General features: G+C 69.5%; 19 protein-coding genes and 1 pseudogene (1 of these 20 running past the window's edge). 8 read left to right on the forward strand and 12 right to left on the reverse strand.

The features are described from left to right. Window positions 1-95: 95 nt before the first annotated feature. The 5 genes from AC07CM_RS41205 to AC07CM_RS41225 all read left to right on the forward strand — a co-directional run bounded on the left by AC07CM_RS41205 (window position 96) and on the right by AC07CM_RS41225 (window position 5,525). On the forward strand, window positions 96-482 hold the full coding sequence (locus AC07CM_RS41205; protein ID WP_478881668.1) for a hypothetical protein: 387 nt from the start codon (window positions 96-98) through the stop codon (window positions 480-482). Between the two features lie 7 nt (window positions 483-489). Then, window positions 490-1,542, forward strand: a complete 1,053-nt coding sequence (locus AC07CM_RS41210) for a hypothetical protein (protein ID WP_478881669.1) — start codon at window positions 490-492, stop codon at window positions 1,540-1,542. A 122-nt stretch (window positions 1,543-1,664) separates the two neighbouring features. After that, on the forward strand, window positions 1,665-2,441 hold the full coding sequence (locus AC07CM_RS41215; RefSeq protein WP_478881670.1) for a hypothetical protein: 777 nt from the start codon (window positions 1,665-1,667) through the stop codon (window positions 2,439-2,441). Continuing rightward, on the forward strand, window positions 2,428-4,161 hold the full coding sequence (locus AC07CM_RS41220; protein WP_478881671.1) for a dynamin family protein: 1,734 nt from the start codon (window positions 2,428-2,430) through the stop codon (window positions 4,159-4,161). The genes AC07CM_RS41215 and AC07CM_RS41220 overlap by 14 nt, the downstream gene beginning before the upstream one ends. Beyond that, window positions 4,158-5,525: a dynamin family protein gene (locus AC07CM_RS41225; protein WP_478881672.1), complete on the forward strand. Its 1,368-nt coding sequence runs from the start codon at window positions 4,158-4,160 to the stop codon at window positions 5,523-5,525. Before AC07CM_RS41220 ends, AC07CM_RS41225 begins: the two co-directional genes overlap by 4 nt. 531 nt (window positions 5,526-6,056) lie before the next feature. Here AC07CM_RS41225 and AC07CM_RS41230 read toward each other — a convergent pair. The 10 genes and pseudogenes from AC07CM_RS41230 to AC07CM_RS41275 all read right to left on the reverse strand — a co-directional run bounded on the left by AC07CM_RS41230 (window position 6,057) and on the right by AC07CM_RS41275 (window position 54,283). Further along, the gene (locus AC07CM_RS41230) at window positions 6,057-6,263 is read right to left on the reverse strand and encodes a hypothetical protein (protein WP_478881673.1); all 207 of its coding nucleotides are present in this window, start codon (window positions 6,261-6,263) and stop codon (window positions 6,057-6,059) included. 40 nt (window positions 6,264-6,303) lie between these two features. After that, window positions 6,304-8,403, reverse strand: coding sequence for a hypothetical protein (locus AC07CM_RS41235; protein ID WP_478881674.1), 2,100 nt, complete (start codon window positions 8,401-8,403; stop codon window positions 6,304-6,306). Window positions 8,404-8,416: 13 nt separating this feature from the next. Then, a complete protein-coding gene (locus AC07CM_RS41240; RefSeq protein ID WP_478881675.1) occupies window positions 8,417-20,368 on the reverse strand; it encodes a toprim domain-containing protein in 11,952 nt (3,983 codons plus the stop codon). 1,762 nt (window positions 20,369-22,130) lie between these two features. Further along, entirely contained in the window at window positions 22,131-47,891 is a 25,761-nt protein-coding gene (locus tag AC07CM_RS41245) for a UvrD-helicase domain-containing protein (protein ID WP_478881676.1), read from the reverse strand. Next, complete coding sequence (locus tag AC07CM_RS41250) at window positions 47,891-48,379, reverse strand: hypothetical protein (RefSeq protein WP_478881677.1); 489 nt, start codon at window positions 48,377-48,379, stop codon at window positions 47,891-47,893. The genes AC07CM_RS41245 and AC07CM_RS41250 overlap by 1 nt, the downstream gene beginning before the upstream one ends. Window positions 48,380-49,114: 735 nt before the next feature. Further along, on the reverse strand, window positions 49,115-49,618 hold the full coding sequence (locus AC07CM_RS41255; RefSeq protein WP_478881678.1) for an NUDIX domain-containing protein: 504 nt from the start codon (window positions 49,616-49,618) through the stop codon (window positions 49,115-49,117). A gap of 35 nt (window positions 49,619-49,653) precedes the next feature. After that, window positions 49,654-50,373 (reverse strand): annotated as a pseudogene (locus AC07CM_RS41260) (tetratricopeptide repeat protein); the annotation flags it as partial. A gap of 247 nt (window positions 50,374-50,620) precedes the next feature. Continuing rightward, window positions 50,621-52,591, reverse strand: a complete 1,971-nt coding sequence (locus AC07CM_RS41265; protein ID WP_478881679.1) for a DUF3732 domain-containing protein — start codon at window positions 52,589-52,591, stop codon at window positions 50,621-50,623. After that, complete coding sequence (locus AC07CM_RS41270) at window positions 52,588-53,070, reverse strand: three component ABC system middle component (protein ID WP_478881680.1); 483 nt, start codon at window positions 53,068-53,070, stop codon at window positions 52,588-52,590. The genes AC07CM_RS41265 and AC07CM_RS41270 overlap by 4 nt, the downstream gene beginning before the upstream one ends. Next, complete coding sequence (locus tag AC07CM_RS41275) at window positions 53,057-54,283, reverse strand: ABC-three component system protein (protein ID WP_478881681.1); 1,227 nt, start codon at window positions 54,281-54,283, stop codon at window positions 53,057-53,059. Before AC07CM_RS41275 ends, AC07CM_RS41270 begins: the two co-directional genes overlap by 14 nt. 168 nt (window positions 54,284-54,451) lie before the next feature. Between AC07CM_RS41275 and AC07CM_RS41280 the strand changes: the two genes are divergently transcribed. Continuing rightward, on the forward strand, window positions 54,452-54,610 hold the full coding sequence (locus tag AC07CM_RS41280) for a hypothetical protein (RefSeq protein WP_478881682.1): 159 nt from the start codon (window positions 54,452-54,454) through the stop codon (window positions 54,608-54,610). Between the two features lie 24 nt (window positions 54,611-54,634). Here AC07CM_RS41280 and AC07CM_RS41285 read toward each other — a convergent pair whose 3' ends face one another. Next, window positions 54,635-55,198 carry a peptide deformylase gene (locus tag AC07CM_RS41285; protein ID WP_478881683.1) on the reverse strand — a complete coding sequence of 188 codons (564 nt, stop codon included), beginning with the start codon at window positions 55,196-55,198 and terminating at the stop codon, window positions 54,635-54,637. Next, a complete protein-coding gene (locus AC07CM_RS41290; protein ID WP_478881684.1) occupies window positions 55,195-56,169 on the reverse strand; it encodes a helix-turn-helix domain-containing protein in 975 nt (324 codons plus the stop codon). Before AC07CM_RS41290 ends, AC07CM_RS41285 begins: the two co-directional genes overlap by 4 nt. Before the next feature lie 149 nt (window positions 56,170-56,318). Here AC07CM_RS41290 and AC07CM_RS41295 point away from each other — a divergent pair, with 149 nt between their 5' ends. Beyond that, on the forward strand, window positions 56,319-57,476 hold the full coding sequence (locus AC07CM_RS41295) for a glycosyltransferase (protein ID WP_478881685.1): 1,158 nt from the start codon (window positions 56,319-56,321) through the stop codon (window positions 57,474-57,476). Then, on the forward strand, window positions 57,473-57,671 hold the 5' end (the start) of the coding sequence (locus AC07CM_RS41300; protein ID WP_478881686.1) for a hypothetical protein. Its footprint extends 509 nt past the window's final position; only the first 199 of its 708 coding nucleotides appear in the window; its start codon is at window positions 57,473-57,475; its stop codon lies beyond the right edge, outside the window. Before AC07CM_RS41295 ends, AC07CM_RS41300 begins: the two co-directional genes overlap by 4 nt.

Consider the following 57,671-nt stretch of genomic DNA (forward strand, 5'->3'; position numbering starts at 1 on the left):
TCCGCAAGACCGGACCCGCCACCTACGCCCTCGCCTGCTGACCGCGACGGACCTCGACACCGACCACAAGATCCTTAACTTCCCGGTCTTGGGTCTTGGAGAGGGTAAAGGCGCCGTTTGCCGGGCTGCTCGGAGCGCTGGCCGGCTCGTCAATGGTCCCTGGCGCAGTGATCCCCGTGTCCTGCGGTCGTCGTGACGTCAATGTGCTGGCTCCGCTGATCTGGATCCTCGCGCGCGGACTGGACACTGTCGCCGGCAGGCTCGCGACCGACGAATTCGCAGCGTTGGGCAAGGCACGGGACGCAGCTTCCCGCGAGTGGTTCCTCAGCCGTTTCTACCGGGAGTTCATGGGGATTCCCACCTGGACCCAGATCTCTGCGGAACACCACGCGCAGGCCGCCCGGCTGCGGCAGAGCCTTCTCACCGCGAAGCGGCACGCCGTGGAACTCCGCCTGCTTCTGCCGAAATTCGAGACCTTCTAGGAAGATCATGAGCCTGCCCAAAATCGTCATCACACAGATGGGTCGCGCGGGATCGGGCAAGACCCTCTCAATCTACGCGATGTACATGCGGATGCGGATGGGTGTTGACGGCTTCACTCTGAAGCACCTGGACGAGGTGATGGGGCACCGCATCTTCGATGCGTGGAAAGCCCTGGAAGAGACCGGAACCGCCCCTGGCCCCACTGAGAGCGCCCCGATCAGGCATCCCCAGCTCCTGCGCCGCTACTTCGACCCGTGGGTGGAGCTGGACCTGACCGACTACCGGGGCGACGTCATTGAGGGCACCAGCACCTCTGGTTCCGACGTCCAGGCCTTGCACGAGCAGCTCAACGACACCGATCTGGTCTCTCTGGTCCTTGACGGCCGCGAGTTCGCGAGCTGGACGATGGACCGTCACCCCATCAGCCCGGCCAACGACCCGATGGGCCTCATGCATCTCACGAGCCTGCTCCAGGATGCCTGCGAAGCACGGAGCGTTGAGAACCGGCGAGTTCCTTCGATCGCGGTCATCATCACCAAGTGCGACGTCATCGCGAAGATTACCGGCGTGGACGATGAACAGGCGGTCATCGCCGCGAACGCCGAGCACCTCATCAAAGAGTTCCCGGTCCTCGGGTACCCCGGCCTGACGACCATGTTCTGCCCTGTCTCGGTCGGCGATTTCGACGAGAGCGAGTTCGGCGGCGTGCACGTGGACTTCACCAGCTTGCGTCGAGTCCACCACCTCGCGCTCTTCGCGCTCCACCACCGGATTACCGAGAACCGGGGCGAGCTCCGCGGGGCCATGCGTGCCCGGGAGGCACGGATCTCGGCCACCGATCTGGAACTAGCACGGCAGCGCTCGGGCTTCTCCTTCCTACGCGGCGGGCGGATCCGAGCCAACGAACGGCTGCAGCAAGGGCTCGCCTCGGACAACCTGAAGGACTCCGAGAGGCTCGCCGAGGAGCTCACCCTCGCACAGAAAATCGAGGAGATCCTCGCTGAGAACACGTTCCTCCACGGCGGGAAGAAGATCAGCCTTGCGAAGGCGGCAGAGTGACCGAGACGACTCCCTGGTGGCCCCTGGTGTACGCACGTACGCACAAGGTTGACTTCTGGCGGCACGCCGAGCCCCCGGAGACCGGATTTGCGACTCCGTGGGTCGAACGATCCGTCCACAGCGTGGTCGACACCGGTTGGGCGCTGCAGCAGGAGACTCGCTATCTGTTCGCCAGGAACGACGGCCGCGTCCTGATCGGCGGGGCATGCTCCGCCGCAGCCCTCAACGACCGCTACTGCGAGGACAACACAAGGCCGCACCCGCGCCGTCTCTACGTGTTCGTCGGCTGGCTCGCCCGCGACCCGCGGGCGGACGAGCTTCCGTCACTGGAGACCTTTCGTGACGGCTTCACATCGTGGGCCGCCGTACCGTACGAGCAGTGGATCGGCCCAGACTGGCTGCGCGAGGATCGCAGGCCGACTCCGCGGACCACCGAACCAGTAGAGGCTCCTTGGCCTGGTGCCTTGCCAACTCCGGGCCCGTTTCCGAACGGCGAAGGGGTTCACCTGCTTCCTTCCGGCAGCACGGCGGGCGAAGTATGGGCGGCACTCGCGGCGGGAACCGAGCCCTGCGCACTCGCGGGCGACTGGGATGAACCCTATGTGCGGCGCACCAGCCTCGAGTGGCTGGAGGGAGTCACCCACGTCGGTGTCCGAGGAATCTCGGCGCCACAGGCCGTCATCCCACCCCGACCGACCGAGATGGAAACGAAGGAGGATGCGGCTCTTGTCTCGGCCTCCGGATACCGCCGGGTGCGCGTGGTGCGCGAACCCGGCCTGCTGAGCCGAGTGGTCGAAGGCCTGCACGACATTGGTGAAGACCTGCTCGACCTGATCAGACCCGGCTCACGAGAACCCCGTGTCGACTCACGGAAGGAGAACCTCCATGACAACCGGTGAGATGGAAATCGAATTCGCCCACCGCGCGGCCGCTGCGGCCGACGGAGTCCTACATACCGAGATCAGCAGGCACTACCGGGCCGCCATCGAGGCGTCCGTGGGGCGGATCGCCGAGCCGGGCCTCACCGTGACAGTCGTCGGCGAGCGCAACAAAGGCAAGACCAGCACCGTCAACGAGCTGACCGGTGCCGATCTTCCAGTCGACGATCTTGAGTCGACCTCGGCCTACAGCGTCCTGCGGCCGGCCCTCGACGGGGAGGTAGACGCTATCGTCCATCTCGTCGACGGCAATGTCCTGAAGATGCCCGTCGCGGAAGCCTACCGATACGCGGCGAGGAGGGAGGCCACGGGTCCGGACGCCAGTGCCCTGGAGATTCCGCTGGGCTCCTCACCGCTTCCCCAGGGCACCGTCGTCGTCGACACGCTTGGCTACAACGGAGAACTCCCTGGCCATACGGAGATCACCAAAGCGCTAATGGCTCAATCCGACGTGGTCGTCGTCGTGGTCGACGCCGACAGCGAACTGCGCCGCAGCGACGTGGAGTTCCTGCGCGACTCCACACCGCACCTCATCCATGTGGTCTTCGTCATGACACGCGCGGACGTCAACCCGTCGTGGCGCACGACGCTCGAGGCGAGCCGTCAGATCCTCCGGGAGGAACTTCCAACGCTCGCCGAGGCGCCCTGGTACCTAAGCCGGCCCGGCCAGGAAGACATCGAAGACCTCAACGGCCTGCGAGCGAACCTGATCGAACTCGCCGGGCACGCCGACGTCGTGCGCAGGCGCAATCTCCTAGCCCTGACCGCCTCCGTCTGCGACGACCTGCTGGCTCGCCTCGACTCGGCAGCGCGGGCCGCCAGACCGGCACTGACCACGGACGATCTGACCGCACGCGAACAGCGCGTCACCGAACTCGACCAGATCATTGGTCGGCTGCCGTGGCTCCGTGCCCGGCTCGCGGAGCAGATCACGACAGGTCTCCACCGGACGCTCGCCGAATCCTGGCAGCACATCGAGCGCCTGACTCACCAGCGTGTCAACCTCAGTCCACCGCCGAACCCCACGGACGTCTGCGAGGAGATCGAGGGGGCCGTCGTCGCCATCGAGGCGCGGCTGACCGCCGCAGCCGCCGCGGAGACGGCCGAGGCCCTTAGGGAGATCGCGGCGGAGACCGGAGTCACCCGCCTCGACGCCGGTACGGCCCTCTCCCTGCCTGCCTCGGTCTTCGAGCCGGGCGACCTGATCCTGACCAAGCGGGATCACGCCAGCGTCTTGGCCGTGGTCGAGTGGTACCCGATCGGGACCGCCCAGTGGTTCTACCGGGTGGCGCGGACCACCCTCAAACTGTCCGCTGGTGCCAGCGCCTTCGTCGGTGTCGGGCTGGGCGCCGCTGTGCTCTACCGAAGGTGGGTCCGGCAGGCCCATATCAACACCCGCTCCGACGTCATGTGGTACCTCAACCAGCGAGCGGCCGTCGTCACCCCCGAAGCCCGCTCGGCGGTCAACCGCTATGGCGGCGAGGTGGCCGCAGCACTGACCGATGCCGTCAGGGATGTCCTCCAGCGGGAGAAGCAGGTCGCGGAGCGAGAACTGGAGATGATGAGGATGCGCGGCAAGGCCGCCGTGGAGCAGCGGACCAAGGCGATGGCGCAGATCCGCGAACGGATTCAGATGATCACTGAACTGCGAGAGGCGGTCTGCTCGGCGGCGTCGGCATGAGCAAGCTGATCGACGCCTTGGACGTGGCGCTCTGCTGTCTGATGGAGGAGGCTCCGGCCGCCGGACCGCTCAGAGCTGCAGCCGAGCACCACCTTGACAGACTGCATGACCCTCAGCTGCGGGTCGCGATCTCGGGGCAGCTCAACGCAGGGAAATCAACCCTGATCAACGCGCTCTTCCAACAGGAACTCGCCCCGACCGGAGCCACGGAGACGACCCGAATCCCGGCTTCCTTTACGTTCAAGGCGAGGAGCCGTCTCACCGTCGTATGCGCCGATGGCACGATCTTCACCCATCCAAGTGGTCCGGGCGGGCGCATCCCCGATCATCTCGACCTCCGTGGGCGTTCACCCGAAGAGATCACGGAACTGCGCCTCGAGACACCGAACAAGAGGCTGGACACCGCCTATACAGTCCGCGACCTACCCGGCACCAACTCAATCTCTCGCCTCGACAGAGCGGCACGCGCGGCGATCGATGGTGCCGACGCGCTCATCCATGTCATGCGGGACCCGGACCGGAGCGATCTCCAGATCCTGAATCTGCTCGACACGAAGGCGTTTTCCCCTGCCAACCTGATCGGGGTCCTCAGTAGGATCGATGCGCGATCCCCCGTGAACCCGTGGCTGACCGCCCGGCGCTCAGTCGAACGCCTGCTGGAGGAGATCTGTCGGCCTGCGGGCATAGTCACGCTTCTTCCGGTAGCGGCCAAACTGGCCCAGGCCGGAGCGATCATCACTGCCAGGCACTCCCGGTTGATCGCCGGGCTACGCGACTGCCCGGACGAAGAGGTCGAGCGGGCGCTGGCGGACCTGACGGCATTCAAATCGTGGGACACCACTCCGATCACCGCCCGCGAGCGGGAAGAACTACTCGACCTCCTCGGGCTCTACGGTCTGCGGGTCGCACTAGCCACCAATGGCTCGGTGACCGAGATGGCTGCCCGCCTGACCGAGGCGTCCGGCCTCCTGGAACTCGAATCGGCCATCACCGGCCTGAGTGGCTCCCTTGCGGAGACGCTGCGCGCCTGTGGGGTCACTGCCTCCCTGTACCGGCTCCCCGCCCCTTCCGTCTCTGGGAGCACGATCAAGGAGCGCGCGGCGTACATGAGCCTCATGAACACGTTGAGGATCCTCAACCGCGAGCACGCCGACCTGCGATTTCACGCGGCAGCACGTGCCATGGCCGAGTCCGGCATCTCTGAGCTGGCCAGTCGGCTCGTACCCCCGCCTCTAGGCACAGCTACCGGAGACCTCGCCAAGTCGGTCGCGGAGCTACGCCGCATGGAGGCGACGGCCAAACTCTCCGTCAGGAGCGCGCTGCACACGCTGCGCACCTATTGTGAGCTCGCCTCTCCGCAGTGACATTGCCGCATCGAGGTTGTTGAGTAAGCACGTCCAGCCACCGCACTGATGAAGATCCCGTCATCGGGGATGATGAGTCATTTCGGAGCTGAGTTTTGGCTCCACCTGGAGCACGTCTGGCCCCCCTCGTGGCGGCGAGGCTAGTGTCTTTGACTCAGCGCGGGCCTGTGAACGCCCGGCCGCACGACGGATGAAGCCCCCCGGCAAGCTCCGATGCCGAGGACCGGCCACCCGCGACGCCTTCACCCATTGACCGCTGAGGCCGACAGAACGCGCCATGCCTGGCCAGACCTCTGCCACCAGCTGAGGTTCCGATGACCACGGAGGCACTGCTGAGCCGGTGGCAGACCGCAGTGCAGAAGGTTGAGCTCATCCACAGCGCGTGCCCGTCTACCTACTTCATGAGTGGACCGCCGGATGCCTACGAGAACATCGTCCGGAGGGTTTTGGCACGGAGCCGCGCCTAGAGGCGGCGCACGGATCGGGGTGGCCGAGCCCTGCCGTACGGTGCGGACAGAGCCCCGCTCCCGGTCAGCGAATGCCGGTGTAGGACTGCCGGGGCAGCTGCGCGTAGCGCTGCTCCTCCGCGGGAGGCTCCTCGGTCAGGTACGCCTCGTCCTGGGCTTGTTGTTCCTGCTGCAGCCGAAGGTCCGCAGCGGCCTTCCTCCTGTGGCGTTCTTCCTCCTGCTCGCGCAGCCTGGCCTGCCGCCGGTACTCCTCGAGCCGTTGGTCTTCCACTCGACGCGTCCCTCCTGTGGTGTTCTGCTCGGTTCGATCGTCAGCGCACGCCAACACCGATGGTCTGCTGGGTTTGGTGGGCGTTTCGCTGTGCTTCATCCATGGTGGTCGTCTTTGCGGCGGCGACTTCGGCGGGTGCCGGATGGGCGGCGGCCCGGGCTTGCGTCCCGGCTTTCAGCTTCTCGCTCACTTCCCTTACCCGCTCTTCCATGCCGTCCAGCAGCTGGGCGAGCTCCTGGTCGTCGCCCGATGCTTTCGCGGCGGGGGCGGGCCGGGTGCCGAGGCTGCCCGGGTGAGGGTGCTCGGCCGACCGGTCCCGGCGGGGCAGCTGAGGCGCTGTGGTCGCCGGGGCTGGCTCGGTGGGGGCGGTCGGCAAAGGCGCGGCCGGTGCCTGCGTCTGATCGGGCTCCGCCGCCGTGAGGGCGGAGCCCGACTGCGCGAGCGCGGTCGGGGCCGCCGGAGCCGAGGATGCCGCCACCGCTGCGGCGCCGTTCTGCGTTTCGAGCAGGTTCGGGAGCCCATGTTCAAGCAACTGCAGCTGGCGGGGCAGCTGGTTGCGGGAGACGGTGAGGGTTCCGCGAGGCTTGAGGCCGTTGGGCGGTCCCACCAGGCTGAGCGTCTGGAGCACGGCTAGGGCCCGCTCCGCCTGGGCATGGGTGAGGTTCAGCTCGGCGGTCTCGCTCAGCGCGAGCGGTGAGGTGGCCGTTTCGTCTGCGCCGTGGGTGAGGAGATGCTGGGCCACTGACCGGATCTGGTCGGCGTTGAGGTCCGCCTGCAAGGCGTCGGCGGTCAGCTCTGGCGGTCCCGCAATCTCCTGAGCGAAGCGGTCCTTGACCTTGTTGAGGAACGGGGCGTCTCGGTGGAAGGGGTTGTTCTCCACCCGGCGGTGCAGCGCCGTGATGAGAGCGAGGCGGGTTTCCACCGGGTTGTCGGTTTGCAAGCCGGCCACGAGATCGCTGGGAGGGAAGACTGCCTGAGTGCCCCATTCCTGGTCCCCGTCGGCTCCGGCGGCGGCGATGTCCCTCTGGGCGAGGAGGTAGCGGATCTGCAGCTCCGGACGGTCGTGCGGCCGCAGGTTCTTCGAACTCAGCTCTGCGCGGACGGTGCGGGATTCCTCGTAGAGCGTGTCCATGTACCGCTCGGGAGGGTCGGTTTCGTAGTGGCCGAAGTCGCGCCGTTCGCCCGCGCTGAGGGTGCCTCGCATGCGTTCGAGGCGCTGCTCGGCGTAGTGGTAGATCATTGCGGCGATGTTGCGGCGCCCTGAGGTGCCCTGGTCCTGGTTGTCGTAGCGGCGCATGACGGCCCGCCCGATTTTCGAGATCATTTCGAAGCCGCGGAGCTGGGCGGTCTCCACCATGCCGTGCAGGCGCACGTCGAGGGTGAGGCGGTGTCCTGCGCGGCGGGCGCGGCCGGCCAGCTCACTCAGGGAGGTCATCAGCTGGGAGGCTTCGGCCAGTTCCGGGTCGGCGGCCGCGCTTGTGGACAGGGCGCTGTCCAGCTCCGGATCGTCCGGGTCGTCCAGCGCCGAGCCGTCCATGGGACCGGGGGCGGGCCCAGTCTGTTGGATTGCCTTGTCCAGTTGGCGGATGTGCGCCATCAGGCGTCGGGGGGTGTCCAGTTCTTGCGCGCTGTCCAGGCCGGCAGCTTGGGCGGCGTGCAGTTCGGCGGCCTGAACGAGGGTGCGCATGGCTCGTCCGCCGGGGCTGTCTCCCTGATTCCAGGTGTCAAGGTGGCTGCGGACCTGCGCGGCGTACCGGGCGATCACGCTGGCGGCCAGGGTGGTGATGCGTGCCGCCTGGATTGCCACTTGGGGTGTGCGCTCGATCTGGGGAGCCAAGCTCTCCAGAAGTCCGCTCACTTGGCGGTGGATTTGGGTGAGGGCAACCCACCCGGTGTGGCTGTAGTAGTAGGCCTGATTTTCGTACGCGCGGTCCATCACCGCATCCAGGCCTCTGAGGTCACGGGGGCCTGCGGGCGGAAGGGCATTCGGGTCGTCGAGGGCACGGGCGCGTCGCATGCCCTGTTGGAGGTTCTCCAGCCGGGCGCGGCGTTCGAGCATGGCCTGCACCTCGTCTGCGTCGGTGCCGACGGTCTGCTCTGGGGCGGTTGGGGTGGGTGCGGTCGGGGTGGGCGTCGTCATCGCGTCTCCGGCGTCAGGACTGGCTGGGGGCGAGTGAGGTGGACTGACCGGCGGCGAGGGCGTTGGTCTCCGCTTCCTTATGCACGGTCCTGCGGGCGCGGCCGACGGGCGCGCGATTGCCCGGTTCGGCCAGGCCCTGGGGCTTGCTGCGTTTCTCCCGGGCGGCGAAGATCTTGCTGACCGCCTCCTCGATCCGAGCAGGGTCGAGTTCGCCGGGGTCCGCCCCCTCGGAGTCCGCCGCGTCGCGCGCGGGACCCTTCCTGACAGTTTGCGCAGGCGGCGGTGCGGCAGGCGGCGTACGCCGGGCGGGTGGGCTTGCGGGCCGAGCGAGCAGAGCGTCGATGTCGGTGGGCCGTGCCAGGACGGTCCGCGGTGCATCGGGCCGGTAGGGACCGAGGATCTGCTGTTCCTCCAACCGGTACAGGAGACGGTCGGCGCGCTCGGCGGTGACGCCCATGGCGCGCCTCAAGGTCAGTGGGGAGGCGTTCCGGTGGGAGGTGACCGTGAGCGCGGCCTGGCGCAACTGGACCGGAGGGATGGACCCTTGCGGGTCCGGACCGATGGGGACGGTCCCGATCAGGCGCTGCTGGTAGGCCCAGGCGACGCCGGTGAGAAGGTCGGCGGTGGGGTCGTAGGGGTTGGACTCCTCTCCGGTGTGTGGGTCGGTGTCCCGCAGTTCGGCGACTCGCCTGTCCAGCCGGTCCAGCAGAAGCTCGTGGGCGTCGATCAGGTTGGGAATGGGTGGTGCGCCGGCGACGAGGCCGTTGTCAGGCAGGAAGTCCGCGCCTGGCGGCTGTCCGCTGAGTTGTTCGTAGCGGGCACGCTGACGCGCCCGGTTGATGATCCACTGTTCTTGGAGTTCGCCGCGCTCGGCGAGCGTGGTGGGGGGAGCGGCCATGCGGCGCTCGAGGTCACGCTCGATATGGGCGAGGTCCTGCATGCGCCGGTCGGTGCGTACCGCGCGAGGGGCGGGCGCGGTGTCGGGGTCCTGCCCGCGCAGGCGGGCGACGGTGCGTTCCAGGCGGCTGCTCAGGCCGGTGAGCCGGATCTTGGAGGCGACGGTCGCGAGCCCTTCGAGGACGCGGACGAAGCAGCGCTTGGCCCGGTTCATCAGCTGCTCGCCGTTCGGACCGTGCAGTCGGCGCAGGGCAGGCTCGCCCGCGTCCATCTGGGCGACGAGGTCGGTGATCTTCTCGTAGAGGGTGTTGGGCAGGCCGATGGAGTACGGGCGGAGCACGGCGAGGGCTTCGTGTGCATTGTGGTGGGCGACGGTGAGGTCGGCGGGCATCGGCGCTGGATCGCCGACTGGGAGCTCGGCGGCGGCCGCGGTGATGTTGTGGAGCTCGGCTGCCTCCTGGCTGAATCCGTTGTCGAGTTCCTCCCAGCTCAGCTCGGTGCCGATGGCCTCTTCCTGGATCCAGGAGCCGTCGTTGCGCAGGACCCAGATGTGGTCGTTGGCCGCGAGGTGGTTGAGGGCGAGGTCGGGATGTCCGGCGGTGTACAGGGCGACGGCCTGTTCGGCGCGGTGCCGGGTCCGTTCGTCGTTGCCGTCGGGGCCTTGGGCGATCGTGTCGAGGAGGTCGGCGAGCTGGGCGGGGGTTGGGCGGGCGGGGAACTGTGGGGGGAGGATGTTGCGCACCGCATCCCGCCAGGTTTGGCTCACAGGGGTGCCGAGCAGTCCTGCGGCCTGGGCGGCGCGCCACTCGACCGCGGCGAGCAGTTCGGGGCCGGTCATCTCGACGATGCGGCTGTAGGACAGGCGCAGCGAGTCGGATCGCGAAGGGCCAAGCCACACCACGACGGTGGGGTCGTCGCCGGTTTGGTCGTCTCCGGACGTGCTGAGGTCGACGCCGTGGATGGTGCCCAGTTTCAGGGGTTGGGGCAGCCGGTCGGGGTCCGGGGTCTCGGCGGTGTGCTGGCCCAGGCGTTCGTGGACGGCGGTGTGCAGGGCGTACGCCGCGGTGGTGCGGTCCGTGTGCTCGACCGGCTCTCCGTCGACGGGTGAGGGCAGAACCATGCTCAGCGCGAACTCCCCGCGGGCGGGGGCCGGTGCGGCGGCCGCGCTGGTGGGGGTCACGGGGCCACTCGCGCGTCCCCCGGCGGGCCACTGCCCGGGCCGGGCGGCCTTGGGGCCTGTTCCGGTGGGGGATGCCGGCGAGGTCACGGGAGGTGCCTCGGCGGCGACGGCGGCGGACTGGCGGCTGCGGACGCGGGAGTCGTCGGCGAAGTATCCATCTGGATCGGCGGCGAGCAGGTCCAGGGCCTGCTCGTACACCTGGTGTTGGTAGTCGGCACTGTGACTTCCGGGTCCGAGTAGTACCGCTGTGGCGGTCATGTATCCGGGGATACTCCACTCCTGGTGCAGACGCTTCGCCCAAGTGAGGGCGGCCACCTCCAGCGCAATCCTGGCACCGGATGGAGCCGCTTGGCCCCCCTGCTGCATGGAGTTGGCTTGGACCGTCTGATGGATGTAGTAGGCCGCCTTAGCGGCGATGTCCTCAGTGCGGAGGTGGAAGGATGGGGTGGAGTCGATGGCGTGGTTGCCGCGTTCAGTCTCATTTGCGGCCCTGATCAGGACCGCCTCGACGATGGCGTCCAGGAGCGGCTGGCTTTGTTCCAGGGTGCGCAGCACGGGCGTGGCACCGTCACCGTCGGTCTTGATGCCCTCTTCCCAGAGCTTCGCCGCGTCCTTGGCGCCTGCGGCGGTGGTCACCGCCGTCGGGCCGCTGGCATTCACCAGTAGGTCTGCCTTGTTAAGCAGCACCTGGCGGCCACTGTCGTCCGCGTCCAGGAAAGCAATGTGAGGTCGCGGGGTGTTGGTGTCGAGTCCCCGCAGGACCGTGAGCTGGCGCTCGGTGAACGCCGTGCCCATCGGAGCGCCGACCACAGGCCGCTGCTCGAGCGGCAGCGTGGCGGCCGCGCGCGCAATGGCGATCACATCGAGATAGCCCTCGACGCTGACCCGCGGGCCACGGCTCCCGGCCAGGGCTTGCGCCTGAGCGGGGTGATGGAGCCCGAAGACCAGGTCGCCCTTGGTGAACAGGACCGCGTCGTTGGAGGTGTTGAAGTACTTCTGGCTCTGGCGCTTCTTGGCTTCCTCCTGGGTTTCGCCTGGCCGGTCGATGCGCCGCCCGCTGAAGCCGACGATGTCTCCGTGGTCGTCGTGGACCGGGAAGGTGATGCGGTCGTCGAGGTAGTCGATGAGCCTGCCGCGCCTGCTCCGCATGGCGAGACCCGTCTGCAGGAGTTCGTCCTCGGTGAAGCCCTGGGCCGTGAGCTCACGGACTAGAACGTCAAAGCGGCCGGCGTCACGGTCGGAGGGCGCGTAGCCCAGGCCCCACTCCTGCTGTATCTCGAGGGGGAGGTGCCGCTCCTCGGTCAGGTAGGTGCGGGCCAGAGCGGCATTCGGGTCGTTGCGCAGGCGTTCGGCCAGAATCGTTGCGGCCGCGTTGTTGGCGGCGATCAGTCGCTCGCGCGGCACTGTGGACTCCTGCGGCGCGGGGGCGTCCGCCGTGAGGGAGCCCTGGCCTGCCTGGGCGGTGTGCTCGATGTCGACACGGTAGGCAGCCAGGCCTTGGTCCTGGTGCTGTCGGATCGTTCGGGTGAGGGCCGTGCGGAGGTTGTTCGAGATCTCGCGGTCGCGCTCGGCGTTGCCGCTCGTCTCCAGGGTGAGCACCACAGTACGGGGGGCGGTGAGGACGCCCGTCACCTCCGCAGGTACGCCCAGGTTGGTCAGGGCGGCGCGGGCCAGAGTGGTGAGTTGGGCGACGTGCTCGGCGCCGGTGGGCGCGGACCGTTCGGCGGGGGGCGCGGGAGTGGTCACTGCCTGCCGAGCCCCGTCCTGCGGCTGCTGCTCTGGTGCGGGTCCGGCAGCGGCGGCGGGCTGAGAGAGTGAGCCGCCGGTGTTGATCAACGGTGCCGGTTGCGCTTCCTCGGTGGTGGACGCCGGAGGCGAAGAGGTCTTCTCCGCTTCCGGGGTCGCCGCCGGCACATCCGGGACGGCCTCGGCTGCCGCTTCCGGCGCGACACTGATTTCCGGGGCGAGAGGTTCACGCAGTTCGGCGGCTTCCTGATGGTTCTGGGCCGCGTCCGGTTGACCCAAGGCTCGAGCGTGGGCGGGGGCTGCGATCAGTGGAACTGCCTCCGGTGCCTTGGGCAGCGACGCCTGGGCATGTGCGGTGGGGGCGTAGTCCAGTAGGGGGCGGCCTCCGGAGTCGATCGCGTTCGCCCATGCGGTGACCGCTGTCAGCAACGTCTCCGGGGCGACCACCGCGAGGTCCTCTTCTCGGATGGTGACGGCTCGGGCGCTTCCCTCTTCGTTCACTTCGGTGAGCCCGAGCATGAGCGCTGCTTCGGGGGTCCCGGCCTGGTGGACCATCGCGTAGATCGGGCGACCGCGGATGTGGGCGAGCAGCTCGACGCCCGCATTGCCGCCGGCCAGGTGGGTCCGTGCCTGGGCAAGCAGGCGGGGCGCGGCCTCTTCGGCGTCCATGATGATTTCGCCGGGGAGTTCGAATACGGGCAGTGGGATGTCGTCATCCGGGTCCGCCTCCACGGTGGCCTCTTCTGCCATTGCGGGTGTCTCTTCGGCCAGGGCCTCTGCGTGGACGGGTTGTTGGGTGAGCTGTCGAGCGCGGTGCTGGAGGTACTGGCCAAGCTCCATCTCGCCGGCCTCGGTTTGCTCTCGGAAGGTGATGAACCTTCCGTAGGAGGCCATCTGGCGCAGTTGGTGCAGCTGTTGGTTGTGCGTGCTACGCGCGGCCTGGCCGAAGGCGAGCCTGGCCATGGTCAGTTGGGTGCACGTGATGTGGCGGCCGAGACGCTGCGCGAGGGGGGTGCGCTGGTTGGCCTGTTCCGTAGCACGGGTGAGCGCGGTCTGAAGGACGAGCAGGGCGGTCAGACCAGAAGGGCCGAGAGTGTTGTCGTTGGCCAACGAAGCTGCCGCTGCCGCTGCTGCCGGGCTGCGCGCGAGCCACTGTTGGTGCTGGTCAAGTTCTGCCAGCAGTGCCTCGTGGCCAGCGGCATAGGCGGCCGCGTCGGGGTAGGCGGTAGCGGGTTGCGGGGCCGTCTGCTCCTTCGACCCAGTCGGGCCAGAGGTGACGGGTTCCTCGGCGGCGGCCGCGCTCGGCGGCGTACTGGTGGCCATGGCGCCCTCCTCACGTACGGCGGCCGGTGGGTGCGGCGGCGGGCTCTTTGCGGGGGCGGGGACAGCGGGCCCTGGCCGGTCGGCGGGCGTGTCGGTGACGGTCTCGTTTGCCGGGGGGTCAGCCTCCGTGCCGGCCCCTCCGTCCTGTCCGGCGGGTGCGGGTTTGACGCGTACGGCGTCGGTGTCGCGACCGTCTGCCTGCGCAGGCGCAGAATCGTTGTCGGCCTGTACCTGCGCGGCCGACCATGGGGCGGAGGCGGTAGGGGGCTGCCCCTGGGCTGTGCGGTGTCCGGTGGGCTGTCTCAGCCCGCGGGTGTCGGTGCTGTCGCGGTCCGGTACCGCTCGGCCTTGGACCGGGTCGTGGCGTGCGACGGGCTGAGGGTTGGTGCTGGCCGTTGGCCGAGGCGATGCTGCAGTCTCGGCCTCGATGACCTCGCCCTCGGGCTCCGCGTCTGTGGTGGTGTTGTCCGCGGCGATCGCTGCCTTTGGGGCTGCGGACATCTCGTCCTCGGCCAGCAGACCTGCCGCCCTCTGCTGAGGTTCTTCTGTGACCGTCGGCGTGGCACGGCTAGGGCGGGGTCCGACCGGGCGCCACGTTGTCCGCCGCTCGGCGTGGGTGTCGACGGTGTCGGTCTCTCCCAGGGCGTAGGCGCGCAGGGAGTTGGCCACGTGCTGGGTGGCTTCTGCGACGCTCTCCGCCGCGGGCAGATGCGGGTATGCGACCGCCTTCCGCCCGAGTGGGCGCAGGTCGCCAGTCCATCCGGCGGCGTCTTCCAGGACGTGGATGATGGTGTCGGCGTCGAGGTCGTGCTCCGTGGCATGTGTGCGGAGCTCGATGAGGTAGCTGACGACGATGCCGCGGACGCGGTCCCGGTGGACATCGTCCGCCTGCACTCCCTTAATGGTGCGCCACTCGGGACTTCGGACGTTTTGCACGTAGTGGTCTGTCGCCTTGTGGCCTGCCTCCACCAATGCAGTGCGCAGGTGGTGTACGGCTCGGGTCGCATAGTCGCGGGTGCGCGGGTCGATGACGCTTTCCAGCGCGGCGGCGGCATTCTCGTCGAACTGGGCCAGCGGATGCTGGTGCGTCCACAGCCCGTGGTCGGGGCCTGCCGCCAGGTCTGCGACGTCGCGTGCCGTGGACTGCGCCGCGCGTTCGGCCGCGTCTGCCGCCACGGCCAAGGCGGCCTGGATGTCCTCCTCGTCTTCGCTCGCTCCCCTGTGCCAGTTGTCGGCCAAAGGCGCCGGAGCGGGCGGCCGGGGGCCGTCCTGCTGCTCCTGGGGCGCGGGAAGAACGTCCAGGGGGGTGTAGTCGATGGGTGGGAGCGGTGCTTGTTCCACGGCCTTAACATCGCGCGGCACGCCGGGCAGTGTGAGGTCGTGGCGAGCGAACCAGACGATGCCGCTGTCGGAGAGGTGGACCGTCCCGCCCGCGTGGTGGGCCAGCCCCTCCTCCAGGACGGTACGGAGGTGCTTTTGCGAGGGGGCCTGCCGGGTGGGGCGCCGCGGGTTGGTCAGCATGAACACGCCGTCGACCACGCTGATAGCGCCGCGTGCGATGTCGGCGAGGGCCTGGTGGCGCTCCCTGGAGTACCGCGGCAGCGCCGTTTCTGTCTTGCCCGATGAGGGGGCGGCTTCCGCTGTCTTGGTGGCTTGTGCGTCAGGTCCTGGTGTCGTAGGGGACGCCGGCTCGGCGAACAGGGCGGTCTGTTCCTGGACGTCCGGCTGGACCGTGTCAGTGAGTGGCTCGCCGGTCAGCCCGCTCCGTCGTTGCTCACCGAGCTCTGTGAGTCGGGCGTGCTGGCGATGGCCGACTTCGGGCTGAGCGGCCGGCACGGTGATGAGGCCCAGTGCGCTCAGGCTCCACAGCGCGCGCGTGGTCCAGTCGAAGGTGCCCTCAGTGCCCCGATCGCTCGGGCCGACGCGGTACCAGTCGCCCAGGGAGCGGAAGATGCTTCCCCGGGCCACGGCTTCCAAGGCTTGCTGTTCGTGCTCGTTCAATTCGACGGTGCGCGGGTCGCGCTGGTCGGCGTGCCTGGCGGCGTGCTTGCGCACCACAGGCATGATCTCGCTCAGGCTGCTCACGGCCTTGATCTGCTTGGACTCCCAGGCACGTGTGGGGTCCGTGATGAACCGGACGCTGTACTTCTTGCGGTCGAATCCGGGTGTGCGGTAGCAGTAGCGGCCGTTCGGCAGGGTGATGTCGTAGTCGCCGTCGAAGCGGCCGGCGTACCCCTCGAAGGACTCCCCCGCGCTCGTGTCGATCCCCAAGGCGGCCTTGCCGAATGCCGCGTCGTTGGCCAGTCGTTCGCGCCACCGTGTCTCGAGCTCCGGCTCTGTACTCGGCTCAGTCGCCTTGGCCGGTGACCTCGGTTCGGGGGCAGCATCACCAGGTGACAGTTGCATGATCGGAGCGGGAGCCCTTGCGGCCGGCACGGGATGCGGCTCGTTCTTGTGGTCGGGCAAATTGGTGAGGGCTGCGGGCACCTCGTTTCCCTTGGCCGCTGACGGCGGTGCTGCCTCAAGTGCCGAGGGCGGTTCGGTGGACCATCCCTCTGCGGCAAGAGCCTCTACGCGAGGCGCGGGAGTGGGGGTCGCCAGGGTTATCGGAGTGTCGGGGACTGAGACGGTCTCGGCGCTTGGTGCCTCGGATAAGGGGGCGGTGTTCGGCGCGGATTGAGCAGCCTGCTGGGCGGTGAGGTCGGGTAGGTGCGCCGCGATTCCGGCATGCAGCGAGTACTCGCCGGGCCGCGCGCGCCGCACACCGTCACGCAGTATCACGTTCTTGGTGAGGCGTTGGGCCTGATCCGGGTGGCGATCCGGCCACCAGAAGCCCGGAATCAGCTCGCCGTCTCCACCAACCACGGCAGTACCGAGAGCGAGGGTGCCGCCTTGAAGCGGAGGGAAGTAGCCGGCCAGGCTGGAGGCGTGCTCCAACTCTTCCTGGTCGAAGGTGAACATGACCTCGTCGCCGGGCACAAGGTTGGCCGGATCGGCAGGGTGGATGTAGTCGAAGTCCGAGAACCTGCGCAGCGACAATGCTTCCATCCAGCCGTACGCCCGCGTGTTCTCGCGCAGTCGCTTTAGCCGGTGGTGGAAGCCGAAGGTGAGGTGAGAGTGGTTGCTCTCTACGTAGTCGTAGAGGAGATGTCCGCCCTGCGGTTCGTAGGGCACGCGGGGGCTGGGGAAGTCGTCGGCGTCCCAGGGGTAGGCGTTGCCCTCGGCGTCGGTGAGGCGTCCCAGCAGGGCTGCGTAGCGCAGTGCGTGCCGACGCGACTTCACACTCCATGGCACGACCGTGCCAGCCGAGCCCGGGGTGATCACGTACCATCCGTCGCTCGCTGAGCCGTGGATCGCCAGTCGGCGGCTGGGGGTGAGTTCCAGAGTGGGGTCAGTCGCCAGCTGGGCCGCGTACTTCGTCCGGCCGCCCATCCCGTAGCGGATGAGCCCGGCAGAGTCCTTCTGGCTGTTGGGCGGGCGCGCTGCCAGGTCGGCCATGTGGGCGCGGAGTTCGTCGAGGTTGGCGAACCGTGGGGCGGGTGGGTTCGGGTCCGGGGTGGCGGTGGCGGCCTCGACGCGCGCGGCCAGCTCGGCGAAGTGGGCCCATTCGGCGGGGGCGGCCAACAGTTCAGCGACCGTGTTCTCTTCATCGGCGGCCACCGACTCGAATTCGACCAGCGCATCGCGAAAGTCTCGTGCGCTGTCCCCTTGCGGATCACGCGGCGGGGACGTGCAGACGATGGCGGACAGCGCCGTTCGTACGCGCTTCTTCGCGTCGGTGCTGGTCACCGCGTCCTCGGCGGTGTTGATGGTGCGCATGATGGCGTTCATCGCGACCCGGACGAACGGCGCGGTTCGCGAAGGCTCCAGGGTGAGCTGAAGCAGCTCGGCCGGATTGCCTTCTGCGGTGCGCAGCCGTTCAGTGCTGTAGGCGCGGGCCCGTGCAGCGAGGTCGGTGACCGTGTCACGGATCTCCTGGGCGGCCTGCGCTACCGCCGCGTGCTCGTCGGGGTGGTCGGCGAGCTGCTGCAGTTGGTGTTCGAGGTTGTCTGTGAGCTGGGCGTACGGGTCGTCGGGGTCCAGTTCTCGGCGCTTGGCGGACAACGGGGGGCGTTCACCGGTGAGGTCGGCGAGGGCCCGGCCGTGCGCGCGTCGTCGCTGCTCATTCCAGACCAGGGCCGGCATGCGCGGCACTGGTGGGGCGAGGGACGGAGACGCGGCGCCGGCACGCGGGCGCTGCTGCGGGCCATCAGATGCCCTGAGCGCGGGATGGCCCTCGACCAGGGGCCCCGGTGTCTCGTCGTCGTCCGGCTCGGGCTGCCGGCCGGTCAGCTCGTACAGGGAAGGGAGCAGGGGCGCGAGCGTGATGAGCGGATCGGAGTCCGGTTGCGGCAGCTCGACGCTGTGCTTGATGCGAGCGGGCCGGATAGGACCGCGGAATTCGCCGACGATGTCGCAACGCCCGGGGTGACGGATGATCTCCGTGATCACGACGGGCGTACGGCCCCGGTCCAGCACCATGCCTGCCCTGAGTGCGGACAGAGGGATGGTCTCGGGATTCCTGTCGGTACGTGGGTCGGGAAGGTAGGCGATCAGACGGTCCAGGTCGGCGCGGACCTGATCCGCCCCGGGCAGGTCGAAGATAGGTGCTTCGTCCAGGTCGAAGAGGGAGGCGCGTGCCCCCGCGCGGGGGGAGGGCTTGCCGCGGCGCGCGGTGGGCACGGGCATCGTCGCCATGAACTGCGTGACGTGGTCGAGAACTTGCGTTGTCAGCCGCTTGACCTGGGCGCGCAGCTCGCGGGCCAGGTCTAGTTCTCCGGTGGCCGCGAGCAGAGAGTCGCCGTGGCTTCCGCCACGCAGGCGGACTCCCGCCTCTTCGGCGGTCTGCAGCAGGCTGAGTGCTTCGGGGGTGGTGGCTTCGCGCAGCCAGAGGCGGATGCGGTCCCAGGTCACCTTGACCGTCTGGTCGGCGATCTGTGCTTCGAACTGCTTGGCGCTGTGCTTGTGGCGGACGCTGACACCGGGGGCGAGGCCCTTGTTGACGTGGCCTGTCCCTTCGCCGTAGTAGCGCATGTGCTGGTTCTTCCAGCGGGCGAAGACGTCATCGTCGTCCACCGACGCCATGAGCTCGACCAGGGCACTGTCGGACAGAACACCACGGAGCGCCCAGGCGCTGGCCCATGTCTCCGGGTTGAGCGGTTTGGGCCCTTCAGCGAGGGCGAGGGCCCAGCCCTCGCGCAGGATGGGAATCTCGGCGCCGCCAGTCGCCTGGCCGGTGACGGGGGAACGGTCCCGCGGCGCCAACTCGTCCGACCTCGCTCGTGCGCCGGGAGCAACCTCCGGGGCTGCACTCGAATCCCGCGCAGCGTTCACGGGTGCGCCCGTGTCGGTCTGGAGCGACTGCTCCCATAAGTCGGCAGGCGTGGTGCTGCCCTCAGCCTCGCCCGGTGCTGCCTGCGGACTCTCGCTGATCGTGGCCGTCATGGCGGGCGACGGACCGGTCATGCCCTGGCCCGCCGTGTCATGCGTCTGCCCCGTTGCGCTTCCTGGCCTGGCCTCGCCGTCTGCGAGATGCCCGCCCTGGTTGCGTGCCCTGGGCGCGACGCCGGCGCTGCGTGTCCCATCGGCGGTGAGCGAATGCAGAGTCGGGAGGCGGGTCTGAGTTGACTGCCGCGTGTCCACCGCTGCCCGCGCCGGCCAGTGCTTCAGGTAAAAGTCGGCAGCCTCCCGCAGTCGCTCGACGCACGCTGCAGTCTCTGCCGATCGGGGGTCGTCCGCGACGAACTCCTGGTAGGCGATGACCTGTGCACGGGCAGTGAAGACGCCCCGGCTGGCCTGGACGAAGTCTCCCTGATCCAAGACTGTCACCGTCTGCCCCAGGATCTCGCGGACCTCCTCCAGCCGGTCGCGTCCCGCTCGGACGCCACGCAGGCGCGCCACGTGCATCACAGAGGCAAAAGCCGTGAGGACCATCGCGAACGCAGCGGCCACGTGCTCTTTCTGCGACAACCGGACGGGCCGGTCATCCGACCACTTCAGGTCCCACTTCTCCATGGCGGGCAGACGCCGCGCGATCGCCTTGGCCGCGTCGCTGCTGCGTGATCGTTTTCGACGCGCGCTTTTCAGACGCGCCGCGTAGGCGGCATCGTCGTCGGGGTGCACGCCTTCGGGGTACAGGTCCGCCAGATACAGCCCTTGCCTGCCCCGTGCTGTGGGCGCGAGGGCCGAGCCGTCCGCCCTGTCGTCGGTGAGTGCCAGGAACCCGGCGTGCAAAAGGAGGTCAACGCGCTGCCTATTGACTCGGCGACCGACCGTAGTGGCACTGCCCGGCTGACGGTAGGTGCCGTCAGCGCCCACCAGTAGGCGCCCGTCATGGGCCAGACGCATCACGTCGACCAGCGGCCGGGACCACCCGAGCTTGGGCACCACATCCTCGGCAAAAGACATGTCTCGCAAATGCCGCGTGTGATTTTCCTCGTCCATCCCGGTTTCGGCACGTAAGGAGTACTCGGTCAGCTCCTCCTCGGCCTGCGCAAGGGCAGCTCGATATACATCGAAGTGGCTTGACGCTTTACCGCTCTCGTCGTCGATGCTTGGTACTTCGGCCGTACGGCCCTGCTCGGCTGGGTAGAACTCGTGCTTCCCGCCCTCATCGACTACGACGCCGTCCGGGCTCTGCGCGGCGACGTGTCCCGTGCCGCTCGGTGTGACGACATTGCCCCTCTCGTAGGCCGAGGTCGTGTCCTGCGAGGTGTTCGAGTCGGTGTCCCCACCTTGGGCGGTTTCCGGTTGGGCCGCGGCGGCGGGCTGATTGGCCAACTCCTCGACGTTGGTGGGGCTCGTAGTGGCGGTGGGAGCAGGCGGCACCGTTCGCTGTGGGTGGTGCTGGCGCTGGGAGGTGGTGTCGCTGGCAGCCGAGTTTGTGATGTGGAGTGCGGGTGCGTCTGGGTCGCCGCGCGCGTCGGCGTCCGCCTCCTGGCCTGCGCTGCTTCGGGGAGCGCGCGCCGCGGTGCGGGTGGTCGCCGTGGACGCGTGGCCGTTCGTCTGCTCGGTGCCTTCCAGGTTGGTGGGCGTGTGCTGCTCCGGTGGTGTAGCAGGATCAGGGCCTCCGGGGCGCCCTCGCTCGGGCGCGAATGCCTGCGGAACGTCGTCCGCGGCAGACCATCCAGGCGCCGGGTCGAGCGCGGCGAGGGCGGACGGCGTGTCTTGCATGGCCCAGCCAGTGGGCGGTGCCGCGGCCGCGAGCTGCGGTCTTCCTGGGCCGTCGCTGTCACCGTCTGCGGCGGGGAGCTTGCGGGCCTCGGCACCGTGCTCCGGGGTGGCGTCGGGCTTGGGGTCAAGGGCGGAGGGAACCTCATCGAAGGCCGTCCATCCGGTTCCTGGCGCGGGCGTGGCAAGTGCCGAAGGGACATCATCGGCCGTCCACGCAGTTCCCTCGGCGAGTGACGATTCCGGAGTGGGGGGCGCGGCCACATCCCGGGTCGAATCTCCAGGTCCTGCCTGCTGCTGGAGTGCCGTCTGCGAAGCGGCGGGCACCGCGAAGGCGTTGGGAACCTCAGCCTGGCCTGCCCACCCAGGCGCCCGGGATGGCTCGGTGCCGGACAGGGCAGGCGGGACCTCGTCGTCGGATGCCCACCTGGCGGAGGCGATCGCCTCGCCCTCGTCCCCGGCCTGCAGCGCCCGGGGAAAGTCTCCCTCGCTGCCCCAACCGGGTGCGGAGGCCAGAGCGGAGGGCACGTCACCTGCGTCCCACGCCGCGGGCGGTCGGCCAGCTGTATCGCGCGCGACCGGTGGTTCCGGCGCAGCGCCGAAACGTGGCCCGGACGGGGCCGGCTGAACGGCACCGGCATCGGGGGCCAGGGCGGAGGGAGCGTCGTCACGTGCCCAGGGCTGGGAGCGCGGTTCAGCAAAGGCGGAAGGGGTCTCGTCCGTCGTCCAGCCCCCTCCGCCAGCTGGCCGCGTCGGCATGTCCGCGAGGGCGGAGGGGACCTCTGCCTCGTTCCAGCCGTGGGCAGAGAGGGCGGTCGTCCCCAGCGCCGAGGGCACATCGTCCAGAGCCCATCCCGTAGCAGTGGTGCCCGGCGTGCCGTCTGCTGTGAGCGGAGTGTGCGCGCGGTCGGCCCGTTGGCCCGACCTGGTCGAAGGGGCCAGCGCGGAGGGAACGTCGTCGCCAGCGGACCACGGCGCGGGCGGTGCGAAAGCGGAGGGCGGCTCCTGCTCTCCGGTCCAGCCAGGGTCTTCAGCTGGTGGGGTCGCCTGCTGCACGGTGATGTCCAGAGCACGCGGCGGGTCGACGACTCGCGTGGAGTCCTCTGTGTCGAGGGCCGAAGGCGCGTCGTCGCCCCAGGCGGAGGCGTCGTGGGGCGGGAGCGGGAACTCTTCGGGCGCGGTGGCCAATGTGTCACCTCGTTCACGATCACGGGTGGCGGCCGGGCCGCCTGCTTCCCCTGAGGCAGGTCAAGTGCCTTTCGACGCTAGGGATCGCTACGAGGGCAGGCGCAGTGCGCGGGCCGCCCTCCCGCCTGGGGGAATCTGTCGCGCGGAAATCTTGTGGCGGATCCCCCCAGGCGGTCCGTGGCGCCTAACGGCTATGGGCAGCGACCGGTGCAGTCTGCCGTCCGTGTTCGTCCGGGCGAGGCTGGCGCTCCTGCTGCGCGCATGTCTGGGACGGGGCGGTCGCCTGGCGAGCCTCGGCCGCGGCCTTGAGCCGGTCGCGGGTACGCCGGGCCAGTTCCGTGGTGACGAGCTCTTGGACGAATACCGATCCGTAGCGCTCCACGGCCATGACGACCTTGTCGGCGGTGGCGCCTTGCAGATCGGAGCGGGTGAACTGCGCGGCGGCCGGGGCGTTGGGGTCGAAGCCGAAGCGCAGCACGCGCCCGTGCTCTGGGTGAGGGGTGACAGCGACGTACAGGTCAAGGGCGCTCATCGTGCCCTGCAGGGTAGGCCTGCTGGGCGCGGCCGGGTTGTCGATGAGCCGCAGCAGGTTCTCGCGGAGCTGCTCCGGGACGATGGGCCCGCGGTTGACCGGTGGTTGGGGCTGGTGGGCCAAGACGGCGTGCAGCACTTGCTCTCCGCTGGCCTCTTCGAGCTCTGCTCCGGTGAACTGCGCGGCCGCACGGGGTGCGGTGGGGTCGAATCCGAACTGCAGGACGCGCCCGTGTCGGGCACTGTTGGTGACACGCACGTACAGCGGGGTGTCGTTGAGGGTGGTGTGCTCGGTGGGCGTCGATGGCGCCGAGGCATCGCGCAGCAGACGCAGCAGGCTCCGGCGCAGTTCCTCGCCCTCGGACAGCTTGGTGGGGAGCGCCGCCACATTCTGCTGTGCCTCTTCGGGCTCGCGGTCCGGTTCCAGTTCAGCGGCTCTCTCGAGTTCGAGCTCCTGCTCGGCGTCATCGGCTTCGAGTTCCGAGTCGCTCTCCGGTACCAGCTCGGTTGGCAGCTCAGCCTCGGCTTGTTCATCCTCAGCTGCTTCCGAGCCCAGTTCCTCAGGTCCGTGCCGCAGGTACGCCTGCAGGACCTCTTCCCACTCGGGCTCGGACTCCGTCTGTGCCGCGAGCTCTAGGCCCGGGTCCGTCTCGAGCTCTGGGTCTGCGTTGAGATCAGGCTCTTCCGGTTGGGATGCCGGCATCGGATTCACGTCCACGGCCGGGCGCGGCATGGCTGTCGCTTGCGGCTGGATGGGCTGGTCCGCGAGGACTGCCCGCGAGGAGAGCCGGTAGACGTATTCGGGGAGCTCGTAGGCGTTCAGAGCGAGTTCGGCGCCCGCGGCCTCAAGGGTGGTGCCGTCGACGATCGTGGCGTCCAACAGCAAGGTGCGTTCGCCGGCGCCGTGCGCGTGGCGGTGGGTCACCAGAGCACGGCCGCGGATGCGGGTGGCGCCGCGGGCGGGGATGCCGCCCGGCCCGGAGGGGGCCACGGCGTTTCCGCGGTCGTCCAAGTCGAATTCGATGATGTCGTCGTTGAGGACAAAATCGGCATCCAGGCGCACACCGATGGTCTGGCCGTCGGTGTCGAGCACGGTCTCTTTGCTGGGCTGTGCGATGGAGAGGTTGCGCGGGACGTGCCAGGTGCCCCCGTCGTCGAGGGTGAGGGCGACGGTGCCGAACTCGGTGGGGACGCGGTCGAGGATCTCCCAGGGCCGGTACTCGTCGTTGATCGTCAGCCAGACCCACGCACCCGGCGCGAGCGCGTCCGCCCAGCGGTGGCCGTCTTGGGGCTCGTCAGGGCGGTTTGTGCGCTCCTCGAAGAGGCTCCACAGCTGGTTGCTGGGGGAATTGTCGTAGCCGTGGGCCCGGTCGCGGTGGGCGCGTTCTTCCAGGATCCTGTGGTTCAGCCGCACCATATCCGCGCCCTCGAGGTCCGATCCCAGTTGTGGGTCGCTCCAGTCGATCGGCGTGTCATGGGTGAGACGCAGTTCGGTGAGCCGGATCGCGAAGTCGCGGGCCTCCTCCCGCGAAGGGAAGTTCTCCAGCGGCTGGGGCATGACGGCGACGTCGCGACGTGCCTCGGGGTTGAGGTAGAGGTGGGGCAGGAAGCCGTCGAAGGGCAGGCCGCTGCCGGCCGGGAGCACTTCGTAGGTGTCGGTGGTGGGGTTGTGCCGCAGGGTGAACTGCCCGTTGGCGGTGAGTTCCACCAGTTCCCGGTCCTTGGCGAGCTTGCGCAGGTCCTTGCGGCGCTGGGGGGTCAGGCCGGGGATGCGGTCGTGCATCAGGTGGGTGCGGACCTGGTTGAGGGAGGCAAAGCGTGGCTGGACGGGGGCGATCCCTCCGGGGGACGGTTCCGCGTCCAGGGGCGAGGCCACCAAGACGTGGCTGGTCGAGCGGATGTTCTGCAGGTGCTCTCCGGTTGCAGCGTCGAGAATCTGGCCCCAGCCGATGCTCGCGCCCTTCTCCGAGGTGGATTCCTTGATCCGGACGAGGACGGGGGTGTCGAGTGGTGTGAGGGCGGAGCGCAGTTGGGCCTTTTGACGCGGGTTGTCGACTTCGCCCTTCCACCAGAAGGTGCCGTCGGCCGCCCTCACTTCGCCGAGCTTCTTGACGGTGGTGATCTCGAAGGCGTCCGGGGCCGGCATGGACGGGTCGGCGTGCTCGGGCGCGGGCGTGAGTGAAGGTGCCGACCGGGCGGGTCCCCTGAGCCGTTGGCCGGTGCTCTCGAAGTACGCCTTCGCATAGCGGCCGTCGCGTTCGTCGAGGCCTTGGGTGACCAGGGCGTACAGAATCGCCTGCTGGATGTCGTGGCCGTGCTCGTCGCGCCAGTGCATGGCCTTGAGCTGCAGGGCGCGGAACGTCGGGTTGGGCATGTCCCACGGGAACGGCTGGCCCTGTGCGTCGCGGATGCTCTCCAGGGCGTCCGCGACGCGGTTGGCACGCTCGCGCGTCTTGAGCTGCTTGCCCCAGGGGCCGAGGACGTGGGTGAGCCGGTCGGGAGCTCGGACCTCGTAGGTGTCGGGGGCGACGGTGATGATGGCAAGCCGACCGCCCGAGCTGAGATGCGTTCCGGCCTCGGGCTTGCCGTGCCTGTGGCACAGCTCGATCATCATTCGCTGGCTGCCTTGATCCGGATCCGCCTTGTGCCGGACGGCCCCGCTCAGGTGCGCCTTGAGCAGCATGTTCGGCTCGGCGCCTGGGTAGGCCAGCTTGTCCTCCCTGGTGAGGACGAAGCGCGGGGCCGGGACTGTGACGGGCCCGGTCCCGCGCTCCGCCAGGGGCTGGTCCTCGGGGACACCGGCCACGAAGCGGCTGAGCGCGACCGCGGCACCGTCAGCACTGGCATAGGCCGTTCCCTCGGCCAGGGCCAGCTGGCCGTCCGCGGCAAAGTGGAAGCCCTCCGCGCTCGCCACGATCCTGCCCAGCAGGGCACCGTTGCGCGTGACGTCCCAGGTGCCCCCCGCGTCGGCCGACTCCACGGTGAGTGCAGCCAGGTCCCGACGGAAGGCCTCGAGGCCGCCAAGCTGTTCTGCATCCCTCTGCTGCTCGCTGCGGCGCGCCAACTCCGCGCGCAGGAGGTCGCGTTGTCCGACGGCGCGGACGCTCGCACCGGTGTCTTCGTGTGCGGCGTACGCGTTGAGCCACTGGTCCAGCGCCGCGGCACTGGCTTCGAGCTCGGCGCGCTTCATGCTCTGCGGCGCGCGGGAGACGAGCGGCGGCCTGGGAGTGGGCTCCTGCACCAGGACGGGGGCCGCCGCGCCGGGGCGGGGCGCGCGCTCGGGACGGTCGAGCAGGGTGACGAGCTGGGTGGCGTCCCGCCACGCCAGGACTTCTTCGAGACCGTGGTAGTGGCCGCGTTCGTCCCGCAGGTTGTGCGGTCCGACCTCGACTGCCTTGGCCCATTCGCCGCTCTTGCGCAGCAGGACCTCGACGCGGGTGCCGTCCTCGCGCGGTGCCAGTTCGGCAACGGTCCAGCGGTCGACTCGCCTGGGGTAGGGGAAGTCCCTCAGCTGCGAGAGGAGGGTGGAGGGGACGTCGCGCGCGGTGTCCGCGCCTGTGGCGGGCGCCGGGGCCGTCGTCTGCTGGGGCTCCTGCGACTGGACGGTGCCGGTGGCCGGGACCGCGATCACCTGGTCGAGGGTGAAGTCCAGTGTGCGGGCGTCCGGCGTGGTTCCGATGAAGTAGGTGCCGTCGGCCAGCTCTACGGTGACCGTGCTGTAGAACTGCGCATCCTGCCCCTCGGCGGCGTGCGCGGGGTGGTGTGCATCGAGGATGCGGACCCGCTGGCCCACCTCGATGTCGGGCTGGGCGCTCGGGTCGGCGGGTATCCAGCCCTGGGGGGCGGGCTGGGTGCGGTTGCGACGGTCGTGGGCGGCCTCTTCGCCTTCCACGGTTCCGCCCTCGACGGGCGTCTCGATCCGTCGGTTGAAGTGGACCTGGGCACCAAGGGTGCCGGAGAGGAAGACGGACTGGCCGAGCTCGACCTGGTGGGCGCCGACGGGGTCCCAGGCCACGAAAATGCGGGTGACGCCGGTGCCATCGCTTGCCTGGATCTTGACCAGTTGGGCGGTGCCCCGAGTCTCCTTGGCGATGACCTTGCCCAGGACCGGGGCCGGGGCAGGGCCGGGACGGGTGGGCAGAGCTGCGACTGCAGTCGGCGCGGGCGTTGGCCGCTCGGGAGCGGGGACGCGCAGTTCGGGCGCCAGGGCGAGGCTGTTGCGGAGACGCTCGGCGTCCTCCTTCTCCGCGAAGAGCGCTTCGAAGGGTTCCTCGCCTTGCTGACGGATCCAGACGACGTCCCCGCTGGCGCGGTCCACCACGGCCCAGCGCCTACCGGCATCCGTGGCCCGCGCTCTGACTCGATACGCGGGGACCGGGGTGCTCGCGGCCGGCTGGTGCACCGTCGTGGCACTGGAGTCGGCAGTGGAGGCGGCATCTCGCCCGTCGCCCGATGAGGACCCGTGCCGCGTGGCCGGTGTGGTGTCCTCGGAAGCCTGGGAGGCGAGGGTCTGAAGGTCGTCGGTGAGTGGCGCAGCCTGGAGCGCGGCGGTGGCTGGCGCGGCGAAGAATGGCGTACCGGTGCGAATGCGCTCGATGTTCGCGCCGGTTGCGACGTCCTCGACGTCGACGACACCATGGGGCCCGAACTGGAGGCGGACAAGGACCGGCTGCGTCATCGCCTTCTTGCGGCCCGCTGCCCGGCCGCCCCACCACAGGGTGCCGTCGGCCGCGGCCAGGTCTTTGGCCTCGGCGGGCTTCATGACGGCGAAGGTGGACCGTTCGGGAACCACCGTCTGCTGGGGGGCTTCTTCGATGGGAGAAGCAGGTGCTGTCGCGGCGGCTGCCGGGGTGTCCACGACGGATTCCTGCGGTATGTCGTCAGAAGCGGACGGCTTGTTCTGCGCATCCGGTGCCTGACCGCCGGTGTTCCGAGCGCCGATGGGACTCAGCACGTCCTGCGGGGCTGTGCCGTTCAGGCTCGATGCTGTTGGCGGAACGAATTGGCCGCTGTTGAGGGCCTCATCCAGTTCCTCGTCGCTGGCGACGGGCAGACGCGGGCGGTCCTGCCCGTCGAGGCGGAAGACCTGACCGGGTACGACCGTGAATGTGCGGCCGTCTTCGGTTCGCACCCGCAGCGCGGTACCGTCGAGCTCCGCTACTTCCCCGTCGAGGAGGCGCTCGCCGTCTTCGGTCCAGACGGAGACACCGTTCCCGGGCTGGAAGTCGCTGACTTGCCATGCGCGCCGGTAGATACCGTCCGGCTGATGCATCGGGTCTTCGTCGCGCGTGACATCGAAGATCCAGCCGAGCGACCCGGTGTCCAGAACATCGGTGGCGCGGGTGACCGCGACGTAGGCCAGGCGCAGTTGCTCGTCGTCGGGGATCGTGTCCCAGTCGATGCCGCCGGTGACGGACTCCTTGGGGCCGCGGAAGTCCCCGGCGATCCGGACGCGCTCTGACTCCATGCCCTTGGCCTTGTGCGCGGTGGACACCAGGAGGTCATGCGGCGCGGCCTGGTCAACGATCTGCCCCCCGTTGTCGTTGGCGGGGGTGGTGTAGCGGCCGGCGATGTATCGCTCGACACGCTCGCGCAGCCGGTGGCGCTCGGCCTCAGTCGCGACGCGAGTCTGCTTCGGCGGCGGGTAACCCCACCGCTTACCCTCCTCATCCCATCCGAAGCCCACCTTCCTGTCCTTAAGCCATGCTTTCGTGGACTGGAAGTTGCCGTCTCCGAAGGCGAGCTTGACCCACAAACGCTCGCCATCATCCTCGACGATCGGACGCGGCATGCGCACGGCAGCCAGCAGCGCCTCGAGTTCCTCGCTATGCCGCTGCATCAGCTTGAACATGCTGTCGAGCTGCTTGAGCTCCGGTTCGGTCTCGGCTGCCTCGAGGATGTCGTCCCAGGCCATGCCGTTGAAACGGGCAAGTTCCTGGTGGTTGGTCCGTTCTCCTTCCCGCAGCGCTTCGGCGGCTTCCAGGAACTTTCGCAGGTCGTTCAGCCCACCAGACACCGCGACCTTTCGCCCGGCCCGCAGTCCTTCGACAGCGCCGAGAACAACTCCCGCGTTGGTGCGGGCAATGAGCATCGTCTCGTCACCCGGCGTGATTTCACCGATGCGGGAGGACTTGCGGTCCCAGCCCTCCAGACGCATCCGGGTACCGCCCAGACGAAGGAACCGGTTTCCGACGTCGGCGATGGCATCCCCGAACCGGAAGGTCTGGGTGAGCGTGGCAGTCACGTCCGCGGGCAGCCGCCCCAGGGCGTCGGTCGCTCCACGGAAACCGTAGATAGCCTGGTTGGAGTCGCCCACCGCCACGACCTGGACGCCGGCGGCGCGGACGTTCCCGACGATCGACTCCATCACAGGGTTGACGTCCTGCGCTTCGTCCCAGAACAACACATCCGTGTCCGGGACCCGGCCAGAGAGCGCCCACATCTTGACGGTGTGGTCGAACGACAGCGGAAGATCGCCCTCTTTGTCGGTCGCCTCCGGATCGGTGAGGTTGGCCCACATCTGCACAGCGAGGGGCCTGACGGCGGCGAAGATCGCCTCCCGATTGGAGAGGCTGTCCGGGAGGTGGTGGGCGGCGAAGTCGTCATCGGCGGACTTGGTCCACTCGGACAGCAGCTTGTTGGCCAAGTACGCGGCCCGCTGCGGCGACAGCGACTCGCCTCCGGCCCGGATCCGTGAGCGCCAGCGCATGCGGTCGGCGAGCTGCTGCTCATTGAGCTTTGGCCAGTTCAGCCGGGCCAGCAATGCCTGGTCGATCATGCTGTTGGCGTAGGCGTTCGCGGTGGTCGCAGTGAGATTCTCGCCGTACTCGCCGCGCTGCTGCGCCTCGATCGCCTCGTCGGCGACAGAGCGGTTGAAGGCGAGGGAGAGGATGCGCTTGCCCGGCATGCGCCGCGACAACATCTTCAAGGTGGTGGACTTGCCGGCGCCGGCCAGGGCCATCACCCGCAGGTCCAGGCCGCGTCGAGCGGCGCCCTCGATGATGATTTCCTGCTCCCGGGTTGGCGGGTAGGCCTCCGCCGCAGCGGCAGTCGCCACGATCTCAGCCCACCGCGTGTCGGCATATCCGCCCGGTTTCGCGGGCGGCAGGTCGTCCAAGCGGGTGACGGTCGCTTGGGCCTCGTGGGGGTTGAGCCGATAGCCATCTGCCCGCTCGCGCAGGATCCGCCCACGGGACGGCTCGACCAGAGTGCCCTGGGCGTCGTACTGCGGTTGCGGCACCCAGTCCTCGGCCTGCTGCCGCAGCAGGGCCCAGCGGCGCCGCTCGGCACGCAGCCGGTAGGCCAACGACAGCGGATCGGCAGCGTCTCTCAGTGCCTCGATGACCTCGTCGAGGTCATCGACATCCATCGCCCGGAAGGCGTCCCAGGCCGATATCGGGCCGCTGACGGGCGTAGCCTCCGCGGCACCCTCGGCCGCGGGGACGGAGTTCTCCGGTACGGCCGGTGACGGCCTGTCCACGCGGTCGTCCGTCGACGCGGCCTGGCCCTCTTCTGCCGCCTCGACGGCACTGCTCGTAGGGGCGGTCGCGGAGCTGTCGAAATTCATCTGGCCTTGCGACCATGCGTCCAGGTCAGGTGCGGCAGGTCCCGGTCCGCGGTCGAAATCTTCGCGGCGCCTCTGCGTCCAGGGCCAGCCGATCGGCGCCTGCTCGGCTGCCTGCGGCCCGGTGGACGGCACGGCTGCGGACTGCTGCGCTTCCGGCGCCGGGGTGGGGGTGACCTCTTGTAACTGCTGGGCGGCGGTCTCAACGTCTTCGAAGGCGTCGGCCCAATGCTCGGCCACGGTGAGGGCGGCCTGTGCCCGGCTGGCGACCTCGGGCCACTCGGTCCGCTCGGCGTCGGCCGCCAGGCGGGCGGCCGCATCCCGGGCCGCGCTGATCTGCTCGCGCAGGGTGGGGATGGGGGTAGGCCGGTCGCGGATCGCCTTCTCCGACCGCTGGATGGCGTCCAGCGCATCTGCGAGTTCGAGGCTGCTGCCGGGCAGCAGCACGTTGGTATGGGTGTGCTTGAGGGCCTCGAGAAGGGCGGGGCGGGCTGCGCGGGCAACGACGGTCTCGGGACGCACGGTCCACTGGCCGATCGCCTCACGCAGCGGGCCGGGCAGGGCCTGGACACGGCTGAACTCGTGCCGGATGGTCTGCCCGTCGCGGGTGCCCTCCACGGTGAGGGAGCCGTCGGCGCCGCGGTGGGTGCTGGTCAGCGTGATCGGCTGAGACCAGTTCTCGGGCGATAGATCCTTCTCCACCGTCTCGGGCAGGCGGATGACGGTGCCGGGTTCCACCTGGGTCCAACTGCTGCGCCGCCAGCCGACCGGTGCAGCACGGTGGAGTCGGTCCTCGCGTCGGATCGCGTCGCCCAGGGCAGCGCCCTTGCGCTGCAGAGGGAAGAGGGGGTTGCCGTCCAGGTCGATGAAGAAGAACTTGTACGCGCTGTGCAGACGCGGCAGGTTCTCCAGGTACTCCTTCTTGACGACGGCGCCCAGAGGCTCGCCCCACTCGTTGGCCAGCAGTTTCCCGCCGTGTTCCTTGAGTGCCTTGGGGTTGGCGAGGACGGCCTGCAGCCGGGCCCGCCGCTTCTCCGTGCGCGCGAGATTGCCCGACACCCGTTCACGCTCGGTCGCAATCTCGGCCCGGCGCGCCTCGATGAACCGGGTGTGCGCGGCATCGGCCACGGGCAGGTCCAGACGAGCCTGTTCGGCTTCAAGGACCTCGGGGGGTGCGCCCCGCAGGCCCAGGGTGCCGGGGCGGGCTGTGGTGACCTCACCGACCGGGTCGGCGGCGGTCAGCAGGTCCTGGCCGCGGCGGCGAGCGAGCACGTTGTCGTAGGCGACGGTCTCCAGCTCCACCGCGAGCTGCACGGGCTGGACGTCGGTGACCGTGTGCCACCAGGAGTGCGGGCCCTTCAGGAGGACTTGGTCGCCTGCCTGGAACTCGATCGGGCTCCAGTTCCGCTGTTCGTCTTTGAGGGCGTCTAGTCGGCTGCGCTGCTCCATGTCGAGCTCGGGCAGCGCGGTGTCGGCGGGGGCGCCGCCGGCGGTGTAGTGGACGGCGATGGAGCGGCCGTGTTTGAGCATGCGCCGCACGAACAGACCGGTCTTGTAGGCCCGTGTCTCCGGGCGCGTGCCCTTGCGCTGGACCCAGGCCCCGGCACTGGGCATCGGGATGAAGTCTTCGGCTTCCAGGGCTGCCAGGACGTCCTTGTCGCTGCCGGCGATACCGTGGACGTACGTACGGGTCTCCTCGCCGTGGTCCCGCTCGTGGTGGATCCACACTGTCTCTGCGGGCCTCAGGCCGGTGACGGGGCCGGCCTGTTGCAGGGCCTGGTGTCGTTCGGCGATCTTCTTGGCACTGGCGGAAGGGGTGCGGGCACCGGGCATGTGGTCGGTGCCGACCGTGATCCTCCACTTGACCGTGCCGTCCCAGCTGTTGGGGCCGTATCCGTGGCCGATCTGGTCGGTGCCGTAGCCCACGGTGATGCGCTCGACGTCGTCGCGGGAGCCCTCGCGCGGCGGCTCCAGTCGCCACCAGTAGCCGTGCATCCCCTCGACTTCCTGCGCGTCGAACGGCATGGCGGCGCTTTCGGCTGCTTCCGCTTGCGGCATCCCGGCGGAGGCCTCAGCTTCCGATGCGGCCTGCTGCTGGGCCTGGTGGCGTTCGGCGATCTGCAGCGCGCATGCGGACGACGTGCCGCCGCCGGGCACGAGATCGGTGCCGTCGGGGATCGTCCAGGTCGTCCTGCCCTGCCAACCGGGCCCGTGCGCCTCGCCGATCTGGTCGTCGCCGAAGCCGACCGTGATGCGTTCCGTGGTGTAGCGGTCGGTGGCCCGTGGGGGTTCCTCGCGCCACCAGTAGCCCGGCATGCCGTCGACTTCCCGGATGTCGTATCGACGGTCACGCAGCGGAGCGGGCGTGGTATCGGGGGCGTCCGGTGCGAGGGCGCTGCTCTGGCCGGCCGAGGTGGCGGCCTGTTCGGCATGCTCAGGCGCGGCGGCTTGTTCAGCCGGCGTGGGGGACGCCTCTGTGGCGGGGACTGGGATCGCCTCGTAGCGGCGCATGGCGTTGAGGACATCGGCCACGGTGGGGTGTACTTCGCCGCCGCGGGGTCCGCTGCGCTCGTCGGGCCACAGAGCCCAGGAGCGCTGCTTGTCGGCGGCGTAGCGTCCCTTGCGCAGGCCCCATTCGAGGTAGAACCTCCAATGCCCGACGGTGGTGTGGGCCTCGAGGACGACGTTGAACCGGTCGGTGCTGTAACTGCCGGGCATGGTCTCGCGGATCATGCTCCATCCACGCGCCCGGGCGGTCCTCCACAGCTCGTCGACAGTCGCGGGGACGGGGTAGTCCGGCTCCCAGACACCGCCCTCCTTCACCGGTGCTCCTTCATCGCCAGCAGCTGTGGTGGCCGCCGGGACCTGGGCTGCGGGAGCGGCGGCACGCCCGGGAGGTGCGGTGCGCGAATCGGCGAAGGTACCTAGACGTCCTGGGCGGGGCGCACCGTCGAACAGCGATTCCCAGGCGGGCGAGTTGACGGTGGCCTGCCAGGCGTTGGCGAAGGAGTCAGCGGCCCGCACTGCCTCTGCCAGTGCCGTGGTGGCGTCGTCGGGCGCAGCCGTCTGCTTCCAGGCGTCTTGCACGGCAGTGACGGCGGCATGGATCTGTTCGACGGCTGTGTGGAAGTCGCCGGGCTGGCGCAGGGAGACCCGGGTGAAGGTATCCAAGGCCTCGCGCAGTGCGGTCTCGGCCCCGACAGTCTGGGCCAATTGCTTGAAGTGCGCGGTCCGTCCCAGCGCCCGCACGGCTTCGTTGAGCGCGCGGCGGGGGCCGCTGACTTCTTTGAAGCGGGTGAACGGTGCAACGGCTGGTTCGGCCGCGGCAGCGGAACGGGCTGGCTGGTCGGCGGGCTCCTCGGGTTCGTCGTGGCCGCCGGGGGCGGGCGGCGGCGGGTCGTCGTGGCCGGCCCCTCCCCCTGCACCGGGCGGCACCGGAGCGGGCGGGGCGTCTTCCCTGCCACGCCCCGCCCCGGGCGCGCCGACGCCGGGGTCTGTCTGGTCGCCGGGGGAAGCGGCCTTGGCCTGCGCCTGCCCCGACGGGGCGCTCGTCGGTGCCGGCGTGGGCGTGGCCTCCGCGGTGGTGGCCTCGTGGTCGGTGGTGGCCGCGCGGTGCTCCTCCCAGCTGGGGCTGGGGTTGATCAGTTCGGATGTGGCCCAGGTGGAGTGGCCCGTGGCGTAGTCGTCGAGCAGGTGCCGCAGCCGGGCCGCGCGGGCGCGAACGAAGCCGGCGCTTTCCTCGCCGTGCACATCGACCAGGGCGCGCTCAAGGGCCTCTGCCCGGGCCCCGTGCTCGTCCTCCAGTTGTTCCAGCAGCCGGTAGACACCGGTGGCGTGCAAGGCGCGGCGCCGCGGTGACTGGTCGAGGATCCCGGGCGGGTTGCTGACCAGGGGGAAGTCCCGGTCAACGGAGACCAGTTCGTCGAGCAGCCCGTCAAGTCCCCTCCCGGCGGCAAGCTCCGGGTGGCTGGCGTGGAGCGGAGCGAGAAGCGTGGTGAGTTGGGTGTGCAGGGGGCGCAGGGCAGCGGCGATGGCGCCGAGCCGTACGGCGGCGGGCCGGGCAGCGGCGGCGGGGGTGTGATCGCCAATCGGGACGGCGCCCTCCGGGCGGCGCACCACCACGGTTCCGTCTGCGTGCCGCTCGGCGGTGTATCCGGCTGCCCTGATGTCGCGGTCGAGCGTGCTCCGCCCGTGGGCGACGACGGCAGCGGTCGTGCTGGCGCCGGGGAAGTGCCGTTCGGTGGCCGGGGAGACCTGGAAGGTCTCGGTTCGATCCAGGCGGGAGCGCCGGGCCTCCAGGACGGCACGGATCTCGCCGGCGAGGTGCCACCGATCCGCGTCAAGGCCGCGGAGAACGGTGACGGTGACCAGTCGGGCCTCGCCCCGGTGACTGCTGCGCGGGTTGTCCTCGGCGACGGTGACCGGCCCCTGGTCGTGCAGGCGGCCGATGCGCGCGTCACGCTCGTTGGGCGCCTCGAAAGGCATCATCGTCATGGTGATGGCGACGCTGCCGTCGACGCGGGGCCGCAGCTGGTAGCCGCCGCCTCCCCACGCAGCCGGTGTGAGTCCGCTGCCGTCGAGGAAGCGGGCCACGGTCCGCTCGGCCTCCGTGACCCGGCCCAAAGGTGCGGTGGCCGGGGAAGGCGGGCACAGCGGGACCTGTTCGCCCTTGCGGAAGAGCTGCCTGCGGGCCCGGTCGTCCTGGGCGGAGGCGACCCAGTCGGCGGCCAGGGATGTGGCGGCTTGTGACAGTTCGAGGATGGCGTCGCAGTCGGAGGAGGGCAGCCCGACGCGTACGGCGTGCTCCCGCAAGGAGCGGGCGGCGCGGGCCAGGTCGAGCGTGGCCCGGTAGGCGTCCTCGCGGCCTTCCAGCCTGCCGTCGCGGGCCAGGATCCGTGCCGCGCGGCGTAGCGGGGCGGCACCGAGATCGTCGTGTGTGGGGGTGGACAGCCTTTCGCGGATGGTGTCGAGGGCCAGAACCTTTTCGACCTGTTCCAGCAGCGGGCTGCGCCTGTCTCGGAACGCGGTGATGGAGCGGCGCACCGTGCCGCCGGGGAACTCGGCCTGCAGCGCCTTTGCGATGGCCGCAGGGCGCGCGGTCTTGATGGACTCCCACCAGGTGCCGAGCGGCCCCGCGCTCAGGAAGGTCCCACCGGCACGGCCGATGGTCTCTTCGAGGAGGTGAATCTGCGTGTCGGGCAGGCCCTCGTGCCACTCCTGCCCTGTGAGCCACACGCCGATGGCCTGCTCGGCAAGGTCAGGGGCGGCGCCGGGTTCGGCGTGCGCGATCAGCGTCTCGTCGGCTTCCAGGCGGGCACGCAGCTCCAGCAGGGCGAGCTGCAGGTGCGGGGCGGTGTCGCGTTCGGTGGCGGCCAGCCTTCCCCCGTGCTCGGAGGCGGCCTGCGCTGCGGCGTCGAGTCCGGCACCGTCATCGATCTGGTTGTGGTGGCGGAACCGGGCTGTCCCCCGCGCCTGTTCGGCGAAGGTGGCGAGGGCCGCGTGGTCGCTGTACGCCTCGCCCCTGGCGCGGGCTTGCAGGAGTCCGGCGAGCACGATGGGCGCGTTGCCCATTCGGACGGGATGGTCGATCTCGACCACCACGGTGTGCACCAGTTCCAGCAGCGCGTCCTGCGCGGTGAGTGCGGCTGCGGCATCGGCGTAGGGCTGCGCGCCCGGAGGCACCGATGTCACGGCCTGCGGCGCCTCGGCCGGCGCCGCAGGGCGGCGCTGGTGAAGCTCGTCGGTGGGCAGCGTCGCCAGATGGCGGGTGAGCCGGTCGGCATGGCGGCCTGCTGTCTCCGCCAACTCGCGGGCCCACTGTGCCCGGCTGCCGCTGCTAGCTTCGGCCAGGGCCTTGGCCTCGCGTGCGAGCAGCCGGTACCGGTGGATCTCACCGGCCACCCCGCCCACGTCACGGTGTCCGGCGCACAGCCGCAGCGCCGCATCCAGGTCCCGGCTCTGCTCCGCAGGGTCGGGGTTCGGGTGCGGCAGGTGCTGCAGGAGATAGGCCAGCGCTGTGATCTGCTCCTGGCTGTCGCGCATGTCCGGTTCGGCATACGTCTCGCCCGCGGTGGTGATCTGCTGCGGCGCCAGGCTCTGTGAGAGCCGGTCCGCAGCGGCCTGGACGAGCCGAAGCGCGTGGTGGGCGGGCGCTGCAGTGTGGTGCCTGCTGTGCCGTCCGATCACGTTCTCGACGGCTTCGCGGGCGTGTCGGGCGGCCGTTCCCAGCGTGCTCGCCTGGGCGGCCTGGACGTGCCAGGCGTGGGCGCCGCCGAGAGAGGGCAGGGCCTCGTCGAACGCGGTGGCCTGCTCGCGGTCGGTGTCGGCCAGCAGGAGGCGCAGGTGCCGCGTGGCGGTCTTGTGCAGCTCTCCCAGCGCCGCCACCGCGGTGCTGAGCTCGGTCTCCGTGGTGATCGGCTCGGCCGTGGCGGTCTCGACAGCTTGGGCGAGCTCCTCCAGCGTCGGGCTGAAGGGCTGTCGACGGGCGACGTTCATGGTGTCGGTGGGCTGCTCGCCCACCGGCGTGAAGACGCGCCGCTCACTGCTGCCGAGGCTCAGCACACCGTTGTCCCAGACCGGGACATCGGTGCCCGTGCGCAGGGCGAGCGCATACAGGTCGGGTGCGGTGTAGGTGATCGTCTCGTCCCAGGGGTCGCCGCCGGCGGTGCGCATCAGCTGGGTGGCGGGCACGTGGTCGCCGATGGCCTGGGCGAGCGTGCGGGTGCTGAGTTGTTCGCGGTCCTCCACCCCCGCCGGCCACGTGCCGTCGGCCACCGCTTCGGTCGTGAGGTGCATGCGCGAGGCGTGGTCGTAGGCGGCCGTGGCGAGTTCGCTGATGGTGGCCTCGTGGATGCCGTCATCGTCGAGGCGGAACTGGAAGGTGTGGGCGAGGTCCACCAGCCGGTGGCACCACTGGGCGGCGGCGGGCAGGGTGCCGGGCTGCGACGCGGTCGCGTCCTGCCACAGCGCTGCCCCGGCCTCGTCGGCTGTCTCCTTGAGGGCCTTCTCGTTGATGTACTGGCGTCCGCTCCAGGTGCGGGTGAACGCGCCCAGGGCGGCGGCCAGGCGCAGGGCTCCGGTGCGGGCGGCGGCCTGGTCGGGGTAGGGCTCGTCCATGTCGCCCATGCCCTGTGGGTCGTCCATGTGCCACGCGGCCAGCTCTGCGGCTGCAACGGGGGCCACGGGCGCGGGCGTTGGGGTGACGGCCGCGGCGGCGAGGCGGGCGGTGACTTCTGTGAGCAGGTAGGTGTGCAGGGCGTCGGCGGCGGTGGTGGGCGCGTCGTCTTCGGCGAAGTACAGCTCAAGCAGCCCGGCGGGCAGCACGTCCTGCCCGGCGGCGAGGTGCTGCTCGGTGAACTGGCTGATCAGGTCTTCCGGGTCGTCGCCGAGGCTGCCGTCGAGACGCAGCCGGATGTCGATGTCGCTGCTGGCCGCATCTGTCAGGGCGCCGATCTGCGTGGTCCACTTCTGCCAGGACGCAGGCAGGTCGATGTCTGCGGACGGCAGGGGATCCAGGGCCGTGGCGTCGCCGGGCGCGGCGGCGCGCAGGGAGTGCCACATCGAGCCGAACAGCCCGATGAAGTCACCCATGGGGCCGGCGTCGCTGTGCAGGGCGCGCCGCAGGCGGGGCGACATGTCCGCTTCCCGTGCCTGGAGCCATGCCCACAGCGCGGGCGCCTGGGGGACTCGGGCGGCCGTGGAGGCGGTGTAGAAGATGGCGGCCATCAACTCCTGGTCGGCCGCCGCTTGTACAGCGAGTGCGTCGGCTTCCTCGCGCACCTGCGGGTCGGCCTCGTCGACGAGGCTCTGCATGACGGCGGCGTGCCGGTTCGCGGTGCTGCTCAGCGACATCAGGATCTCGGCGTGATCGCGCAGGCCCTCATCGGCCTGGACGTGCCAGACCTGCAGCGTGCGCTCGCTGATCTCGTGCAGCAGGGCGGGCAGCGCCGGGGACAGGCTCTCGCTGACGTCGGCGTGCTGGGCGAGGAAGAGGTCGATCAGCCGGAGCAAGGTGCGTTCGTCGGGGCGGTCCCCGGCACGCAGTCCCCCCTCCGTGTCCCGCAGCCGCTGGGCGAGGTTGACGAGGTAGGTGTGCCGGGCCGCGAACGCCTCGGCGCGAGTGGGCGGGTTGACCGGGTCCAGTTGAGGCCGGGTCAGGTGCAGCACCCCGCTCTGGCGTGCGGCGTCGGCGGCACGGTCGGGCGTCGAGCGCATGGTGGCCGCCCACTGGTTCTGCATCGTTTCGATGGCGTCGGCCAGGCTGGTCCACCCGAGCGTGTGGTCGGAGACAGTGCGGGACTCGGTCCGCGCGAGGTGACCGGCCTGCGCGAGCAGTGCGTACCAGCCGGTGGGCGTAGCACCGGGCTTCGGGTCGTCCAGGAGGGCGTGCAGCCGGATGGTTGTGTGCCGCTCCAGGTCGGCCAGTTGCTCGATGGGGCCCATCTCGTCGGCCCAGTCGCGCCAGGTCTGCTGGATGCTGGCGAGGGCCGCCGTGGCGTCTTGGGCTCGGGCGAAGGGTGCCGGCGCGGCTGCGGCGGCGGCTGTGAGCTCGGTGCTGCTGGGGGCCGGGATGCCGCGGGCGGCGGCCCGCGACACGTAGTTGTCCAGCGAGCGCAGCACCGTGGCCAGGCTGGTGAGCGGCTGGTTGAGAGATTGGGCGGTGTCGCTTTCGGACAGGCGCTGCTGGATCACTCGCAGCCACTGGCCGAGCGTGGCGACGGCCAGCCAGTGCTCGGCAGGACCTCTGTTGCCGCCGGGCTCGGGAATGCCGAATTCGGCCTCCGCCACCGCGTCGCGGGCGTCCTCGGCGGGCCACCGCGCGAACTCCTCGAGCAGCGCCTCGTGGGCGGTGAGCCACTCGCGGATGTCGTGGAGGAGGATGTCGGCGGTCTGCACGGCCTCGGATCCGGGCGGGTACGGCGTGGCGTGCAGGACTTCCAGGTCCCACTCCCCCGTCGCAGCGACCGCTACGACCGCAGTGGTGTGCGGCGCACCGGTTTCGCTGGTGGCCATGGGCACGGTTGCGGCGTGGGCGACGAGTGCGCTGCGGGTCGGCGCGTCGAGGTCGAGCAGGGCGGGCCAGGCGGCGGCGTTGTCGTGCAAGAGCACCGCAGCGGCGTTCGGGTCCAGGCCGTGGGCGGCGGTGGCGAAGCGGGTCGCGTCGGCCTGTGCGGGCAGCGGCTGAAGGGTGGTGTCGCGGCCGCTGTCGCGTGACCACAGGATCCACGGGCCTTCGCTCTGCCAGGAGATCCGCAGGCCCGGGGTGTCAGCGAGCCGGTCGGCCAGCTCCTCGCCGCGCCACACGAAGACGTCGCCGCCGCGCTGGACGGCGTACAGAGTGCTGGGCTCTGGCAGGAGGGCGAGCCGTGCGGTCTGCGCGGTCTGTGCCGTGATGTGGGTGGCGAGCAGGTTGATCGCGGCTTCGTCACCGTAGAACGCGTCGATCAAGGCGGCGTCCTGCTCTGACGCAGGGTCGCCGAGCTGCCGGTAGACCTGCTCCTCGATCCATTCGCGGACGAGGTTGACGACGAGGTCGTTGAGGGGTTCGTTGCTGACCACCAGCCCGAAGATGTGCGGGTCGGTGGCGGCGGCGTCCAGGAGCCGTTCCACCTGGTCGGCGTGCTCGTGCCACTGGGGTGGGATCGGCAGGCGGCCGCTTGTGCGGGCGGGCTGGGTTTCGGTGGCGTGCTCGCTGAGGGTGCGGGCCAGGCGTGCGAAGGCGCCGGTGAAGCCGCGCGGGGTGGATTCGGCGTGCAGGGTGTGGCGCAGCAGCGGGCTTATCTGCTCCGCGCGCTGGCTGAGCCAGTTCAGGAGCGCCGGCGCGTACGGCACGGGTGCGTTGCTGGTGAGCGGGTGCGCGGGGACGCCCAGGGAGGCGAGCAGTTCGGGGTCGGCGAGCGCCTGGCGGGTGAGGGTTTCCAGTTCGGCGTCGAGGTGCCCGTCCGAGGTGATGAGGGTGGCGTGCAGGGACCGGGCGTGGAGGGCGGCCGCGCTGGCGAAGTCGGTGAAGTCACGCTCCATGTGGGCGCGATAGCCCTCGTCTTCGTGTTCGCGGCCCACCTGGCGGGCCAGCCGGGCTGCCGCATCGAGCAAATGCGGCCATGCCGGGTCGATCCGGCCTTCGGGTGACTGCAGGGGGCGTCGGTCGATCTCTTCCAGGAGCCGCGACAAGCGGCGTTCGGTGGCCGACTTCCTCGGTCGGCTCTGCGCGTGGGCCCGGCCGGCGGAGCTGACGATCGCGCCGTGCGAGCGCTCCAGCCCCACGTGGTCGAGGCGGCCGTCGGTGCGCGCATACGGAGCGGCCGGGGCGAGGTCGCGGTAGGCAACCTCGAAGGGACGCGAGGCTTCGGGAAGGAGGGCGTCGGCCCGGTCCGGATTCTTCAGCACGGTCTGCGCGAGACGCCCGAGATGGGTGGGAAGCCTGCCTGCCGCCCTGCTGACGTCCAGACCGGTGGCTCGGGCCAGGCCGTGCATGGCCACCAGGTGGGCGACCGCGCCCTGGGGTGTACCCGCGGCCGCCACCCGGGCGACGAGAAGAGCGATCCGCTGCTCGGTGCGCTGCCGCCCGTCGGGCCCGGAGCTCTGGGCGGCTACCTGCTCCAGGTCGTCGAGTGCCTGCTTGACCTCCTCGGCACTCGTGTAGGGCTCATTCCAGAGCCGGGCAGTGTCGACCAGCCAGGCCGTATCGGGCTCGGCCGGCAGGGTGTGGGCAAGTCGGTCGACGTGGAGGGCCGCGGTGCGAGCCAGGTGCCGCAGACGACCTGTGCTGCGGCGGTCGGCGGGCGCGAAGTCCGGGTGCGCGGCTAGAGCCTCGGTAGCCAGCCGGCTTCGGGTGAAGGCCTGCAGCTGGAGCGCCCAGTCCTCAGCGGCGACCTGTCGGGCCTGCTCCCAGGAGTCGCCGAACTCCGCGAGCACGGCGCGAAGTTCTTCTGTCGGCTCGTCGGGCAGGCCCTGCCCGAAGTCCTCCTGCCACTGGGCGTGCAGCGCGTGCAGTGCGTCGCGATGACTCGAGGCGCTGTCGTGCTCGTTGGTCGTGGCGTACGGCGTGGGCCGGTCTTCGCCCAGGTACCAGCGGTCCCCGGTCACCGGGTAGCCGGTCGTGGTGGCGGGTTCGCCGGGCCCAGAGGTTGCGACGAGTGGTTCGTTGTCGGCCGCGGGGGGCTGCGGCGTCGGGGTGGCGTTGGCGGTGGGGTCGGCTGCGGCGAGAGTGCGGACGGCTTCTTCGTCGCCCTCGCGGATGGCCTGGGTGAGGGCCTTGTTGTTCTCGCTCAAGGTGGCCATGAACTCTGCGAACTGGGCCTGCGCTGCAGCTTCGATGGTGCGGGCCAGGTCGTTCTCGCCTGCGCGCTGGGCAAGGGTGGCCCGGTGGCTGGCCAGGAAGGTTCGCGTCAGGTTCGCGAAGGTTGCCAGGGGCGGCCCCATGGTGGCGCGGTCGCTGCCGCGCAGGGTGCGCAGCAGCCGTTCGGCTTGCTGCAGGCTCTGGGGCAGCGAGCTTTCGGCGTCGTGGAAGTCGCCGTCTTCCATGGCGGCGACCGCCGCGAACAGGTGCTGACGCAGTTGTGTGAACGCCTGGGGGACGGCGTCCCTTGGCCATGTGTCGGTGGCAGCGGCGCTCAGTGCGAGTTCGGCGGCATCGACCTGGACGAAGGCGTCCTGCCACTGCTTGTGGGTGGTGAACACGGGCGCCGCCTGCGGCGCCCCCGTCTCCTCGGCTTTGGCGGAAGCCGTCTCCGCGGCGGGGGCAGGCTGGGAGGGAGCGGCGGGCGCGGGCATGGGCTGTGCGCGCGGTGCGGCTGGTTCCGGGGTGTGCTCGGGAGCGGGTGGTGCCTCGGCAGGGGGGGTCTGCTCTGTCGTGGGAGTGCGGCGGGCGACACCGAGGAATCGGGCGTCGTTCGAGACGGCGTCGAGGCTGGTGTGGTCGCGGCGTCGGGCGGTGAGGTGACGGCCTGCGCTGACGATGCTGAGCAGGACGGGCGTGTCCTCCATCAGCTCGCGCAGCAGCGTGTGCGCGGTGACGGGCTCGGCGCCCACCATGTACTTGCCGCTCAGGCCGAGGTCGTCCAGGCGCACGTATTCGCGGCCGCTGTCGCCGGCGCCCGGGTCCGCGGTGGGTTCGACGGACTGCTCCCACTGGGCGAGGGCGGTGGGAGTGGCCAGGGTGGCGGCCCACCGCTCCTCGTGCAGCGCGGCCAGCCGTGCCAGGCGCTTGAGGTCGGTGGCGGCGGGGTTGCTGCCGAACGCCTTGATCGCTTCCGCGATGGCGGTGCGCCACCATTCGGGGGGCACGATTGCCGCGTTGGGAGCGATGGACTGACCGTCAAGGCGGCGTCGGCGCAGTTCGAGGCTCTCGTCGTGGAAGCGGTCGACGGCCTTGGCCAACTTGCGTCCCCCGGGGCTTGCGGCCGCCTGCGGGTGTCCCTCGACGACGGCGCGCAGGGCTTCGGCGAGCAGCCGCTCGGCGATCAGGGTGCTGAGGCGGTCGGTGTAGTACTCCGCCCGCTCCTGGCTCTCGTCCTGCTCACCGGTGGGCTCGGTGCCGTCCGCGCCGCCGGAGCGGCTGCGGGAACGCGAGCGGCGCGAGCCGCCGCCCCCGCCTCCTCTCCCGCCGGCCATCACGACGTCGCCGGGTTCGGCTCCGCCGGAGGCATAACTGGGAACGGCCTCGCCCGGTCCGCTGCTCTTGATCTCCGCCTCGGACTCCAGCTCGGCCATCAGGGACGCGACTTTCGCCTTGGCCTCGGCCAGGTTGTCGCCGTCGTGGTAGACGGTGCCGATGTGCGCCCGGGCGTTCTCCACCTCGCCCAGCGCGGTGATGCGGTCCGTGCGGGCCTGGGCGAGATCGTCTTCCAGGTGGGCGAGCCAGTACTCCAGGGACTGGATGGTGCCGGCCGCCGAGCCGGGGTCGTTGCGGATCCGGGCCGGCTCGACCTTGACATCCTCGCCGACGCCGATGCTGGTGCCGAAGTTGAGGTAGAGGTCGAACAGGCCCATACGAGCGTAGACGGGCACGCCGCCCAGGTGGCCGACCTCAATGGGCGGGTGACCCGCGGGCTGGCCGCGCAGTTCGTCGATGACGTCGACGAGGCGGAAGGCGAGGGCGCCGGCGGCTTGCCTGCGCTTGGTGTGGGTGCGCCCTGCGACGCTCATGGCGAAGTCGTCGCCGCGGGTGGACTGGCGTGTGCCGGGGGTGGTGACGGTGCCGATGTAGCCGTTGAGGAGGTTGATGTCGGTCTGCAGCTGCTCGGCGAGGCGGGTCTGGCTTTCGATGGTGTACTGCAGGCCGGCTTGGGCGGCGTTGTGCGCGTGCTTCTCAGCCTCCAGGTCGTCGATTTCCCTCTGCAGTCGGCCGACCTCCAGAAGCCGAGGGTCGCCGGCGCCGATGCTGACGGCTTCGAGCATGTGCTCGAAGTCCTCCATCGCGATGTCCTCGATGGTGCGGTCGGTGAGCTTGCCGCTCATCAGCTGGGTGATGAAGCGCGCCTTGCCCAGCACGAGCTGCCACACATAGGCGTCGAAGCTGTTCTGGGTGACGTAGTTGTAGACGTGGACCTCGCGGCCCAAGTCGTAGTTGAGGTTCTTCTGCCGCACGACGCGGCCGGTGCGCTGGTGCAGGTCGACCGGGCGCCAGGGGCAGTCCAGGTGGTGCACGGCAATGGCACGCCGCTGCACGTTGGTCCCGGTTCCCATGGTCTCCGTGGAACCGACTAAAACGGACACTTTGCCGTTGCGGCAGTCACGGAAGAGGGCAGCCTTCTCCCGGTCGGTCTGGGCCTCCTGCATGAAACGGATGCCCTCGGTGGGCACGCCGCAGGCGGCGAGCTCCATGAGCAGGCCGTCGTAGACGGTCCACTTGCCCTGCTTGAGGGCTTGCTTGGACGGGGTGCCGAGGTCGGCGAAGACGAGCTGGAGGCTGCCGGGCAGCTCGTCGCCGTAGTCGTCGTCCCTGTGCTGCTTGTACAGGGCCGCGATCTTCTCGGCGGCGATCGAGATCTTCGTGGGCTCGTCCGGCTCGAGGGCCTGGCCGATCAGGCGGGGGTCGAGGGCGGCCTGCCGCATCCAGGACGCCAGCTTGAGCATGTTGTCCTCGTCCGGTGACACGGCACGCGAACGGATCGCTGCGGCACGTGACTTGGCCTCGCGCGCGATCTCCTCGTTCACGCTGGTGGGTGGGCACTCGACCATCTGCGGGCCGCCCTTGTGCACCTTGGGCACGGGCAGGCCCAGGTCCTCGGCGGTCTTGACGTCGGTGGGCACCCACCACGCCGTGAGCAGCTCCGGCATGTTGGTGAAGCGGGCGAAGCGGGACTTGGACTGCAGGCCGCCCTCGGGCGCGATCTCGATGGAGGTCTCGATCTCGGCGTGGTTGGCGACCCAGTCGTCAAAGGACTCAAGGCCAAGCGCTTCGAGGATGTCGGGGCGCAGGAGCTTCATCCACACGTACGCCTCGGCGATCGAGTTGACCACGGGGGTCGCGGAGGCGCCGGTGACCACGCGGGACCCATAGGTGCGCCGCATGTATTCGAGCTTCATGTGCAGGTCGGTCGCGCGGATCGACCCGGATATGGACAGCCCGGCGTTGTTCGACGGGTTGTACAGGTTCTTAAAGTTGTGGATCTCGTCCACGAAGAGGTAGTCGATGCCCAGCTGTTCCCACGACAGGCCGCCGTCGCGGATCGACCGCATCCGCTCCCTCAGGGCCTGCTCGCGCACGAGCTTCTTGCCCTCGACCTCCTTGACGGTGTGGTCGTCCTCGGGGTCCGTGCCCTCGGCGACGAGCTTGGCGCGGCGCCGCTCCAGGTCGCGCTCGAAGTCGGCGAGCTGCTGGGCGATGTAGTTCTCGTGCTCGGCCGAAGACAGAGGGATGGCCTTCATGACGCCGTACGTCATGATGATCGCGTCCCAGTCGCCGGTGGCAGCCTTGGCCGCGAACCGCTTGCGCTTGCGCCGGGTGGACAGATCCTTGGTGGAGGCGGTGAGGATCTTGGCGCCGGGGTAGGCCTGCAGGAACTCACGCGTCCACTGCTCGGCCATGTGGTTGGGCACCACGATCGCCGGCTTCTTCGCCAGCCCCAGGCGCCGCAGCTCCATGGCGCCCATGGACATCTCGAGCGTCTTGCCGGCGCCAACCTCATGGGCGAGCAACGCGGAGGGTTCGTTGAGGATGCGGGAGACCGCGGCCTGCTGGTGCGGGCGGGGGGAGAACTCGTTGGACAGCCCCGGGAACGACATCGCCGGGGTGTCGTCGTAGTTGCGCAGGACGATCGAGTTGAAGCGCGTGTTGTAGAGCTCGGCGAGGGTCTCGGCCCGCTCCTCGTCGCGCCACAACCACTTGCGGAACTCGTCGTTGATCCTGTCCGCGTACTTGTTGGCGATGGTCGTCGCGGTCATCGCCTCGGCCCGCAGCCGGGCCTTCTCCGCGGCCGTGGCCTCTTCGGGAAAGCTGGGGGTGATGCGGATGGGTTTCTGGTTGAGCAGGGCCCGGATGATCTGGACGGCGGGCATCTCCTCGGTGCCCCACACCGCGGTGGTCATCACGTTGCGCTCGGTGCTGCAGTTGACCGTCCACGTCGAGCCCGCGGCCCGCTCGACCTTGATCGACTCATCCCGCAGCAGCTCCCGCAGGAACTCCTGCACATACGGGGCGGCGACCCACGGGGCGCCCAGCTTGACCCGAATCTCCTCCGGGGGGACGTCCTTGGGCTGGACCTCGGCGAGGGCCTGGACGTTGACAGCGAACGTCTCGTCGATGTCGGCTGCGTCGCGGGCCTGGGCGAGCTTGATGCGGACATTGCCCGACAGGTACTCGGCCGCCGGAACGAGGCGTCCGGTGTGGGGCTCGGTGAACACGACCGTACCCAAAGCAGTCCGCGCGGCCTGTTCGTCGGCGAGGTCGAGAAGACTGGCCACGACGTCGAGGCGGATCTCGCCGTACATGTCCAGGCTGATCGCGGCGGCTTCCTCGGGGGTGCCCGCCCGGTCGGGCACCTGGCGGGGCGCCGTGACGCGCTGGGTGAAAATTTCCGCCTTGGTCGCAGTGTTCGTCTCCTCGTCGAACTCCTCCAGAGCGTAGACGAGCGGCGCGTGCGGGTCGTCCGCGAAACCACCCTGCGGCGGAGGCACCCGGGCCCAAGTGATGAGCTTGCCGGCCTCCTTCAGCTCCGCGTGCAGAGCACGCAGCTCAGCGAGCGGCTCACGCAGTGATTCCGGGGCCTTGGTGGGAGCCCAGTCGAGGAGGACCTTCAGGTCGTCGTCGTTGAGGACACCGTCGCCCAGGTTCTCGATCGCGGCCTGCTGCTTGGACCCGAGCCGGCCCTCGACGTCCAAGGCGGCGTCCATGAGCTGCTCGGACAGCTCCTCGGGCACGTCGTCCCAGGCAAGTTTCCGCGTCCGTTCCTGACGGGTGAACCGGGTGATGGGCCCGTACTTCTCGACGTACGCGTCGTAGTGCATGTTCAGCGCGCCACGCAGGAACGTCAGGTAACGGTCGGCAACTTGGGGACTCATCTCGGCGTCCAGCAGCTCGGACACCGCATCCCGAATGTCCAGCAGCGCGCGCAGTTCCTTACGCTGCGTCTTGGGACAGGGGTGAGGCCCGCTGTCCTCCAGCCGCGCCGCCCAGAAGCTGCCATCCGCAAGCGGAATGATCCGCCCTTCGAACCGCTCGGCGTCCTCACCGAACGCCATGCGCGCATCGGGGCCGAGCAGCTCCTCCTGGCGCCGCTCGGGGTTCGCGGTCATCACCATGCCGTCCTCGACCGCAGCCGCGATCTCCCGATCCAGCGCGTCCTGCAACCGAACCGCGGTATCACCGCGCTTGGCCCGCACCTCCGGCCGGAACTTCCCGCCACGCTTCCGGCCGGGAACCAGGGTGCCGAGCACGTTCAGGGGACGCCCCTGGAAGTACTCGTTGACATCCATGGACTTGTTGTCTTCGGTGGTCAGCTTCTCGGTCTTGGCGAAGACGGCACCCTGGCGCTTGTGAGAGGGGGCCTTGCGACGGAACACGAGCAGGTCGGTGGCCACGTCGGTGCCGGCGGCTGCGGCGTGCGCGCCGTTGGGCAGCCGGATCGCGCACACCAGGTCGGCCAGCTCGGCCATCTCACCCCGGGCGGCCTTGGACGTCTTGTCCATCGTGCCGGTGGACGTGATGAACGCGGCCACTCCCCCGACCCGCACGCCCTCCAATGCCTTGATGATGAAGTGGTCATGCATGGGGAAGTTGCCGGGGTTGTGCCGCGGGTCCGTCAACCGAGCCGAGTGGAACGGAACGTTCCCGATCGCGGCGTCGTACTCCCCGGTCTTGATCCGGGAGTCCTGGAAGCCCTCGTTGAGGACCCGGGCCTGCGGATAGAGGGCCTGGCTGATCGCCGCGGTCACCGAATCCAGCTCGACGCCGGTCATCTCCGTGCCCTCGGGCGCCATGCCGATGAACGTGCCGACACCGGATCCCGGCTCCAGCACCCGGCCGCCCTTGAAACCCAGGGCCTGCAGCGCCCGCCATATGATCCGCACGTACGACGCGTCCGTGTAGTGCGCGTTCAGCGTGGTACGCCGCGCGGCCGCGAACTCCCTCTCGGTGAGCAGCTCCCGCAGCTCCGCCTGCGCCGCCTCGTACTGCTCACGCCGAGCCGTCGTACCCTGCCTGGACGGATCGAACACGTTCGGCAAAGACCCCCACGACGACCATCGGGCCAGCACACGCTTCTCGTCGCTGGTGGCCTCGCGCTCCTCGCGCCGGATCTGGCGCAGCACCCGCAGTGCCGAAAGATTCGCCTCCAGGCGGGCCATCGGCGTCGCCGGAGCGAGATCGTTCTGATCCTCGGGGCGGAACGCCCCCTCGTCGGCCGCCATCACAGCCGCCCCTCGCTGCCCAGGGCCTCATCCGAGAGACCCGTCAGCTCCAGCAGCCGGGCCGAGGCACCGGCGCGAAGCCGGGCCCGTTCCACAGCACTGAAGTCTCCCGGCCGACTGCGGCCGGCCAGCAGTTCGTGAAGATGGGGCTCGCGCCATCGCTCCGCGGCGACCTCGGCGTTCGTGAGGTGGGGGTCATCGGCCAAGTCGACGTCATCGTCGGCAGGCAGCAGCACGAGTTCGCGGAGAACCTCGCGCTCGGCTTCGTAGCGCATCTGCTGTAGACGGCCAGCGCGCTCGAGGTAGGACTCCCCCGCCACGGAAGGCGCGGTCAGACGCTCGGCGGTCCAACGGGCCCGCACCTCGTCCTGGACATCAGCGCCGAGTTCCGTGAAGAACGCCTCGGGGTCATCGATCTCCGCAAGGCGCCCACGCCTGAACTCCTGCCAGTGCTGCTGCGCGAGCCGCCCGTACTGATTCACGTCCACCACTCCCCACATCCGGTGGGCGGCGCAGAACGATCAAGGAGAGCAGCAGCCTCCAACTGCGCCACCAGCATCGATGCTTGGCGCGGTGGACCCTTGCGAGCGGGCCCGAGCTGGCTCGTTCCACAGCACGGGACGAATGGGCTAGGGATTCTTCATTGCAGTCCGCAACACGGACCGGCCCGAGCAGACGGCTAAGGCGAGGCACCCCTCGGTCAGCGGGCACGCGGGGCAGTACACGATGCGGGAGATCGTGAACGCGATCCCCTGCAAGCCTGCACCGGATACCAGTTGCGCTTGCTGCCGCACGACCTGCCGCCAAAGAGTGCGGAGTACCACTACTTCATCAAGTGGCGTGCCGGCGGCACCGCCGAGACCGTGGTCACGAGGCTGTACCGGGCGAAAACCGCAGCCTCGACGTAGTCAAGGGCGTTCGAGTCCGTCTGGGCAGAGCAACAGAGCATCGTCACGGCAAGTGCGTCGAAAAGGCCATCCTGGAAGGGCGCCGTGTCCAGCGCGTTACCCCACCAGCCTTCGATGTCGGAGCTGCATACGGGCCACCGAACACCGCACCAGTTCTCCCCAGGATCGATGCAGGCTGTGCCGGGGATGTCCCAAACGTCGTAACGCCCAACGCCTCAGGAACCAGTTGCTGTAGCCGGGCCTGCACAGCCTCGGCCGCAACCGGCGCAGGTGAATAGTGCGGGTCCTTAGACATGAGGTGGAGCAGCGTGATGCTCACGCTGCCGACCAGCCGTCCAGCGAGACCTCCGAACCGTCATGCAGGTAGTGATGGAGGGCGCTGGCCGTGGTATCCACAAACGCCTCGGGGATGGCGTTGGTGTCAACCCAGCGGACCTGCGAGTGCTTGCGGGGTTCGCAGTTTTCGGGTTCGCCGGTCCATTCGTGGGCGGCGAAGACGACTGTGAGGAAGCCGTTGGGGGCCTCGACGCCCCAGGCGCCGTGGATGATGTGGGCGACCTTGAGGGACTCGGGCTTCACCGTGAGGCCGGTCTCCTCGTACAGCTCGCGGACTGCCGTCTCCGTGATGGGCTCACCCGGTTCGCTCTTGCCGACGGGGAGGTCCCACAGGCCCTGGGCAAACTTGGCGTTTTCGCTGCGCTGGAGAAGGACAACGCGGTTGGTGGCCTTGTCGTGGACGATGACGGCCGCAACGAGCAGAGTCATTGATTCGAGCGCCGGCTTGAGAGCTTGGGAGCGGTCGTCGGTCTGCTGGGCCACGGTGTCCCCTTCGTCGGGCGGGTTGTCTGGGCATGTTAGGCAAGGGCCTCGCGGGCGCGGCGGGCGAGATCGACGGCGCCGGGGACGCCGCGGCGTTGGTAGGCCGCGAGGGTGGAGCGGATCGAGGTGATCGCCTTGCGTGTTCGATCGGAGGTCATGCCTTCCATCAGGACCAGCGCTTGGGTCCAGGCGGCGACGGCTTCGTCGGCGCGGGCCTGGGCGGCGAGGCTGTCGCCGAGGTCGGCGTGGGTGAGGGCGTGGACGCGCTTGTACTTCGCGGGGTCCCAGCGGGTGAGGGCGTCGCGGTGTTGCTGTTCGGTGCCGATGTGGTCAGCGAGGTCTGTGAGGGTGCGGGCGGTGTGGCTGGCCACGGTGCCAGCGGCAGGGCCGCTGACGCGGGAGTAGCTGGGCTGGGGGCCGTCGTCCCGTAGGAGGGCGTCCTCGGCGGCGAGGAGGGCGCGTGCGGCCGACGGGTTCTCGTTCGTGGCGGCGTAGGCGCGGGCGTGGGCGATGTGGAGGAGGGCCTCGGTCTGGCCGTCGACGTGGCCGAGGCCGCGTCGCAGGGCGCCTTCGACGAGGTCGACGCAGTGGTGGGGCTGCTTGAGGCTCAGGGCCTGATGGGCGAGGGCGCGCATCATCCAGGCGGCGTGGCCGTGGGGGTCGGCTTCGCAGGCGAGCTTGTAGCCGACCTGGTAGTAGCGCTGGGCGGCGCCTTCCTGACCGAGGTCTTGGTGCTTCCAACCTGTTGTCGCTGCAGATGCCGTGTCCCCCGTGTATGTGTCGCTTTACGTGGGACCGGAGCCCCGAGGCGCCAACACGCCATGAAGGATCAAGGTGTCTCATTCCTTCGCTGAGCTGTGGCTTAGATCACACTCTTCGGCGACAGGGTCAGCTGTTCGATGTCCACTGGCTGATTCGGTGGTCCATCACGCTGACAGGCCTCGAACTATACGGCGACAGGTGCACTCGGCGTGGAGCGGAAGCCGAACGTCGAGTGCTGGGCTACTCGTCCTCGTCGTCGATCGGTTCAGTGATCCACTCCGGAGGTACGAGGGCCTGGCTGTTGCTGTAGCGCCAGCGCTCGACGACGTGGTCCCGGAAGAGCGGGTCGGCCAGGTCGGCGTGCTCGACGACGATGACCTGGAGCGCGCCGTCGAGTGCCTGGACGGTGTCGTTGATGATCCGGTAGATATTCAGCAGGTGGCTGAGGTCGGTCCCCTGGGGTGTGGGCTCGCCGGTGTAGTCGGGCGGGAAGTACACCTGGGACGGCTGGTCGAGGATCAGCGTCCGAGGAACGGGTCCGCGGTGCTCGCTGAACCACTCGTGCAGGCTCAGCAGCGTGGCGACGTGGTAGCCCAGGTGGTTCTCGGCGCTGCCCATGTCGGCGAGCCGGACGGGACCGTCGGCCGTGTCGGCGACGACAGTCAGCCGGTTGACGTCGAGGCGGATGGGCGCGTCCGAGTGGTCGAGCTCCAGTGATGCAGCCTTGGTGCGGATGTTCTGGCTGATCAGGGACAGGTAACTGGTGAGCCGGTCGCCCTGGGTGTCGTCGCTCAGGAGCTCTTCCAGCTCAGCGATCTGTCGCTGGAGGTCGTCGCGGCGGTCTTCGACCTGCGGGGCACTCACATGCTGAGCGGTGGTGTCGAGGTAAAGGCTGATACGACCGCGCACATGGGCGGCCCGCTGCGACTGGTCCGGCTCCTGCTGCAGCGCGCGCAGCCCGGCGCTGATCTCGTTAATCTCGTCCTGGCTGCGGGAGAGCGCCGCGCGCAGTTGCTGCAGCTGCTCCTCCTCCAGGGCCATCTGGTGTTGCAGGGCGGGTGTGTCGCTGCCGATCACCTGCAGATCGCCGTCGAGGCGTTCGAGGTCGTGCATGATCGTCGCCACCGTGGTGTTGGCCGAGGCGATCGGGCTTTCGCACACCGGGCACTGGGCGGCCTGGGAGGTGTCCGGGGACAGTCGCATCAACCCGAGAGACGCGAGACGTCGGCGCTGCTCTCTTGCCTCGCCCGCGAAGTCGTCATTCTCCTCAACCGCGCGCTTGAGGTCGGCGATGTGGGCCCGAGACTGCCCGACGGCGCGCCGGAGTTGGGCGCGCCGGCCGATGGCGGCGGCCAACGGGGCGCCGTCGTTGTCCGGTCGGGACTCCAGCTCTTGCCGGATGCTGCCTTCCAAGGCCAACCGCAGAAGGCCAAGGACTTCCTCGGCCGTCGGCTCGCTGTCGCGGTGCGGTAGAAGCCCTGCCTCGACCGCCTCGGTGAGCAGTGCTCGGGCCTGGCCCGACGCTGGGCCGAGGTCGCGGGTCTGGGCGAGTTTGGCTTCAAGGTCGGAAAGGTCCCGGCGCAGGAGCCGCAGCCGGTTGCGCAGCGCTGCCTGTTCGGGGTCAACGGCGCCAAGGAAGTACGGGATCACACCCCGGATGGTGTTCGGCCGCCACTCCTCACCTTGGGAGTGGAACAGCAGGTCAGGGTTGGCGACCTCGTTCTGCGCCTGGAAGCAGAAGTAGAGCGCGTGGCGGATCGACGGAGCGATGGTCTGTGCGCGGGCGACCGCTGGCACCTTGACGGTGCGGTCGATGCCGCAGAAGTCGCTGAGGATGTCCTTGGCGGTGTCCAGGGGCGTCGCGAAGGTCAGCTCTTCCAGCGCGGGAGGCGAGGTCTCCGGGGCCTGGGACAGGACACACAGCACGGTGCTCACGGCGTTCCCCGGCTCCGGGGCGCGCCGGGCGACGAAGAGCTGCTGGCCGGGCTTCGCCAGGGTAACGGCGTAGGCGCCCACGTACTTGCGGACCTTGCCGGCCTTGACGGGGTAGTCGGAGCTGGCCAGACAGTAGTCGATGATCGTCAGCAGCGCGCTCTTTCCGCGCCGGGAGTCGCCCGTGACGATGTTCAGGGTGCCGGTGCGGAACGGGACCGTACGGACCTGTCCGGGCTGCTTGCCGTAGACGGTGACCGCTTGGATCTGAAAGGTCACGCTTGGACTCCCAGGAGCGTCAGGACGGTGCTGATGCTGCCGGTGCTGGGCAGCCAGCGCCCGAGTTGGTGGGCGGCTTTCTGGATCGCGGTGTTCTGCTCGGGGCCGTCCTTGAGGGCCGTCACGGCCCGTGGCTTCACCGTCAGCCCGGAGCCTTGAAGCCTGAGCACATCGCCCTGAAGGGCGAAGAGCAGGCCTGGTCGCACGACGGCGGCGAGGGCGGCGGCGTTGAGGCCCATGGCCACGCGCACGGCCTCGTTCTCGTCGAGCCAGTTCATCAGCCCGGTGCGGATGGTGGCGGGCAGCGCCGTCCGGATGGACGGCTGGAGGGCCATGACCGCGGCGGTCACTGCGACTGGAAGCGGGCAGGCGGAGCGGTACTGCTTCTCGTAGCCCTGCACAGCCCGGACGCACACGATTGCTGTGAAGGCCGGGTTGAAAAGGGCGCGCTCCTCGCGGCTGAGGTCACGCTCGGCCATCAGCGGCTCCCGCCGGCTCCAGCAGAGCCGCCAGCCGGGCGCTGAAGTCCGGATGCCACCCGACCCGCAGCTCGTCCGCGAGTATCTGGTATGACCCCTTGACGACGAACACCTCTTCACAGCCGGTGCGGATGCGAAGCCGGGCCTCCCGGTCGACCCACCTGTAGATCAGCTTGGCCTCACGCTTCATCTCTTCTTCGGTGGCTTCATCGCCGAGGTCTTCACGCATCTCGGCGAAGCGCGACTGCCACTCCTCCACGAGTCTGCGCTCATAAGCGCCGATCTCGCCGGCACGCAGCAGGTTCTCGTTCGCCCAGCGGGAGCGCTGAGCGAAGGCCCTCACCCAGTCGCGAACCGCGTAGCCGATCCGCTCCCCGCCCACGTCGATCAGCCGGAGCTGATGCACGAACACCTTGTCGGCGGCATCGGCAGCTGCCGGGGCCGCAGCCGTGAGCGCGGCGATATCAGGGTCGATGGGCAGATTGTGCTCACCGATCTGATTGCGTAGATCATTGAACAGCTCGTCGAACTCGGCGCCGGTCACCGGATCCGACCCCGGGAAGCTCATCTGGACGGACGCCCGCTCGAAGAACCAGCCCTCAAGACGCTGAAGAAAGGACTCGGCGTACCGGCGCTCGACGGCCAGGCTTGCGTAGCCGAGCAGGTCCTCCCTGATGGAGTCCATCCCCGGTGCGTCACCGATGACCTCGATCCGGCTGATGAGCTCGGCCCGGCGTTGCGTCCCGAGCGCGTCGAACGCCTCGAAGGCCTTGACCAACGTCGTACTCTTCGAGGACTGCCGCGCCTGGACGAGGAGGGCCTCGGCAGTCTGCTCGTCACGGTGTCCGCTGGCCTTGGGTTGCAGGAGGAACCCCGCGCTGTCGTCCGGCAGCTCTGCGGTGGTAATCAGGTAGAGGCTAGTCTCGGCAAGATCGATGTGCCCCTCGGTGACGGCATGTGACCAGACCCTGATTGTCTTCCACAGGTCCGACGATAGGTCCGTCAGTCTCACGTTGTCTGCCCGCTTCTTCAGCTGGGTCAGCTCGGTGTGCGACCCGATGAGGGCCTGGACATCGTCCGTTGCCTCAATCGCCACACTCCACTCGATGCCGCCCCTTGAGAGTTCCACGCACCGCTGGAGGGCCACGCGGAGCTGGTAGAGGTATCCGAGCGCTGACGCCGATGCCTCGAAGGGATTCTCCGGGCTGGTCATGCACCCACCGCCTCCCTCTGGTTACCGAGTGCAGCGATCATTCCATGGCTGCGCCGCAGGTAAAACACGGACTGCCGAACTTGTCGGACCGTTACGAGTGCTGGCCAGCCGCCCGTGGTAGCCGCGCTAACCGTTACGGCAGCCGCGAATCAGCGTAAGGAGGGTGGCTTGATCATGTACATCTCTGCGCAGCGGCTCCTACGGAGCGAGGGCGTCGGCCATGGCCTGGGCGAGCTCGTCGATCGTCCGCACCACGCATCTGGGCGGCGTTATCCAGATCCGAGGCTCGGCGTCGCGGTCGTGATCGGCATCCGCCTGGCAGGGTGAGGGCGGAGCGCCGCCCGGTGCGGCCTACTCGTAGGCCCAGGCCCGGCCGGTCTGCCGGTACTCCTCCACCGGGATCGGATCGACGCCGGTCCTCATGCGGGCGGTGTACAACAGGCCGTCGAGGTGGTCGATCTCGTGGTGGATGAGGCGGGCAAGGCCGCGTTCGTACACGGTGGTCACGGTCTCGCCGGTCAGGGTCGTGGTCTCAACGGTGATCTTCAGGGGGCGGGGTACGAGGCCGCGGACGTCGAAGAAACTTAGGCAGCCCTCGTACTGCTCGTCCATCTCGTCGGAGATGTCGATGATCTTCGGGTTGAGCAGGATGATGGCGGGCGCGTCGCCGGGCGGCTGGACGACGGCCGAGGTACGACCGATGCCGATCTGCGGGGCCGCGATGCCCATGCCCTTGGCGAACGGGTGGACCTGGCCGATCCGTTCCATGGCGGCGAAGAGCTTGTCGGTGATGCGCTCGGCCTCGTCGCGTTCGGCGGGTAGGTCGAAGGCGCGGGCCGGTTCGGCGAGGATGTCGGCGCCATGCTGGACGACGCCGAGGTCTCGCATCTGCTGACTGGGCCGCACGTCAATCACCTGAACTCCCCTTGATTCATGTTGCGTTCGGGCCGTGCCCGAAACCGCCACTCCAGACGGTACCGAGCGTGCAGGGCGGGTGTGGTCGTGATCCACGTGAATTGCCGTAGCTCACCGTCGTCGCTGCGGACAGGCGGGGTCCGCAGCGGAGACGCCTCGGCGGTCATGGACGTCTCGGTGCCCCACACGACCGGGTCGAGCGCAGCGGGGAAAACAAGTTGGACTTCGAGCTGTTCGGTGGGCAGGCGTACGGCCCGCTGGAACCAGTTGCCCCACTTGTCGTCGCCGACGGTGTAGGCGTACTCGATCCACACGGACTCCCCCGGGTAGAGCGGGAAGCGGCCGTGTTCGTTGTCGAACACCAGCCAGACTTCCTTGAAGGCGTCGCGGTCGTGTTTCACCTGCCAGCTCATTGCCTCGCCCCGGCAGGTCGCGGTGAGGGCGAGTTCATTCCAGGTCAGCGGGTGGGCCCGGTAGTGGGCGTTGGAGCGCTCGGGGTCGCCAGGGTAGCGGTCCACGGAGATCCGGATCAGGTACCGGGTCACCGGCTCATCGCCGGTGTTCCGCAGCCGGCGGCGCATGGTCAGCCGGTACTTGCTGCCGTCGTACTGGAGCCGTGCCGCGTCGTGTTCGACGACGAGGGCCGATCCGGTCGCGTACGGTTGCTCGGGCCTGCGCTGGGCGGGCGGCGTGGCCGTCGGACGTCGGGTACGCGCCCTCGCCTGCTCGTAGTCGCACCAGCGCCGCCAGATCGCCTTCCCGGCGTTCAGGGCCTCGTCGGCGAGGCGTGAGAACTCCTCGCTGGGCTTGTGACGGCCTGACTCCACGTGGCTGACGTAGGAGGGGTCGAACCCCATGGCCAGTGCTAACGCCCGCTTGGACATTCCGCGTACTTCCCGCCACCTGGCCACCTCAGCCGCGTAGTTCTCGGCCGCCTGCTCGACGGTGATCTCGTCGCCTTGCGCGTCCATCGAACGCCGCCCCCGCGTCACTTGTTGGTGAGCATGAATGAACCGTGAGTGATCCAAGTTCATCATCCCGTCACGGCCCGCGTTGCCGGTTTCCTTCCCTCACCGGCCGGGATCGACCCTCCGGGCAGATATACAGGGAGGCGACGCACATGCGCGTGTTGTACCTGCTCAACATCTCCAACCCCGACCGGCTTTCGGCCGACTCGGGGTGGATCTTCGCGGACCTGCTCGCCCCGGCCCTGGCCGATACCGGGGCTGAGGTGACCGTCGCGGCACCGGCGGCGGCCGGGGATGCCCGCTGCGGCTTCCACCAGACGAAGGTGCCGGGGACGAAGTACCGGGCCCGGTTCTCCGCGGACATCGACGAACTGGTGGCACTGATCCGGGCCGAGAGGCCGGACGCGGTGGTGGCCAACCAGATCGAGGAGGCCCCAGCGATCCGCACGGCCCTGCTGGAGGCCGGATCGGACGCGCTGCTGGCCGGGTACTGCCACTACCTGCCGTTCTCCTTCACCGGTGGCGGTCAGCTCCTGCTGGATCCGTCCCTCAACGACGCAGGTCTCGGACGGCCGGTGCTGCTGGCGTTCGCCGCCGGGCTGGCCGCCTGCGACCGGGTGATGGTCCACTCCTCCACGGCCGCCTCCTGGGTGTCGGCTGCTGCTGCCCGGATGACCGTGGACCTCGGTGAGAAGCTGCGGGTGGTGCCCGCCCCTCGCGACGACCGCCTGGTCTCTCCTCCCGCCACCACCCAGCCCGTCTCCGGCGCCGGGGCGATCGGCATCTACAACCACAGGCTGTACGCGCATTACGGCACCGAGCAGTTCGTGCACCTGGCCCGTGACCTGGTTGCCTCTGGCATCATCCGACTACGGGTGATGGACCTGTTCGGCCAGCGCCGTCCCGAACGGCAGGGCCTGGACAACAGCCCCGAGAAGATGCGTGACCAGCTTTCCACGCTCCCGCACGTCCAGATCGTCTCCGACCGGGGCGACCGCGTCCGCTATAAGAACCTGCTCGCCGGCGCCCGCTTCGGCATCGCCCCCTTCCGCCCCGGCTGCCCCTGGTCCATGAGTGTCATCGACTGCCAGGGCATGGGCCTGCCGGTTATCTCCCCGCGCCTGGGCTGGCTCGCCGAGCACATCGACACCGAGCTGTGCTTCGATACCCCGGCCGAGGCCGTCGCACTGGCCGAACGCCTCGCCATCGACGACGAGTTCCACGCCTTGCACGCCAAGCGCGCTTACGCCTCCACCGCCGACTTCGCCCCCGCCCTGGTCGCCGCCTGCTACCTGGAGGCTCTCTCGTGACGACCAGGTTCGACGCGGTGTTCCTTTCCTACGACGAGCCGATGGCCAGCTCCCTCCACTCCCGCCTGCAAAGGACGCTCGGCGGCATGGTGAAGCGCGTGCACGGCGTGCATGGGATGCGCCGGGCCTACCGGCTGTGCGCCGAGGTCGTCGACCGCGAGCAGTTCTTCCTCGCCGACGGCGACTTCGCCATCG

It is taken from the genome of Streptomyces sp. NPDC044061 (assembly GCF_056434305.1).

Bases quoted from the DNA above. Each gene is read 5' to 3' on its own strand.
- AC07CM_RS41210 (WP_478881669.1), top strand. From the start codon at position 490: ATGAGCCTGCCCAAAATCGTCATCACACAGATGGGTCGCGCGGGATCG.
- AC07CM_RS41220 (WP_478881671.1), top strand. From the start codon at position 2,428: ATGACAACCGGTGAGATGGAAATCGAATTCGCCCACCGCGCGGCCGCT.
- AC07CM_RS41225 (WP_478881672.1), top strand. From the start codon at position 4,158: ATGAGCAAGCTGATCGACGCCTTGGACGTGGCGCTCTGCTGTCTGATG.
- AC07CM_RS41235 (WP_478881674.1), bottom strand. From the start codon at position 8,403: ATGACGACGCCCACCCCGACCGCACCCACCCCAACCGCCCCAGAGCAG.
- AC07CM_RS41245 (WP_478881676.1), bottom strand. From the start codon at position 47,891: ATGGCGGCCGACGAGGGGGCGTTCCGCCCCGAGGATCAGAACGATCTC.
- AC07CM_RS41270 (WP_478881680.1), bottom strand. From the start codon at position 53,070: ATGGCCGAGCGTGACCTCAGCCGCGAGGAGCGCGCCCTTTTCAACCCG.
- AC07CM_RS41275 (WP_478881681.1), bottom strand. From the start codon at position 54,283: ATGACCAGCCCGGAGAATCCCTTCGAGGCATCGGCGTCAGCGCTCGGA.
- AC07CM_RS41290 (WP_478881684.1), bottom strand. From the start codon at position 56,169: ATGGACGCGCAAGGCGACGAGATCACCGTCGAGCAGGCGGCCGAGAAC.
- AC07CM_RS41295 (WP_478881685.1), top strand. From the start codon at position 56,319: ATGCGCGTGTTGTACCTGCTCAACATCTCCAACCCCGACCGGCTTTCG.